The following is a 55,302-nucleotide window of genomic DNA, read 5'->3' on the forward strand; positions in this document are numbered from 1 at the left end:
CGGCCCGGATCCGGCCGGCCGCGGTCAGCCCGGCATCCGCCCCTGCGCGATCAGCCGGTCCACGACCTGCGCATGGGCGGGGGCGCAGCGCTCGCGGGCCTCCCGGCGGTCGAACCAGGCGTACTCGGCGATCTCCCGGCCCGGGACCGGCGCGATGTCCCGCGGCCCACCGGTGAAACAGGTCATGTGCAGCCGACGGCCGTTCTTGCCGTGCGCGACGTCATGGATGACGAACGCCTCCCGCAGCTCGTCGGCGGGGACCAGCAGACCGAGCTCTTCGCCCAGCTCCCGCGACAGCGCCTCGCGCGCCGTCTCCCCGGGCTCGTACTTGCCGCCCGGAAGGTAGAAGGTGTCGTTCCCCCGCGTCCGTACGCTCAGCAGCCGTCCCTCGCGCAGATGCAGCCAGCCCACCGACTTCAGCGGCGCGGGACGCTCCAGGGCGATCAGCGGATGGCCGGTCTGCTCGTCGGCCCGCCGGGCCCGCTCGCGGAAACCCAGGTGCGCGTAGAAGCGCCGGGCGCGGGCGTTCGCCTCGAAGACCTCCAGCGTCAGCGCACCGTGCAGCGCGGCCGCATGCTCGATCAACTGACGTCCGGTGCCGCCCCCTTGAGCCTCCGGCGCCACGAACAGCCCGCCGACCTCGGCACCGGAGCCCTCGCCGGACCCGTCCGCATGGCGCTCCCCCTGCGCACCCGGCAGGAGTCCGAGCAGCCCGATGACGGTGCCGTCACGCTCGGCGACCCAGTTCTCCGCCTGGACGAGGTACACCTCGCGGAGGATCCGGGCCCGTTCACCCTCGCCTTCTCCCGCGAGGAACGGATGCGCCTGGCGCGCGGCCCGAGCCCAGAGATCGGTGACAACGTCCTGGTCGGAGGCCTGATAGCGCCGGATGAGGGGGTCGCTGGTCATTTCGCCGACCGTAAACACCGCGGCTCACGGCGGCAAACCCTTTTACGGCGGCGGGGCCGGCCCTCCTCGGGAGGGGGACCGAAGAGGTACGTAGGGTCCACCTAAAGGTTGACGAGAGTCCGTACCTGGCGCGTACGGATCGGCCCGAAATCCGTGGGTGAATGGAGTCATGGAGCCGGGGAGAGGCTCCGACACTCAAGGGGAGTTGACCATGCAGCCCAGGACGAACGCCGGCCACCGGACGCGGAACACCGTCGTACTGGCCTTGATCGTCGCCGGCCTGTGCGCGGGCGTTGCACTGACCCGTGGCGCCGCGCACATCGACGAGTCGGGCCCGACCGGGCCGGTGGCACACTTCAGCCGCGCGGTGCAGCTCATCCGCGGCTGACCGGCGTGACGCCTCAGGGCGTGGTTTCACGTGAAACCACGCCCTGAATCACGTCCTGAGGCCATGAACCGCGACCGCAGGATCAGCTCCAGGTGATGAGCCGCTTCGGGCGCTCCAGAATCGCCGCGACATCCGCGAGCAGCTTGGAGCCCAGTTCGCCGTCGATCAGGCGGTGGTCGAAGGACAGCGCGAGCGTGGTCACCTGGCGGGCCTTCACCTTGCCCTTGTGGACCCACGGCTGGAGCTTGACCGCGCCGAAGGCGAGGATCGCCGACTCCCCCGGGTTGAGGATCGGCGTACCGGTGTCGACGCCGAAGACGCCGACGTTGGTGATGGTGACCGTGCCGCCGGTCATCGCCGCCGGGGAGGTCTTGCCCTCACGGGCGGTGGCGACCAGATCGCCCAGCTCCGCGGCGAGCTGGGGAAGCGTCTTGACTCCGGCGTCCTTGATGTTCGGGACGATCAGCCCGCGCGGGGTGGCCGCCGCGATCCCGAGGTTGACGTAGTCCTTGTAGACGATCTCCTGCTTCGCCTCGTCCCAGGACGCATTGACCTCCGGGTGGCGCTTGATGGCGACCAGGAAGGCCTTGGCGACGAGCAGCAGCGGGTTGACCCGCAGCCCCGCCATGTCCGGGTCCTGCTTCAGCTCCTGGACGAGCTTCATCGTGCGAGTCACGTCGACGGTGATGAACTCCGTGACATGCGGCGCGGTGAAGGCGCTGGCGACCATCGCCTGGGCGGTGGCCTTCCGTACGCCCTTGACCGGCACCCGCCGCTCGCGGGCGGCGACATCGACGATGCCGGGCTCGGCCGCGGCGACCGTCACCGGCGTGGGAACCTCGGCCGGGGCAGGTGCCGCGGCCGGAGCGGCCGCCGCATGCACGTCCTCGCGGGTGATCACGCCGTCCGGCCCGGTCGGGGTGACCGTCGCCAGGTCGATGCCCAGGTCCTTGGCGAGCTTGCGCACCGGCGGCTTGGCCAGCGGCCGGCCGGCCGGGACGACGGGCGCAGCCCTGACGACAGGAGCGGCCGGAGCCACCGGGGCGGGGGCAGCCGGAGCGGGCGGAGCCACCGGAGCGGCCCGTCCGTTCAGCTCGGCCTGGAGCGCGGCGCTCGCCGGCTGCGCCGGAACGCCCGGCTGCGGCTTACGGGCCCGGCGCTTGGTCGAGGCCGGCGCGGCGCCGTAGCCGACCAGCACCGCCTGCCGGCCCTGCGGCTCGGCCTCCTCCTCGGCCTCGGCGGCTTCCTGTGCCGCGCCGGACGCCGCCGGCGTCTCGGCGGGGCCGGCTCCGGGGTCGGTGTCCACGGAGATGATGGAGGTGCCGACGTCGACGGTGACGCCCTCGCCGAAGTGCAGCGCGTGCACCACCCCGTCGTAAGGAATGGGCAGTTCGACGGCGGCCTTGGCGGTCTCGACCTCACAGATGACCTGGCCGTCGGTGACGGTGTCGCCCGGCTGGACGTACCACTTGAGGATCTCGGCCTCGGTAAGCCCCTCGCCCACGTCGGGCATCTTGAACTCGCGGAAGCGCTGTGCGTTGGAGGTACTTGCAGTCATGGTCACGAACTCTCCTCAAACCCTCAGTACGCCAACGCACGGTCAACGGCGTCGAGCACCCGGTCCAGCCCCGGAAGGTACTCGTCCTCCAGCCGGGAGGGCGGGTACGGGGAGTGGAAGCCGCCGACCCGCAGGACCGGGGCCTCCAGGTGGTAGAAGCACCGCTCGGTGATCCGGGCGGCGATCTCCGCACCGGAACCGAAGAAGACCGGCGCCTCGTGGACGACGACCAGCCGGCCGGTTTTCTGCACCGACGACTGGACGGTGTCGAAGTCGATCGGGGAGAGCGAGCGCAGGTCGACGACCTCGACCGACTTGCCCTCCTCGGCCGCGACCTTGGCAGCGTCCAGGCAGACCTTCACCATCGGGCCGTAGGCGGCCAGCGTGAGGTCGGAGCCGTTCTCCACGACCCGGGCCTTGTGCAGAGGATCGGGGATCGACTCGGTGTCCAGCCGCGACTTGTCGTGGTAGCGCCGCTTGGGCTCGAAGTAGATGACCGGGTCGTCGCCCGCGATGGCCTGCTGGAGCATCCAGTAGGCGTCGGAGGAGTTCGAGGGAGTGACGATCTTGAGACCCGCGACATGCGCGAAGAGCGCCTCGGGGGACTCGGAGTGGTGCTCGACCGCGCCGATTCCGCCCGCGTACGGGATACGGATGACGACCGGCACCTTGACCTTGCCCAGCGCGCGGGCGTGCATCTTGGCGAGCTGGGTGACGATCTGGTCGTAGGCGGGGAAGACGAAGCCGTCGAACTGGATCTCGACGACCGGGCGGTAGCCGCGCAGCGCCAGGCCGATGGCCGTACCGACGATGCCGGACTCGGCCAGCGGGGTGTCGATCACCCGGTCCTCGCCGAAGTCCTTCTGCAGGCCGTCGGTGACGCGGAAGACGCCGCCGAGCTTGCCGACGTCCTCGCCCATGACGAGGACCTTGGGGTCGGCCTCCATGGAGGCACGGAGCGATTCGTTGATCGCCTTGGCGATGGTGATCTTCTCGAAGACGGCCATTGTCAGTTCCCCTCCGCGACGGCATCGGCATCGGCGAACGACGCCTGGTACGCGGCGAACTGCGCGCGCTCCTCATCGACGAGCGCATGCCCGTCCGCATAGACATTCTCGAAGATCGCCATATGGTCCGGATCGGGCATGGCGCGTACGGCCTCGCGGACCCGCTTGCCCAGGGCCTCGCTCTCCTCCTCGATCGACGCGAGGTACGCGTCGTCGACCAGCCCCTCGGCCTCCAGATACGTCCGCAGCCGGCGGATCGGGTCCTTGGCCTCCCAGGCCACCCGCTCCTCGTCCGCGCGGTACCGCGTCGGGTCGTCGGAGGTGGTGTGCGCACCCATCCGGTAGGTGAACGCCTCGATGAGCATCGGCCCCTGGCCGGTACGCGCCCGCTCCAGTGCCGCCCTGGTCACCGCGAGACAGGCCAGTACGTCATTGCCGTCGACCCGTACGCCGGGGAATCCGAACCCGCGGGCGCGCTGGTAGAGCGGCACCCGGGTCTGCTTCTCGGTGGGCTCGGAAATCGCCCACTGGTTGTTCTGGCAGAAGAACACGACCGGGGCGTTGTAGACCGCGGAGAAGGTGAAGGATTCCGCGACATCACCCTGGCTGGAGGCGCCGTCACCGAAATAGGCGATCACCGCGGAATCCGCGCCGTCCTTCTGCACACCCATCGCATAGCCGGTGGCATGCAGCGTCTGCGAACCGATGACGATGGTGTAGAGGTGGAAGTTGTTGCTGTTGGGGTCCCAGCCACCGTGATTGACGCCGCGGAACATGCCCAGCAGATTCGTCGGGTCGACGCCGCGGCACCACGCCACGCCGTGCTCGCGGTAGGTCGGGAAGACGTAGTCGTCGTCGCGCAGCGCGCGACCCGAGCCGATCTGAGCCGCCTCCTGGCCCAGCAACGAGGCCCACAGACCCAGTTCGCCCTGGCGCTGGAGAGTGGTCGCCTCGGCATCGAACTTCCGCGTCAGCACCATGTCGCGGTAGAGGCCGCGCAGCTCTTCGGGGGAAAGGTCGATTGCGTATTCCGGGTGCTCGACCCGCTTCCCTTCGGGGGTCAGCAGTTGTACGAGCTGATCCTGCTCCGCCTGCTCGGGCCGGCCGGTGGTGCGGGCCTTGGCCGAGGACGCCTTCTGTGCCGGCGTCGCCTTTTTGGCGGTGGTGCGCTTGCTGCTGCCGCGGGCGTTTTTCCGCTGCGCAGTGCCTTCCACGGTCACGTGCTGCTCCTCCGTCTGTCCGGCCCCCGGGGTCCGCCGGTGGCCGTATTGCGGCTCACCCGGTATCCGATACGGCGCACGGGGTGTGTGCGAACGCGGCCGGATCCGGGTGGAACAAAGCTCCCGGAAGGTGGCCTGCTCATTGCACGTTACCCATTGTCAAAGCCGAAGTGGAAACGGCGCTGACCTGCGATTTTGCTTGGATTTCCAAGTAAATCGCAGAGGCTTGGAACAACTCCTGGTCACAGCGTTGCAGGCCGCCGGGACAACGGCACGTTATATCGGTGACCTGGAGCACGGGAAGACTTGATGTGTGAGACTGGGGTGGTGCGCGAAGACGGAAAAATCACGGTATTCCTGCTCGACGACCACGAGGTGGTCCGGCGCGGTGTCCACGAAATGCTCACGGTCGAGCGGGACATCGAGGTGGTCGGCGAGGCCGGTACCGCCGCAGATGCCCTGGTCAGGATCCCGGCGACGCGTCCAGACGTAGCGGTCCTCGACGTCCGGCTCCCGGACGGCAGCGGTGTCGAGGTCTGCCGCGAGATCCGGTCACAGAACGAGGACATCAAATGCCTGATGCTCACCTCGTTCGCGGATGACGAAGCCCTTTTTGATGCGATCATGGCCGGTGCGTCCGGTTATGTCCTGAAGGCCATTCGGGGCAATGAACTGCTCTCGGCGGTACGCGAGGTGGCCGCCGGGAAGTCACTGCTCGATCCCGTGGCCACCGCCCGCGTCCTGGAGCGGCTGCGCGACGGCAACGCCGCCAAGGGGGACGACCGCCTGGCCAGCCTCACCGAACAGGAACGCAAGATCCTCGACCTGATCGGCGAGGGCCTGACCAACCGCGCGATCGGCGAACGGCTCCATCTCGCCGAGAAGACGATCAAGAACTATGTCTCCAGCCTGCTGTCCAAGCTGGGCATGGAGCGCCGCTCCCAGGCCGCCGCGTACGTCGCGCGGATGCAGGCCGAGAGACACTGACCCGACACAGGGACGCGGGCCGGGCCCGGCCCGGCTCATGGTGATTCAGGACCATCGTCCCGCTTCCCCGGGGCTGCTGGCCCCTACTGGGCGGCCGGCCCCGAACGGCAAGGTGGTGACATGCCCACCGACAACTACCGTGCCATCGAGCTGCTCGGCCGCACCCCCTACGGGCGGGTCTCGGCCAGTCGGCGGGCGCTCCCCTTCACCGCGGTCACCCGGCACCTCGTCCTCGACGACGGGCGGCTGATGCTGCGGCTGCACCGCGGTTACGGCTACCACCAGTCCCTGGACGGCAGCGTGGTCGCCTACGAGGCCGACAACGTCAACAGCGGCGCGCCCGACACCTGGTCCGTGCAGTTCACCGGCACCGCCCGGGCCGTCGAGCCGTCGCCCGCCGAGCGCGCACTCTTCGGTCCCACCCCACGGCTGGCCGACGGTGTGCCCTTCGACCCGGTCTTCCTGCGCATCGAGCCGGAGTTCGTGACGATGCACTACCTCACGGACGTGCCCGCCTTCCGCCACGCTCACTCTGCGTAAGGCTTTCCCGTAGCCCCACTCCGACGGGTGCGGTTCATCTAACATCTGGCGCGTGCTGCGCTCATCTGTAGTCCGGACGGCGGCGACGCCCGACAGAGACACCCTCGGCTCCCTGCTCCGCCACTACACCGGCGCGGGTGCGCCGCTGTCCTGCGAGCCGGTCGCCGAAGGTCTGCTCAACCACGGCTACTTCCTCGCCACCACGCGCGGCCGCTACTTCCTCAAGCACCACCTCGACGGCGACCACGCCGCCCTCACCCGCCAGCACCGCGCCACCCGCCGGCTCGCCGCACTCGGCCTGCCGGTCGCGCCGCCCGTCGCCGACGCGGACGGCCGCACCGTCACCGTCCTCGACGGCCGCTGCTACGCCCTGCACCCCTGGGTCGAGGGCCGCCACCTCACCGGAGCCGCACTGACCCGCGGCCAGTCCCGCCGGCTCGGCGCCCTGCTCGGGCTCGTCCACACCGCGCTGGAGGAGGTCATGGCGGAAGAACCGCCTCCGCCCCGGCCGCCCTGCGCGGACGCCGGCGCCGACCCCGCCCGGACCTTCGAGATGATCGACGAGCTGCTGGCGCTGGCCCGCGGCGCCCAGCCGCGCACCAGCTTCGACGAGCTCGCCGAGCACCGCCTGCTGGAGCGCCGGGCCCTCCTGGAGCAGCAGGCGCACCGCCGCCCGGCCCCCGGCGCGGAACCCGCCGCCGGCTGGGTGCACGGCGACTTCCACCCGCTCAACGTGCTCTACCGCGGCCCGGAACCGACCGCGATCGTCGACTGGGACCGGCTGGGCGTCCAGCCGCGCGCCGAGGAGGCGGTACGGGCCGCCGCCATCTTCTTCGTACGCCCCTGCGGCACGCTGGACCTGGCCAAGGTGGCGGCGTACGCGGGCGCCTACCGCAGCGCCTGCGGGGCCGGCACCGACGAAATGGCGGCGGCCGTCCACCGGGTGTGGTGGGAACGGCTCAACGACTTCTGGATGCTCACCTGGCGCTACCGCCTCGGCGACCGCCGCACCGATCCGCAATTCCCGGCGGCGGCCGCACTCGCGGTGTGGTGGACCCGCGAATACCGCGCCGTACGCGACGCGTTCACCCGCTGAGGCGGTGCGCCCGCCTCAGCGGACGAGCGGACGGTCAGCCGGTCGTACCGAGCGTGTTGCCGCTGTCCGTGCCGCTGCCGCTGGTGGTGCCGCTGTCCGCACCGGCGGTGGTCCCACCGTCGGTGGTGGTGCCGCCGTCCGTGGTGCCCCCGTCGGTCGTCCCGCCGTCCGTGGTCCCGGCGTCGGTCGTCCCGCCGCTGTCGTCGGTGGGCGGCTCGGTCGACGGCTCCTCGGTGGTCGGCGGCTGCGAGGTGGGCGGCTCGGAGGTCTCCGGCGTGCTCGGCTCCTCCGACGGCGGCGGGGTGTACGAACCCTCGTCGCCGCCGATGCCACCGGGCTCGGTCTCCGGGGTGCTCGGCTCCTCCGACGGCGGCTCGCTGGTCTTGTCGTGCTTCGACGGCGAGGGCGACTGGGTGGTCGGGGTCTCCTGCTTCTTGTTCTGGCCGCCGGTGTTGTTCAGCGCGAAGGCCACGCCCACCGCGATGGCGATCAGCGCGAGCGCCGCGATCAGCAAGAACTTGCCACGTCCGCCGCCGTTCCTGGGCCGGGGCCCGCCGTCGAAGCCGCCGTCGTCCTCCCGCATACCGGGCGTCAGGAGGGGCTGCGCGGTGGTCTGGCCGGCGTCGGGGTGCGGCAGCGCGGTGGTGGCGGCGGTGCCCATCGACGGGGTGTGCCCGCCCTCGTGCATGGCGACCGGACCGGTGTTCCAGGTGCCGGTGTGCCCGCCCTGCTCCTGCAACATCTGGAGCGAGTACTGGACCAGGCCGCGCATCTCCTCAGCGGTCTGGAACCGGTCGTCGGGGTCCTTGGCCAGCGAGCGCATGACCAGACCGTCCAGCTCCGGCGGCACCACGTCGGTGGTCTCGGAGGGCGGTACCGGCATGTCCTGAACGTGCTGGTAGACGACCGAAAGCGGCGTCTCACCGGTGAACGGCGGGCGCAGCGTGAGGAGTTCGTAGAGCAGACAGCCGGTCGCGTAGAGGTCGGAGCGGGTGTCGACGGTCTTGCCGAGGGCCTGCTCCGGGGAGAGGTACTGGGGGGTGCCCATGACCATGCCGGTCTGCGTCATGGTCGACTGCGCGCCGTGCAGGGCGCGGGCGATGCCGAAGTCCATGACCTTCACGGCGCCGCTGTGCGTGATGATCACGTTCGCGGGCTTGATGTCACGGTGCACGATGCCGTGCTGATGGCTGTAGGCCAGCGCCTCCAGCACCCCGGAGACGATGATCAGCGCCTGGTCCGGCGGCGGGGCGTCGGCATTGAGCAGCAGATCGCGGATGGTGCGGCCCTCGACCAGCTCCATCACGATGTACGGCACGGTGTTGCCGCCGACCAGGTCCTCGCCGGAGTCGTACACCGCCACCACCGCGTGGTGGTTCAGCCCGGCCACGGACTGTGCCTCACGCGTGAAGCGGGCCTTGGACACCGGGTCCTCGGCAAGGTCGGCACGCAGCAGCTTCACGGCGACGGTACGGCCCAGGCGCACGTCCTCGGCCGCGAACACCTCCGCCATGCCGCCACGGCCGAGCCGCCGCGTGAGCCGGTAGCGGCCGTCACCGACCAGCCCGCCGTTGCCCCACATCTCCGGTGCGTCGGGGATATTGGAGCCGGTGGCCTCAGGGTCGGACGGGCCCTGGGGGCTCTGCGTCGGTGCCATCGGTCCTCGCCGTCGAATCGATCCGCATGAGAGCGGTAAGGTCATCGGTCTTCGCTAGAGCACGCTACAGGCTCCGCGGCACCCACCGGTCCGCCGTGGACCGGCCATCAAACCTGCCGAATGCCTGAAATCGCAAGTTCACCTGCGGTGATCGAAGGCGTCGAACGTCTCACCGCCGTGATGGGATCTTGCGCATCTGGTCACGGAACGGGCACACAGCTTGACGTGTCCGAGGCCTGGGGCAGACTTGGCTGCGGAATTCCAGATGTGATCGCGATACGTACGGGTAGTGCGCCGTGCGCCTAGGGGGAAGCGGAACGATGAGCCAGGACGGCGCTCAGGGCCAATTCGAGGGCCGTTCGGTCGGCGGAGGACGTTACCAGCTTCGTGATCTTCTCGGGGCCGGCGGCATGGCGTCCGTACACCTCGCGCACGACACTGTGCTCGACCGCGACGTCGCGATCAAGACCCTGCACACCGAACTCGGTCGCGAGCAGGCCTTCCGCGAGCGCTTCCGCCGCGAGGCCCAGTCCGTGGCGAAACTCACGCACACCAATATCGTCTCGGTCTTCGACTCCGGCGAGGACGAGCTCGACGGCGGCATGGTGCCGTACATCGTCATGGAGTACGTCGCGGGCCAGCCGCTGCGCTCCGACCTGGACGCCGACATCGCCCAGCATGGCGCGATGCCGACGGAGAAAGCCCTGAAAATCACGGCCGATGTGCTGGCCGCGCTCGAGGTCAGCCACGAGATGGGGCTGGTCCACCGCGACATCAAGCCCGGCAACGTGATGCTGAACAAGCGCGGCATCGTCAAGGTCATGGACTTCGGCATCGCCCGCGCCATGCAGTCCGGCGTGACGTCCATGACGCAGACCGGCATGGTCGTCGGCACCCCGCAGTACCTCTCGCCCGAGCAGGCGCTGGGCCGGGGCGTGGACGCCCGCTCCGACCTCTACTCCGTCGGCATCATGCTCTTCGAGCTGCTGACCGGTCAGCTGCCGTTCGACGCGGACTCCCCGCTCGCCATCGCCTACGCCCATGTCCAGGAAGAGCCGCCGGTCCCGTCGAGCATCAACCAGTCGCTGCCGCCGGCCGTGGACGCGCTGGTCGCCCGGGCGCTGAAGAAGAACCCCAACGAACGGTTCCCGACCGCCGAGGCGATGCGGGACGAGTGCCTGCGGATCGCCGGGTCCGGGCAGTCCGGCGCCACGCCGCTGATCATCGGCGAGGGCCCGCGGGCCCGCACCAGCGGCGCTTCGGTGTCCTCCGCGGTCTTCCCCACCGCGTCCGGCACCCCGCAGACGCCCGTCCCGCCGAGCGTGCAGCAGCCGTACCAGCCCACACAGGCAGCCGGCTTCGGCCCGCAGACGCCCCCGCCGCCGAACAACGCCTACCCGACGCCGGCGCCCGGCCCGGTTCCCGGCCCCGCTCCGTTCAACAGCGGTGGCTTCCAGGCCCCGCCGACGTTCACCCCGCCGCCTGTGACGGCCTCGATGCCCTCGGCCGGCGGCCCGGGCGGCCGGAAGAACAACACTCCGGTGATCGTCGTCTCGGCGATCGTCGGCGTGGTCGTGGTCACCGCGATAGCCATCGGCATCGGTCTGAGCGCCGGCTCCAGCGCCAACGGCGGCGGTGTCTCCCCGACGTCCTCCTACTCCGGGTACTCCTACTCCGCCTCGCCCACGGAGAGCATCCGGCCCGAGGACAAGACGGCGACGATCCTCACGTCCGAGTGCACCAGCCCGACCAAGAGCTACGCCGACAAGGGCAAGATCCTGGTCCCCTCGTTCCGCTACAAGAACCTGGACTCGGTGAAGAAGTGCATCGAGGCCGCCGGCTGGAAGTACAAGATCGTCGGCGAAGAGGACAGCTCGATCTGGGGCAAGAACACCGTCACCCAGCAGAAGCCGGACGCCATCAGCTGGTGGTACCCGAGCAAGAACGACACCATCGAGCTGACGATCTCGACCGGCCGCAGCGGCTGACGGCAGCGGGCTTCCGGGCCTGAGAAGACGGCGGAGGGCCGGCACGCACAGTGCGTGCCGGCCCTCCTGTCTGTCTGTTCCTGCCCCGCTGGTCTCCCGGGAGCGTTAGAGGTAGGGGCCCGAGCGGGCACCGCCGTGGCCGGGCTTGTCCTCGTCGCCCTCCATCGCGGCGACACCGGGCGGGAGCGCACGGCGCATCTGCTCCAGCTGGGCGCGGGCGGCCATCTGCTGAGCGAACAGCGCGGTCTGGATGCCGTGGAACAGCCCCTCCAGCCAGCCCACCAGCTGCGCCTGGGCGATCCGCAGCTCCGCTTCTGTCGGCACCGACTCATTGGTGAACGGCAGCGAGAGCCGCTCCAGCTCCTCCACGAGTTCGGGGGCCAGCCCGTCCTCCAGCTCCTTGACCGAGCTGGCGTGGATCTCCTTCAGCCGGACCCGGCTCGCCTCGTCCAGAGGCGCGGCCTTTACCTCCTCGAGCAGCTGCTTGATCATGCTGCCGATGCGCATGACCTTCGCAGGCTGTTCGACCATGTCCGTCACCGGGACCTCACGGGGCTCCTCACCGTCGTCCCCGCCACCGGAGCGGGCGTTGCCGAGCGCCATGCCGTCCGGGCCGACAACCAGGACGTGCGGGTTCTCCTGCGACCGTTCGTTCATCGGCATATCCATGCCGCCATTCTCTCGTACGAGCGCTTATGAACGGTGGTGCCCCCGGGGGAACGTGATCCACCTTTCCCTATCGACAGGAAGGGTGGCGTTTCACGTGAAACCACGGCCTCCCACCGTTTCACGTGAAACACCGCCTGTATCCGCTCCGCGTTTCACGTGAAACAACCGGGAGCAAGGCCCTGTTTCACGTGAAACAGCCGGGTTCAGTGCCGCCGCAGCCGCAGGCCCAGGAAGGCGAGCCCCAGGCCGGTCAGCGCAAGACCGGCACCCATCGGCAGTACCCGCTCGACCGGGGCCGTCCCCGGGGTTTCCATGGCGTACGGGCTGGTGTCGGGCGCTGCACCATCCGTGATTCCCGGCGAGGGGGACGCCTTCTCCGGGCTGGTCGGCGTCGGGAGCGGCGGCAGCGCCTCGTACCGGCGCTCGGTGCGCCGGTCGGCACTGTCCACCCGGTGTGACGGTGCGGTCCGCGTCGGGGCGGTGGCAGCGGATTCGGCCCCCGAGGGGGCGTGGCGCTTCGGCGACGACACGTGCCGGGGGTGGGCGCGGTCGGCGCTGTGCGCGCCCACCCACCAGGCCGGCCGGTGACCGTCCGCACCCCTGAATTCGCCGTGGTACGAGTCGTGGTCGTGCGGACCCCACCCGGCGAAGTCTCGACCGAACGGGTGATGCCGGTGGTGGTGGCGCCACCGTCCCTCCCCCGGGTGGTGGTGACGCGACGACCGGTGGAACCCCCCAGGGCCGTACGGCAGGCCGGAGAAGCGGCCCGGCAGCTCCCGCGGGTGGCCCCGGCCCCCTGGGGCCCGCCTGCCGGCCGCAGCGACGTCGCCCAGACGGTCGTAGACCCCGAAATCCTCGGGCCTGAGCATCTCGGGCGCCACATCGTCGAACGGGTAGTCGTCGGGCGGATCGCCCGGGCGGACGAGGTCCGGGGAACGGTCGACCGGCGTGGTCTGCCGGCCCGAGGCCGCCGCGGCGCTGGCCCCCACAGGGACAGGCAGAACGACGGCGGCGACCAACAGACCGGTGGCAATGCGCGAACGGAATCCTGCAGCGACCACAGTGCCCCTCCCGTGCCGAGCCGTCGGGGTGACTGACCTGCCCAGCGTCACATGTGATCAGATTCACGGCATCTTGAGACCGTCGGCCGGGTGACCTGACGAGAGCGCGGGAGGGGCGGGCGCAGGCGGCCGGGCCGGGCCGGTTCAGACCGTCAGCACGACCTTGCCGACATGCGCGCTGGCATCCACGACGCGGTGCGCCTCGGCGGCCTCCGCCATCGGAAGTGTCCGGTCCACGATCGCCCGGACCTGGCCGTTGCCGATCAGCGGCCAGACATGCTCGCGTACGGCGGCGACGATGGCCGCTTTCTCGCTCAGCGGGCGGGCGCGCAGTCCGGCGCCGGTGATCGCGGCGCGCTTGGCCATCAGCGCGGCGAGATTCAGCTCCGCCTTCACCCCGCCCTGCAACCCGATGATCGCCAGCCGTCCGCTGACCGCCAGCGCCTTGACGTTCCGCTGGAGGTACTTCGCGCCGATGATGTCGAGGATGACATCCGCGCCCTTGCCGTCGGTGGCCTTGCGGAGCTCCTGGACGAAGTCCTGCTCGCGGTAGTCGATGAGGATGTCCGCGCCCAACTCGGCACAGCGGGCCAGCTTTTCCGGGCCACCCGCGGTGACCGCGACCCGTGCGCCGACGGCCTTGGCGAGCTGGATCGCCATCGTGCCGATGCCGCTGGCGCCGCCGTGCACCAGCAGCGTCTCACCGGGCCGCAGGTGCGCGATCATGAAGACATTCGACCAGACCGTACAGGTCACCTCGGGCAGCGCGGCGGCGGTAACCAGGTCCAGTCCGGGCGGCAGCGGCAGCACCTGCCCGGCCGGAACGGCGACCTTCTCCGCGTAACCGCCGCCCGCCAGCAGTGCGCACACCTCGTCACCGACGGCCCAGCCGTGCACCCCGGCGCCGAGCGCGATGATCCGCCCCGAGCACTCCAGACCGGGGTACGGGGAGGAGCCGGGCGGCGGGTCGTAGAAGCCCTGACGCTGGAGCAGATCGGCGCGGTTCACGGCGCTGGCCGCGACCTCGATCAGGACCTCGCCCTCGGCGGGCTGCGGATCGGGAACGTCCGCCCAGACAAGTGCTTCGGGGCCACCGGGCTCGGGGATAGTGATCGCTCGCATGGGCGCGAGGCTACTCGTCGTGCGCGCGCAGAGCGACGGTGCGGGGGCCGACGACCACGGCCGGGTCGGCCACCGGCCCGCCCTGGACGTGCAGTTATTCATCCACCCGGGCGCATCGGCGCGAGGGTGGGGGCGGGCCCGTCTTCGCCCCTACGGTGCCCCGGGAGCGGCCCATTCGCTCGACGAGCCGGGTGTCCAGCCTGCCGACCAGCCCGCCGACCAAGGAAGCTCCAGCAGTTCGACCTCCATGCCGGGATCCGCGCCACCCGGCGGGATGACCGCCAGTGCATCGGCGGCGGCGATTCCGCGCAGCATGGCCGGGCCGTGGAAGTGCAGCGGTTCCGCCGTCAGGCCGTTCCGTTCGTCCTCGCAGTAGGCCACCGGGACGAGCCGGGTGTCCTGCGGGTGCCCGTGGACGGCGGCGGACAGCGGCGTACGGTACGGGTCCGCGGGCCGGCGGGCGGCGAGCGTACGGAGCAGCGGCTCGGCGAGCGTGCACAGCCCGGAGACGGCGGCGAGCGGGTTGCCGGGCAGACCGACGAGGTGCCGGCGCGGGGCGAGCCGGGCCAGCAGCATCGGGTGCCCCGGGCGTACCGCCACACCGTCCACCAGCACCTCGGCGCCCAGCCGGCGCAGGGTGGGGTGGACATGGTCGACCGGGCCGGACGCCGTGCCGCCGGTGGTGATCACCACGTCGGCGGTGGACTCCGCGATGGCCGCGTACAACGTGTCGGCGTCATCGGCCAGATGCCGCGGTGCGGCCGCCTCGACGCCCAGCGCATGCAGCCAGGGGGCCAGCATCGGCCCGAGCGCATCGCGGATCCGGCCCTCCCGGGGCAGCCCGTGGTCGAGCAACTCATCGCCCAGCACCAGCACATCGGCCCGCGGCCGGGGGTAGGCGGTCAGCTCGTCGTAGCCGGCCGCCGCGGCCAGGCCGAGAACGGCGGGGGTGACCAGGGCGCCGGCGGGCAGGAGTTGGTCGCCGCGGCGGCACTCCTGGCCGCGCGGGCGGATGTCCTGCCCGGGCGGCGCGGGCCGCGGGGCGTACAGCCGCAGCCCGCCGTCGGCGAGCTCACGCACCTCGCCGTGCTCGCTGCGCAGCACGGCGGTGGCACCGGCCGGAATGCGCGCACCGGTCGCGATCGGGATGGCATGGCCGTCGGCAAGCGCCTCGGCAGGGGCGTGACCGGCGAGGATGCCGGGGTGCGGGCCGGCCCCGGCGTCTTCTGCGGGGTGGTCGACACGCCATGGCCCGGGGCCGGAGACCGCCCAGCCGTCCATGGCCGAGGTGTCGAACGACGGCAGATCGGTGAGTGCGGTCAGCGGCGCGGCGAGCGTCAGGCCGAGCGCCTTGCCGAGCGCCGTCGTCAGGGGCTCGGCCGGGCCGGCGGCGCGCTCGGCGATCCGGCGGGCGGTGTGCCAGGGGAGGGCCGCCGGTGAACGGCGGCGTGCGGGGGCCTGGGGCTCCTCGGTGCCCTCGTCACCGCAGGCGGACCCGCGCGGCGACGGCGGGTGGTGCCCGGAGGCGTCGCGGCCGGAAGAGGGGTGACCCCCCGAGAAGGAGGGGTGGTCGGGGCCGGAGGCGTGGGCTTCGCCGGCCGGGCCGGAGGTTCCGCCACTGCCGCCGTCCGCCCGCGCAGTGTCCGTCACGGCTCCGCGCACGCCGTTGGCCAGCGCCAGCGCATCGTCGAACGGGTCGCCGCCCTGCCCGGATTCGCTCGACGCACCGCCGCGCCGCCCGGTCTCGGGCCACGACGCGTCGCGCCGCCCGGTCTCGCCGGCCCCTCCGGCCGCCCCGTCGGTCATTCGGAGGGCTTCGCTTCGGCATCCGTGGCGGGGCCGGAGCCGGCCGCGCCGTCGGACTCTTCGGCCTCCGCCGCCCAGCGGTGGGCCAACGCGGCCGCCCGGTCGGCCAGCTCCTGCACGTCCCGGCCCTGCCGACCCGCCGCATAGCCGATCAGGAAGGTCGTCAGCGGCGCGGCCGGACGGGCCACGCCGTGCGCCGCGTCCCGCGCGAGGTCGAGAAGCGCCGCCGTGTCGACATCGAGCTCGATGCCCAGTTCGGCCTTGACTGCGGTGATCCATTCGTCCAACACGTGTCCATGCTCCCTGATACGGGCGCGGGCCGTGCTGATGTCCTCCCAGGTGTCGCAGTCGAAGGAGGCCGTGGAGCCGGCGTCCGGGACCCGTACGAGCGCCAGCTGCTGCACCAGGGCGCGCAGCGGCAGACCGGTCAGGGCCCCGTGTTCGGCCCGTACCCGCGCCAGCTCGCGGCGCAGCGACGCGGCCCGATAGGCGGCCACCAGTGGCTGGTCCCGCCCGGTGGCGTCCTGGAGCAATGCGCCGTCCACCGCTCCCGCGGCCGCCGCCAGGAGGCCCCGTACAGTCGCGGCGCTCAGGAACGGCAGATCGGCGGAGAGCACCAGCACCAGCGGGGCGGTGCTGTGCCGCAGGCCGGCGTCCAGCGCGGCGAGGGGGCCGCCGCCGGGCGGGTCCTCGAGGGCGCGGACGACGTCGCGGGCGGTCGGGCGGCCGGGACCGACGACGACGGTGATCGCCGCATCGGGGCAGGCGGCGAGTACCCGGTCCAGGAGGGAGCGGCCACCGACGGACAGGGCGGGTTTGTCCACCCCGCCGAGCCGCCGGGCCGCGCCTCCGGCCAGGACCAGGGCGTCGTGGTCGGTGTGGTCGTTCACCCCTTGAGTATCACCAGGGGCGGCATGCTCACACAGCTGCCCTACGCGTCTCGGCTGTCAGCTCTGCCACAGCGGCACCAGCCGCCAACCGCCACCCGCCTGACTCCGCGGCCTCCGCGGTCTCCGTACGGTCGCTGTGTGGTCAATGCGCTCCCGGCGGTCTCCCGGAGGTCACAGCCCCCGGAGCAGCAGCGCGGGCCGCTCCACGCAGTCGGCCACATACCGCAGGAAGCCGCCGGCAGTGCCGCCGTCGCACACCCGGTGATCGAAGGTGAGCGAGAGCTGCACGACCTGCCGGACGGCCAACTCCCCTTCGTGCACCCACGGTTTGGCGGCTATCCGGCCGATGCCGAGCATCGCCGCCTCCGGATGGTTGATGATCGGCGTGGAGCCGTCGACGCCGAAGACGCCGTAGTTGTTGAGGGTGAATGTGCCATGGGTCAGCTCGGCCAGGGACAGCCCGCCCGCCCTCGCGGTGTCGGTGAGCCGGGCGATCTCCGCGGACAGCTCCTCGACCGTACGGGCCTGCGCGTCCCGTACGACCGGCACCACCAGGCCGCGGTCGGTCTGGGCCGCAAAACCCAGATGGACGGCCGGCAGCCGGACGATCTCCTGGGTCTTGGTGTCGACGGTGGAGTTGAGCTGGGGGAACCGCGCGAGAGCGGCCGTGCTGATCCGGGCCAGCAGCGCGAGCAGCGACACCTTGGGGGCACCGGGCACATTCATCGCCCTACGGGCGGCCAGGAGCTCGGTGGCGTCGGCGTCCACCCAGCAGGTCGCCTCCGGGATCTCCCGGCGGCTGCGGCTGAACTTCTCGGCCGCCGCACCGAGCATTCCCCGCAGCGGGATCCGCTCCTCACCGGCGACGGCACCGGTTCCGGCGGCGGGGCGCCCGGTGGTCGCCACAGGCCCGGTGACGACCGCGCCACCGGTGGCGGTGGCGATCGCAGGCCCGGTAGCGGTCGCGGCCACCGCGGGTGCTGTTCCGGCGCCGGCCCTCTCCTGCTCCTGCCGCGCCCTGATCGCGCACTCGACGTCCGTACGGAGAATCAGCCCGTCCCGCCCGGAGCCCGTCAGCTCCCGCAGATCCAGTCCGTGTTCCCGCGCCATCCGACGCACCAACGGCGAGATGACGGGCACCGCACGGCCGGCGGCATCGGACTCACCAGCAACGGCCGCCCCTTCCGCCGTCCCGGATTCGGTGGACCTGGCCGCCCCGTCCGGCACACCTGGGCGCGCCGCGGCCGCCCCCACCACCTGCGCGTCGGAGCGGTCTGCCCCGCCTGCCTCCTGCTCCGACGGCTGCGGACCCCCTGTCGCGGGGCCCGTTCCGTCCCCCGGCCTGATCCGGCGCCGCCGCGCCGCCGCCGCGCTCGTGCCGTACCCGACGAGCACATTTCCGGAGCCGGAATCCGCCGCGGGCGCACCGCCTGCGGTATCCGCCCCGGAGCCCGGGCCCGACGCCTGCGGCCCGGACCCTGCCAGATCGTCCGGCACCGCGCCCACCGCGACCGTCACCAGCGGCGCGCCAACGGGGACTTCGGCCCCCTCCTCACCGAAGCGGGCGGTCACCACACCGCCATACGGGCACGGCACCTCCACCATCGCCTTGGCGGTCTCGACCTCCACCACCGGCTGGTCGACGGCGACCACCTCGCCGACGTCGACCAGCCATTGCACGATCGTCGCCTCGGTAAGGCCCTCTCCCAGGTCGGGCAGGGTGAATTCGCGGACCACGGCCATCACTCACCACGTCCCTCGGTCCAGTCCGACTCCCACTGGAGGCGGGCGACGGTGTCCAGGATCCGGTCCACGCCGGGCAGATGGTGCCGCTCCAGCATCGGCGGCGGGTAGGGGATGTCGAAGCCGGCGACGCGCAGCACCGGCGCCTCCAGGTGGTGGAAGCAACGCTCCGTGATCCGTGCGGCGATCTCCCCTCCGGGACCGCCGAACCCGTTGGACTCATGGACGATCACGGCCCGTCCGGTGCGCCGCACCGACGCGCAGACCGTCTCGTCGTCGAACGGCATCAGGGAGCGCAGATCGACCACTTCGAGGTCCCAGCCCTCGGCACGGGCGGCCTCGGCCGCCTCCATACAGACCGGCAGCGACGGACCGTAGGTGATCAGCGTGGCGCTGCTGCCGCGGCGCCGGACCTCGGCCCGCCCCAGGGGGGCGACCTGCGGGGGTGCGTCCGGCGACCAGTCCGCCTTGGACCAGTAGAGCCGCTTGGGCTCCAGGAAGACGACCGGGTCGTCGGAGGCGATGGCGGCCCTCAGCAGCCCGTAGGCGTCCTCGACGGTCGCCGGGGTGACGACCTGCAGCCCCGGGGTGGCGAGGTAGTACGCCTCGGAGGAGTCGCTGTGGTGCTCGACCCCGCCGATCCCGCCACCGTAGGGGATACGGATGGTCAGCGGCATCGGCAGCGCTCCGCGGGTGCGGTTGCGCATCCGGGCGACATGGCTGATCAGCTGCTCGAACGCCGGATAGGCGAACGCGTCGAACTGCATCTCGACGACCGGCCGCAGCCCGTACATCGCCATACCGACAGCGGTGCCCAGAATGCCGGCCTCGGCCAGCGCGGTGTCCGTGCAGCGGTCCTCGCCGAACTCCTTGGCCAGGCCGTCGGTGATCCGGAAGACGCCGCCCAGGGTGCCCACGTCCTCGCCCATGACATGGACGGACGGGTCCTCGGCCATGGCGTCGTGCAGTGCGCGGGTCAGCGCCTGCGCCATCGTGGCAGGCTTGCGCGCGGTCGCCGCAGCGGTGGTCGTCATGGCCTGGCCTCCTCGGCGGACCCGCCGGTGCCCGCTGCGTCCTCGGGGTGCCCGGCGGCCTCGGCATCCAGCTCGGCGCGCAACTGTGCTGCCTGCGCGCGCAGTTGGCTGGTCTGCTCGGCGAATACGTGGTTGAACAGGTCCATCGGGTCGAGCTCCGGAGCGGCGTTCATCCGCTCCCGCAGGTCGGCGGCCAACTGCTCGGCGCCGTCCCGGGTCGACGCGACGAACTCATCGGTCAGCAGCTGACGCGCCGCCAGCTCATGCTCCAGAAGGGCTATCGGGTCGTGTGCCCGCCAGGTCTCGACCTCGGCGTCGGAGCGGTAGCGGGTGGCGTCGTCGGCGTTGGTGTGGGCCTCGATGCGGTATGTGACGGCCTCGATCAGGGTGGGGCCGCCGCCCCTGCGGGCGCGCTGCACGGCCTCGGTGAGCACCTCATGCATCGCGGGCGCGTCATTGCCGTCGACCAGTCGGCCCGGCATGCCGTATCCGACCGCCTTGTGGGCGAGGGACGGCGCGGCGGTCTGCTTGGCCAGCGGCACGGAGATCGCGAAGCCGTTGTTCTGGACGAGGAAGACCACCGGCGCCTGCCAGAGCGCCGCGAAATTCAGCGCCTCATGGAAGTCGCCCTCGCTGGTGCCGCCGTCGCCCACCATGGCCAGCGCCACCACGTCGTCGCCCTTGAGGCGGGCGGCGTGCGCCAGGCCCACGGCGTGCGGGAGCTGGGTGGCGAGCGGGGTGCACAGGGGGGCGATGCGGTGTTCGTGCGGGTCGTAGCCGTTGTGCCAGTCGCCGCGCAGCAGGGTCAGGGCCTGTACGGGGTCGAGGCCACGGGCCACGGCGGCCAGGGTGTCGCGGTAGCTGGGGAAGAGCCAGTCACGGTCTTCGAGGGCCAGCGCGGCGGCGACCTCGCAGGCCTCCTGGCCGGTGGACGACGGATAGACCGCCAGCCGGCCCTGCCGGGTCAGGGCCGTGGCCTGCGCGTTGTACCGACGGCCGCGCACCAGCTGGGCGTACAGCCGGGTCAGCAGTCCGGAGTCGAGCCGGGCCGCGGCGTCCGTCCCCAGAAGGCGGTACGGCTCCGCGTCGGGCAGGAGAGGCGCAGGATCGACGCGCGGCCGCCAGGCGGGCGGCGGGCCGGCCAGGCTGCTCTTGCTCCTGCTGCTGCCGGGCTGCTCGAGGACCGTCATGTCGAGCACCTCCTCGGATCGAAGGGGTGGCGCGATCGCGCCTCATGTGGGTGGTGGGCGGAGGCGGGCGGATGGGCAGGATGGAACCGGTCGGGGCGGGTGCGCCCTTCCCTACCGATTGTTCGGTCGCTGATGCAATTTGGCTACAGGCGGGTTCAGCCTGTGGACAAACGGTTCTCCACAGCTTCAGATGAAGACAGGGCGTCCACAAAGGGGAGGCGGGACCATATGCCGGACGAACAGATGGCCAATACCGGCGGACAGTCGTCGGCACCACCCGCCCCGCCCTCGCCGGCCGCACGTCCGCTGGACTCCATCGACCGCTCGATCCTGCGCATGCTGCAAACCGACGGCCGGGCCTCGATACGCTCCGTGGCCGAGCGGGTGCACGTCTCCCGCGCCAACGCCTACGCCCGGATAAACCGTCTGATCGACGACGGGGTGATCCGCGGCTTCAGCGCCCTCATCGACCAGGAACGGGCAGGCCAGGGCGCCTCCGCATACATCACGCTGAAGATCGTCCAGAACTCCTGGCGGACCGTACGCAAGCAGCTCACGACACTGCCCGGTGCCACCCACATCGCGCTGGTCAGCGGCGATTTCGACGTACTGCTGCTGGTCCACACCAAGGACAACCGCGAACTACGGGAACTGGTCCTCACCCGCATCCAGTCGATACCGGAAGTCCTCAGCACCCGCACCCTCCTGGTCTTCGAGGAAACCGACCTGGGCCCGGAGGAGGACGGCGGAGCAGGGCGGAACAGGGCGGAGTAGGGCGGAGGGGTCCAGGACGGGGTGTGGGGACGCGGGCGATCCCGACGCCGCACAGATCAGAGCCGGGAAAGCGGCGACCCACACCAGGGATCCCCCCTCAAGCCCTCCGCAGCCCCGCAAACGCCGTCCGTACGACGGCCTCGGCGACCTCCTCGCGGCTCGCTGCGCCGCCGCGGCCCGGCCGGTACCACTCGACAATCGAGTTGATCATGCCGAAGAGCAGCCGGGTGGCGAGCCGGACGTCCACGTCGTCCCGCAGGTCACCGTCGGCGGCGGCCTGCTTGAGCAGATCGGCGACCTCGTGGTCGAACTCCCGTCGGCGCTCCATGGCCCACCGCTCGGTGTCCGTATTTCCGCGGACCCGCAACAGCAGCGTCACATAGGGGAGTTCGTCCATCAGCACCTCGGCCTCGCGCCGGGTGACGTACTCCAGCCGCTCGATCGCCCGCCCCTGGAGGGCGCCCGGTTCCTCCAGCACTCCGAACAGGCCGTCCAGGGCCCGGCTTATCGCGCGGCGCAGCAGCTCTTCCTTGCTGCGCACATGGTGATAGATCGAGGACTTCGAGATGCCGGCCGCCTTGGAAAGGTGCTCCATGGACGTGCCGTCGTAGCCGCGCTCGATGAACACCTCGACGGCGACCGCGAGCAGCGAATCGGGCGTGTAGGTGTCGCGCTTGGCCATGGTCATGATTAGAGCACCCATTCCTCGAGGTCCGCACGGCGCCGCAGCGCCCAGGACGGTACGTAGCGTCCGCCGGCATGGTGGTGATGCATCGAGTCCAGCAGATCCCACACCCAATGGGCACCGAGCAATTCGACCCACTCCATGGGGCCCCCGGGATAGTTCACGCCCAGCCGCATGGCCGTGTCGATGTCTTCGGGGGAGGCCACCCCACGGGCCGCCGCATCCACGGCGAAGTCGATGATCATCGCGATGGTCCTGGCGACGATCATGCCCGGTACGTCCTCGATCACGCTGACCTGCTTGCCCAGCGCCTGGAAGAGCCCGATGGCCTCCGCAAGGTCCTCCTCGGAGCAGCCGGCCGAGGAGGCGAGGGCGATCCGGGTGGCGGCCCGGTAGTCGAGCGAGAGATCGAAGCGGATGAACTTCTCGTAGGCCCTGCTCGTCGCCGGATAGCCGTTGGTCAGCGCCAGGCACGCCCCGCCCGGGAGCCGGATGAAGCCCTCCGACTCCCCTGGTGTGCGGTCGCGGGAGACCTTGATCCCCGCCTCCTCGATCAGCTCACGAAGCACCGCCGCGGGCCCGGGAAGCCGCGCATGCAGGGCGACGGCCTCCGGGGCGGGCCGGGGCCCGGCGGTCTGTGGCTCGGGCCGTGGGGCGCCCTCGGAGTAGTCGAACCATCCGCGGCCCGCCTTGCGGCCGTGCAGCCCGGACTCCACCAGCCGACGCTGCGCGAGCGAGGGGGTGAACTTCGGGTCCTGGAAGAAGGCCTGCCACACGGAGTGCGTGACCGCCTCGTTCACGTCCTGCCCGATGAGGTCGGTGAGTTCGAAGGGCCCCATCTTGAAGCCGGCGCCCTCACGCAGCACCGCGTCGATGGTGGCGGGGTCGGCGGTCCGCTCCTCGTAGGCGCGCAGCGCTTCGGCGTAGAAGGGGCGGGCGATGCGGTTGACGATGAATCCGGGGGTGTCGGCGCAGCGCACCGGCTGCTTTCCCCAGGCCGCGGCGGTGTCGTACGCGGTGGTGGCGGCCGCCTCGTCGGTGGCGAAGCCGCTGACCACCTCCACCAGGGGGAGCAGGGGTGCGGGGTTGAAGAAGTGCAGGCCCACGCAGCGGCCGGGGTGGCGCAGCCGGCCGGCGACCGCGGTCACAGACAGCGAGGAGGTGTTGGTGGCCAGCAGACAGTCGGCCGCCACGATGTCCTCCAGGGCCGTGAACAGCTCCTGCTTGGCGGGGAGTTGTTCCAGGATCGCCTCGATGACCAGCGCGGCGTCGGCGAGCTCCGCGAGGTCGGCGGCGGGGGAGAGGCGCTCATGGGCGGCGTCGCGTTCGTCGGCCGGAATCCGGCCTTTTTCGACGAGCCGGTCCAGCCGCCCTCGGACCGCCTCGGCGGCCTGTTCCGCGCGGCCGGGCGCGGTGTCGTAGAGGCGTACGCGATGGCCGGCGACCAGCGCCACCTGCGCAATGCCCTGTCCCATGGTGCCGGTGCCCACCACTGCCACGGTGCTGCTGGTCCCGATTGCCGTCATGCCAGCTGATCCTCCCCGACCGACTTTTCCACAGGCCGGTCGGGCCCTCTTGCCCCGACCGATCGTTCGGTTACTCTAACTCCGTTGCCCTGTCCACTCCCAGCCCTTATCCACTGTCCGCCCCAGCTCGACGAGGAGTTGGTCATCGATGGCCGCCGAAATGTCCGCAGCGCAGTTGATCGAGAAGCACCGCCCGACCCTCGACCAGTCGCTGGAGGCGATCCGCACCCGCGCGTACTGGTCCCCGCACCCTGAGCATCCGAAGGCGTACGGCGAGAGCGCCGCGGCTGATGGCCTGGCCGCCTTCGAGGCGCTGCGCGGCAAGCGCTTCGAGCTCGACCAGCCCGGCACGGACGACTGGGCGGGCCAGGAGGTTTCGCCGTACGGCCCGGAGCTGGGCATCAGCTATCCGCATCCGGATGTGGAGGTGCTGCTGCCTGCGATGCGCTCCGCGATCCCCGCCTGGCGGGATGCGGGCCCGGAGGTCCGCGCGGCGGTGTGTATGGAGATCCTGTCCCGGATCAGCGCGCGCACCCATGAGTTCGCCCAGGCCGTGATGCACACCAGTGGCCAGGCCTTCATGATGGCGTTCCAGGCGGGCGGGCCGCATGCCCAGGACCGCGGCCTGGAGGCGGTGGCGTATGCGTACGCCGAGCAGGTCCGGGTCCCCGGTCAGGCCCCGTGGTCCAAGCCGCAGGGCAAGCGCGAGCCGCTGGAGCTGTCCAAGAGCTTCACGGCGGTACCGCGCGGCGTCGCCCTGTTGATCGGCTGCAACACCTTCCCGACCTGGAACGGCTATCCGGGCCTCTTCGCCTCCCTGGCCACCGGCAACCCGGTGCTGGTCAAGCCGCATCCGCGGGCCGTGCTGCCGCTGGCGCTGACCGTCAAGGTGGCGCGCGAGGTGCTGGACGACGCCGGCTTCCCCGCCGACCTGGTCTGCCTGGCCGTGGACAAGCCCGCCGAAGGCCTGGCCAAGACGCTGGCCGTCCGCCCCGAGATCCGCGTCATCGACTACACCGGCTCGACCGCCTTCGGCGACTGGCTGGAGACCCACGCCCGGCAGGCGCAGGTCTTCACGGAGAAGGCCGGAGTCAACACCGTGGTCATCGACTCCACCGATGACTACAAGGGCATGCTCGGCAATCTCGCCTTCTCCCTGTCGCTCTACAGCGGCCAGATGTGCACCACCCCGCAGAATCTGCTGATTCCCCGCGAGGGCATCACGACGGACGCCGGCCCGAAGTCGTACGACGAGGTGGTCAGCGATCTCGCGGGCGCGGTCAGCGGTCTGCTGGGCGATGACGCGCGGGCCAACGCCCTGCTGGGCGCGATCGTCAATCCGCAGGTCAAGGAGCGGATCGACGCCGCCGCCGGGCTGGGCGAGGTGGCGCTGACCTCCCGTGAGGTGAGCAACCCGGAGTTCCCCGGGGCCACCGTCCGTACGCCGGTGATCGTCAAGCTGGACGGCGCCAAGCCGGACTCCGAGGCGGCCTATCTGTCGGAGTGCTTCGGCCCGGTCTCGTTCGCGGTGGCCGTCGATTCCGCCGCCGACGCGGTGGACCTGCTGCGGCGCACCGTCCGTGAGAAGGGCGCCATGACGGTCGGCGCGTACACCACCTCCCCCGAGGTGGAGCAGCTGGTGGAGGAGGCCTGTCTGGAGGAGTGCGCCCAGCTGTCGCTGAATCTGACCGGCGGGGTCTATGTGAACCAGACCGCGGCGTTCTCGGACTTCCACGGCTCCGGTGGCAACCCCGCGGCCAATGCCGCGCTGTGCGACGGCGCGTTCGTGGCAAACCGCTTCCGGACGGTGGAGGTGCGACGACCGGCGTAACCGGCCGCGGCGCGGGGCCCGGGGCGCTCGCTCCGGGCCCGTGGCCCCCAGCGGGCACCCTCAGGCGGGCCCTGGCCCCTCGATCCGGGCATGACGCCCGATCCAGGCGTGCATGGCGATGGCGGCCGCGGCCCCCGCGTTGATCGAGCGGGTCGAGCCGAACTGCGCGATCGAGCAGACCAGCGAGGCATGCCGCCTGGCCTCCTCGGTCAGCCCCGGCCCCTCCTGGCCGAAGAGCAGCACACACCGGCGCGGCAGCTCGGTGGTCTCCAGCGGCACGGAGCCGGGGAGGTTGTCGATCCCGATGATCGGCAGCCCCTCGGCCGCGGCCCAGGCGGTGAGATCCGCGGTGTCCGGGTGGTGACGCACATGCTGGTAGCGGTCGGTCACCATCGCGCCGCGGCGGTTCCAGCGGCGCTGCCCGACGATATGGACCTCCTTGGCCAGGAACGCGTTCGCGGTCCGTACGACCGAGCCGATGTTGAAGTCATGGCCCCAGTTCTCGACGGCCACGTGGAAGTCATGGCGACGGGTGTCGAGGTCGGCGACGATCGCCTCGCGGGTCCAGTAGCGGTACCGGTCGACGACATTGCGGCGATCACCGTGCGCAAGCAGCTCGGGGTCGTAACGGTCGTCCTGCGGCCAGGGCTCGGGGTGCGGACCGACACCGATGGCGGTCCCGTAGCCCTCGTCGTACTGGACGGGCTCGGCGGGGGCGGTTTTCTCGCTGCTCACCCCACGAGCGTATGGCCACCGCCGCCGTGCTCCGTACGGGCCTCCGGCTCGCCGCCCTGGAAGCCGGTCCCTGGCCCGGCCGCCCCGCGCCGTGGGAACAGGCGTTGGCGCAGGCCGGAGAGGTGCCCGGAGATCCAGGTCAGGAAATTCGTCGGCAGGAAGACCGCATCCGCGGCGATCATCGCGAGCGAGAAGAACGGCAGCCCCAGGAGGAACGCGATCGAGAGGTGCTCGCAGATCATCGCGACCAGCAGGACGTTCTTCAGCCGCCGGTTGAACAGCGTGAACGGGAAGGCGACCTGCACGATCACCGTGCCGTAGGTGAGCAGCATGACCATCACGCCATTGCTGCCGAGCAGCTCGGACAGCGCCGGCCAGGGGGAGAAGTAGTCCAGATGCATCGGGTAGTAGACCGCGGTGCCGTCCTGCCAGCGGCTTCCCTGGATCTTGTACCAGCCGGCGGTGGCGTAGATCAGACAGACCTCGACCATGATCACCAGCAGCGCGCCGTTGTGGACGAGCTTGGTGAGGGTGTCCAGGACGATGCGCGGCTCTCCGGGGGCGTACCGCTGCACCGCCCACCACAGGCCGTGCGTCACCCACAGGCCCCACAGCACCAGGCTCCAGCCGATGTGCGGGAACGGGCCGTGCCCGAACCAGGTGAGGCCGTGGCCGCCGCTCAGGTCGGCGGCGGCCAGGCCGAGCCCCAGGACGGCCCACAGGACCACGCCGGGCAGATCGCGCGCGGGAGCGTCCCCCTCGGCGGCGGCCGCCCGCCGGGCGCGGCTCGCGTCGAGCGACCAGACCTGCCCGCACCGGGTCAGCACGAGATACATCGACATCAGGTGGATGACGTTGTCGCCGCCGTCCCCTATGAAGACGCTGCGGTTCTGTAGCGAGATCACGCCGAGCATGAAGAGCACCGACATGGTGCGGGTGCGCCAGCCGAGCATCAGCGCCGCGGCGGCCACGATGGCCACGAGGTAGACGCATTCGAACCAGCCGCGTCCGCCGGACCACAGCAGCGCGGAGAAGGCGTGGTTGGCGCCCAGGAGCCGGCGCGCCATGTCCAGGCTCCAGGGGCTGTCGGGCCCGTAGAGAGTCAGGCGGTGCGGCCACTCGCGCAGCAGGAACAGCAGCCAGGTCGCCGCGAAGCCGATCCGGATCACCGCGGTCTGGTACGGGGCCATCGCCCGGGCGGTGGCGAGCGTGAAGCCGCGTCCGACGGCGCGCTCGATGCGGGTCTCTTGATAGGAGGTGGTGCGGGGCGTGGCAGGCGCCTGGGGCTCCTGGGATGCCTGCGCCTGCTGTGGCACGTCGGTCGGCTCCGTGGTCTGCGGGGGCTGTGATGCGCTCTGCGTACGTTGTGGCTGCTGAGGCGTCGGTGACGTCACTGGGTCTTCTCCCCCTCGGGCAGGTCGTCTGCGATGACCTGCCACCAGGGCAGCACTCGGTACACGGGCTTGTCGCTGATCCTCTCGGTGCTCCACGGCGGTGGGCTGACCGGCGTGGTCTGCGAACGGACCTGGATCCGGTCGACCCGCTCACCGGCCCGGGACCACTCGGGCCCCATCCGGAGCATCACGATCCGCCGGATGTACCGCTCGGACAGCTCCCCGCGCGGGCCGATAGGGCGGTTCTGCGCGTTGTGGGTGTTGATGAAGAGCTCCCAGCCGCGCCGCAGCTGGTTCTGCTGGGTGTGGCTGGGCAGCGGGTTGTGGAGGATCGCCTGGCCGTCGCGGGCGGTCAGATCGGTCCAGCCGGTGGTGCGCGTGGCGGCGCCGTCCTTGGTGCTCAGGTAGGCGCGGACCTGGACCGCGATGTTCTGCTGGAGGGGGTTGGGCGCGAACAGCTTCCAGTTCTGTTCGTACTCGGGGTAGACGTAGTCGCTGATCAGGCTGCCCTGCTGTTTGCTCAGCGTGTTCGCCGGCGCGACGTGCAGAAACATCATCGCGACATGGATCGCCACGACGACCGCGACGGCGCAGGCCGATACCCCTATGACGATCCGCGAGGGCAGCGAGAGCGCGGCCAGTGGCCGCGTTTCGTCCCCGTATGACTGCATTCCCGCCCCGTTCCCAGAATCCATGCGGTCAACTCCGCTCCGGAACCGTACCTATGCGGCCGCAGGGGGCACACCCTTACCCGCGTTATCCACAGGCTTGACACCCGCGGTCCACCCACTCACCATTGAACCGAACGATCGGTCGGTCGGGAGCGAGGGGGCATCACATGACGACGATCGCGCCGGAGGAGACGGCTCAGGAAGCCGTATTCGACGCCACCGTGGCCGCGGACGAGCGCATCGAACCGCGGGACTGGATGCCGGAGGCCTACCGCTCGACGCTCGTACGGCAGATAGCGCAGCACGCACACTCCGAGATCATCGGCATGCAGCCGGAGGCCAACTGGATCACCCGCGCGCCGTCGCTGCGCCGCAAGGCGATCCTGATGGCGAAGGTGCAGGACGAGGCCGGCCACGGCCTGTATCTCTACAGCGCCGCCGAGACCCTGGGCACCGGTCGTGACGAGCTGCTGGACAAGCTGCACTCCGGCCGCCAGAAGTACTCCTCGATCTTCAACTACCCGACCCTGACCTGGGCCGACGTCGGAGCCATCGGCTGGCTCGTGGACGGCGCGGCGATCACGAACCAAGTCCCGCTGTGCCGCTGCTCCTACGGCCCCTATGCGCGCGCCATGGTCCGTATCTGCAAGGAAGAGTCCTTCCACCAGCGGCAGGGCTACGAACTCCTGCTGCACCTCAGCCGCGGCACCGAAGCGCAACACGCCATGGCGCAGGACGCGGTGAACCGCTGGTGGTGGCCGTCCCTCATGATGTTCGGCCCCCCGGACGACGAGTCGTCGCACTCCGCGCAGTCCATGGCCTGGAAGATCAAGCGGCACTCCAACGACGAGCTGCGCCAGCGCTTCGTGGACATCTGCGTACCCCAGGCCGAGGCCCTGGGGCTCACCCTCCCCGACCCCGATCTGACCTGGAACGAGGACCGGGGCCACTGGGACTTCGGCCCGATCGACTGGAACGAGTTCCGCGAGGTCCTCAAGGGCAACGGCCCCTGCAACGAGGAGCGGATCGGCCGCCGCCGGCGGGCTCACGAGGAAGGCGCCTGGGTGCGCGAGGCAGCCGCCGCACACGCGGCCAAGCACGGGAAGGCCGTCCGATGACCACTCCACACCCGCCCCAAGGCGCCACAGCCGACGAGGGACCGGCCGCCCGGCCCACGGACTGGCCGCTGTGGGAGGTCTTCGTCCGCAGCCGCCGCGGCCTGTCACACACCCACGCCGGCAGCCTCCACGCCCCGGACGCCGAGATGGCGCTGCGCAACGCCCGCGACCTCTACACCCGCCGCTCGGAGGGCGTCTCCATCTGGGTGGTGCCCTCCGCCCAGATCACCGCCTCCTCGCCGGACGAGAAGGACGCGTTCTTCGAACCGGCCGGCGACAAGCCCTACCGCCACCCGACCTTCTACGAGATCCCGGACGGGGTGCATCACCTTTGATCAACGTCACGGCCACCCCGGCCCTGCCCCTCGGGGACGACGCCCTGATCCTCTCCCACCGCCTGGGCGAGTGGGCCGGCCACGCCCCGGTCCTGGAGGAGGAGGTCGCACTGGCCAATATCGCTCTGGACCTGCTCGGCCAGGCCCGGGTGCTGCTCTCCCTGGCCGGCGACGAGGACGAGCTGGCGTATCTGCGCGAGGAGCGGCAGTTCCGCAACCTCCAGCTGGTCGAGCAGCCCAACGGCGACTTCGCCCACACCATCGCCCGGCAGCTGTACTTCTCCACCTATCAGGAGCTGCTGTTCGAGCACCTTGCCGCAGGTGACAGCGAGTTGGCGCCGCTGGCCGGGAAGGCCGTCAAGGAGGTCGCCTACCACCGCGACCACGCCGAGCAGTGGACGGTGCGCCTCGGCGACGGCACCGACGAGAGCCACGCCCGGATGCAGCGCGCCGTGGACGCCCTCTGGCGCTACACCGGCGAGCTCTTCGAGCCGGTGGACGGGCTGGAAGAGGTGCCCTGGACGACGCTCCACGACGCCTGGACGACCCGCATCACCACCACCCTCGAACGGGCCACGCTCACCGTCCCGGAGGGGCCCCAGTGCGGCGCCTGGACCGCCGGCGCAGGACGCCAGGGCCTGCACACCGAACCGTTCGGAAGGCTGCTCGCCGAAATGCAGCACCTCCACCGCAGCCACCCGGGAGCGACATGGTGACCACCACCGCCCTCGAAGCGGAACTGCTGGCGCTCGCCGGCTCCGTTCCCGACCCCGAGCTGCCCGTTCTCACCCTCACCGAGCTCGGCGTACTGCGCGACGTACGGCTGACCGCCCCGGACCGCGTGGAGGTCGACCTCACACCGACCTACACCGGCTGCCCCGCCATCGAGGCAATGTCCGCCGACATAGAACGCGTACTGCACGACCACGGCATACCGCAGGTTGAGGTCCGTACGGTCCTCAGCCCGCCATGGACCACCGACGCGATCACCGCCGAGGGGCGCCGGAAGCTGGCCGAGTTCGGCATCGCCCCACCGCGCCCGACGGGACCGGCCGGCGGGCCGGTCGCCGTCGACCTCACGATCCGCTGCCCGCACTGCGGATCGACCGACACCACCCTGCTGAGCCGGTTCTCCTCCACGGCATGCAAGGCACTGCGCCGCTGCGAGTCCTGCCGCGAACCCTTCGACCACTTCAAGGAGTTGTGATGTTCCACCCGCTCCAGGTCCGGGAGATCGAGCGGCTCACGGACGACGCGGTGGCCGTCACCTTCGACGTCCCGCCCGAGCTGCGCACGACTTTCCGGCACACGCCCGGGCAGCACATCGCACTGCGCAGAACGGTCGACGGCCAGGAGATCCGCCGTACGTACTCCATCTGCACCCCCGCCACCGACGAGCCGGAACTCCGCGTGGGCATCCGCCTCGTCGAGGAGGGCGCCTTCTCGACGTACGCGCTCAAGGAACTGGCGGTCGGCGACACGGTGGAGGTGATGGCCCCGGCGGGCCGGTTCACCCTCGCACCGCGCCCCGGGCACTTCGTCGGAATCGTCGGCGGCAGCGGCATCACCCCCGTGCTGTCCATCGCCACCACGCTGCTCGCCCAGCAGCCGGATGCCCGCTTCTGCCTGATCCGCAGCGACCGTACGGCGGCCTCCACAATGTTCCTGGAGGAGGTGGCGGACCTCAAGGACCGCTATCCCGAGCGCTTCCAGCTCATCCACACCCTCTCCCGCGAGGAACAGCAAGCCGGCCTGCCCTCAGGACGCCTGGACGAGAACCGGCTCCGCTCGCTCCTGCCCGCCCTCCTGAAGATCGACTCCGTGGACGGCTGGTACCTCTGCGGCCCGTACAGCATGGTCCAGGGCGCCGAGCGCGCCCTGCGCGCCCTCGAGGTGCCCCGGAACCGCATCCACGAAGAGATCTTCCACATAGCCAACGGTGCCCCGTCCGCCCCGGCTGCTGCCCTCCCCGCCCACAGCACCGTGACCGCCACCCTCGACGGCCGCTCCGGCACCTGGCCGGTCCAGGACGGCGAGCCCCTGCTCGAAACGGTGCTCCGCAACCGGGCGGACGCCCCGTACGCCTGCAAGGGCGGCGTCTGCGGCACCTGCCGCGCCTTCCTGGTCTCCGGCGAGGTCCGGATGGACCGCAACTTCGCCCTGGAGTCCGACGAGGTCGACGCCGGCTATGTGCTGGCCTGCCAGTCCCACCCGGTCACGGAGAAGGTCGAGCTGGACTTCGACCGCTGAGGCGCTGGGGCCGCTGGGCCGCTGTCCCCTGCCCCTGCCCCTGCCCCAGCCCACCCCCACGCCCACGCCCTCTGCCCGACCTACACCCACCCCACCTGGACCGACGCCCCCAACTGGCCCGATCTCCCGCACCTTTGACCACCGCCCCCATTCCCAATTCCTGAAACCTGTTCTACCTTGACGCTTCGTCAGATCGTCAGATCCAGGGCGCCGCGTGGGAGGACAGACCAGTGGACTTCACCTTCAGCGAGGAGCAGCAGGCCGCCGTCGAAGCGGCGAAGGCCGTCTTCTCAGGCGTCGCTCCGGACAGCGTGCCCAGCCCGGCGCTCACCGCGGGCGCGGTCGCCGACGACTTCGACCGCGCGCTGTGGCGCAAGCTCGCCGCCGCCGATCTGCTGGGCCTGCCGATCGCACCCGAGCACGGCGGTGCCGGCCTGGACCCGGTCGCGCTCTGCCTCGTACTGCGCGAGTCGGCCAAGGTGCTGGCGCGGGTACCGCTGCTGGAGTCCGGCGCCGCCGCGCACACCCTCCAGCACTACGCCACCGACGCTCTGCGTACGGAGGTGCTGCCACAGATCGCCGCCGGGGACCTCGTCGTCACGGTCGCCGCCGCCGGCCGCAGCGGACACGAACCGGCCGAGCTCGCCGTGGGCGCCCACCAGGACGGCGGCGAATGGGTCCTCGACGGCACCCAGACCGCCGTCCCCTGGGCCCAGACCGCGGACCGGATCCTGCTGCCCGCCCACACCACCGAGGGCCACGCCGCACTGGCCCTCGTCCCCCGCACACACGCCGGCGTCACCCTCGACGACCAGATCTCCACCAGCGGAGAGCGCCAGGCCGAGGTCCGGCTGGACGGCGTACGCCTCAGCGCCCGGGAAACGATCACCGGCCCCGCCGCCTGGGAATCGCTGCGCAGCGTCCTGACCACCGGCACCTGCGCGCTCGCCCTGGGCCTGGGCGAGCGCGTCCTCGCGATGACCAGCGACTACACCGGCAAGCGCGAACAGTTCGGGTTCCCGGTGGCCACCTTCCAGGCCGTCGCCGTCCAGGCCGCCGACCGTTTTATCGACCTGCGCGCCATGGAGGCCACCCTCTGGCAGGCCGCCTGGCGCGTCAGCACCGACGCCCCCGGGCCGCTACCGCCCGCAGCAGACATCGCGGTCGCCAAGATCTGGGCCTCCGAGGGCGTCCGCCGCGTCGTCCAGACCGCCCAGCATCTGCACGGCGGCTTCGGCGCCGACACCGACTACCCCCTGCACCGCTACCACGCCTGGGCCAAACAGCTCGAACTCTCCCTCGGCCCCGCCGCCGCCCACGAGGAGACCCTCGGCGACCTGCTGGCGGCCCACCCGCTGGGGTGAGGGAGCAGGGCGGGGAGGTGGGAGCCGGAGAACCGGACGGTCGGATAGATGGCTAGCCGGACAGCCGCTTGACCACCGGTTAGCCCATTGGCCACCTGCCTGGAGGAGGGATGAGTGGCCGGGGGCCAGAGGGGGCTAGATAACCGTCCCGGAGCCGCCCTTGCCGTCCGAAACGGGACGGCCGGCGGCCTCCCAGGCCTGCATGCCGCCCGCAACATTCACCGCGTCGATGCCCTGCTGGAGCAGGTACTGCGCCACCTGCGCCGAACGCCCACCGACCCGGCACAGCACATACACCTTGCCGCCCTCGGGCGCCGCCTCGGTCAACTCGCCGTAGCGGGCGACGAATTCGCTCATCGGGATGTGCAGCGCGCCCTCGGCGTGCCCCGCCTCCCACTCGTCGTCCTCACGCACGTCCAGGAGGAAGTCCTCGGACGAGAGTGCATCGACAGCGACCGTGGGCACAGAACCAAATTGCATACTCACGACGCTACCCGACCAGCTGGGCGAGGTAAGCCTCGCGCTCTGCGACGTCCGCGAGCAGCTTCTCGGCGATCTCGTCCAGCAGCGCGTCCGGGTCCTCCGGCGCCATCTTGATCATGGCGCCGATCGCGCTCTCCTCCAGCTCCGCGGCTGCGGCCGCCAGCAGCTCCTTGCGCTCGGCCAGCCACTCCAGCCGGGCGTAGAGCTCCTCGCTCTCACTCAGACGCTCCTCGGCCGGCGCGGGACCGGCCTCCCACTCCCGCGCCAGTTCCCGCAGCGCCGCCTCGTCGCCCTGGGCGTACGCCATGTTGACCCGCGCAATGAAGGCGTCCCGCCGTGCCCGCTCCGCATCGTCCCGCGCCAAGTCCGGGTGAGCCTTGCGGACCAGGTCGCGGTAGGCCTTACGAGCCGCCTCGCTGGGCCGCACCTTCTGGGGCGGCTGCACCGACTGCTCGGTCAGCATCGCCTGGGCCTCCGGGAACAGCCCCTCCGACCCCATCCAGCCGTGGAACAGCTCTTCCACGCCCGGCATCGGCAGCACCGACGCCCGCGCCTCCCGCGCCTTACGGATGTCCTCGGGGTCGCCCGTACGTGCGGCCACGGCCTCGGCGATCTGCGCATCCAGCTCGTCCAGCCGCGCGTACATGGGGCCCAGCCGCTGGTGGTGCAGGCGGGAGAAGTTCTCCACCTCCACCCGGAAGGTCTCCACTGCGATCTCGAACTCGATCAGGGCCTGCTCCGCGGCCAGCACCGCCTTCGCCAGCCGCCGGGTCCCCTCGTCCTGCGACGCACCGCCCTGAGCGGCCTGATCTTGCGGCGCCTTATCTTGAGCCCCTTCGGAAGCTCGGCCGTCAGGCCCGTCGTCCTGCGGCGCATCGCTCCGCGGCACGTCGCCCTGAGCCCCCGCCTGCACTCCCGCAGCACTGCCCGGCTCACACTGCGCACCCGGAACGTCACTGGGCTCGCCGCCCGCCTCGATCCCGTCGCCGAGCGAGCCGGCCGGTACCTCTGGGCTGCCCGTCCATGCCCCGTTCGGGCCCTCGACCTGATCTCCCTGGCCGTGGCTGTCCTCGGTCCTGGCGCCCTGATCGCCGCCGCGGGCGTCCGGTGCCTGCGGGCTGCCCTCAGCGCCGGGCGTGCCCGGCACGTCTGCTTCGTCCGCCCCGTGCTGGCCGTCCTGCGCGTTCTCCGCGTGCGAGTTCGTCACTCGGTCAGCGTACGGCCCATGCCGGCCCAGGCCCTCCGCCACCATCCACCGGCCCTTTCCTGATCTCTCCCCCTCCCCCCGGGGCCCCTCCCCCCACCCACCTCCACCCCATCCCCCTCGCCCACCGCTCCGCGCCCACACCACCAGCCACCAGAACGATCAGCTATCCGATCAGGTACCCCGACGACCGCTCGGCCGGCAGGTCCCCCGACACCAGGGCATCGGCCGACAGGGCCCCCGACAGCCAAGCCATCACCGGAGCCCGCCAGCCGCCCGAGCAAGGCCGGCCGAAGCACCCGAGGCGCCCCCAGCCGCCAGCGGCCCGAATCCACCCCCAGGCGACCCACGGCCGATCGAGCCCACCCTAGGCAACACCAGCCACACCCCCAGCCCACTCAGCCGCAGCACCCAGCCGCCCTCCGCGCAGCCCGACCACCAATGGCGCCCGAACCACACATCGGTCAGATGTCAGGGACCGGCCCCGTGCCTCCTGATGCCTGCCCGTGCACGGGACGCAGGTCAGGGGGCAGGGCTAGGGGCTAGGGGCAAGGCAAGGACAAGCGCATCCAAGGGCGGCCACCTATTCAGTGCTCAAACCCCCATCTCCGCGGCGATACGGCCGCTCTTCACGGCTGTGGTCAGGCTCGCGTGGTCTGCTTCTGTGCGGTCGGCGTAGGAGACCGCGAATCTGGCTATTGCCTCGTCCAGTTCCTCGCTCTTGCCGCAGTAACCGGCCACCAGACGTGGGTCGGCGCTGTGGGCATGGGCTCGGGCCAGGAGGGCGCCGGTCATGCGGGCGTAGTCGTCCAACTGGTCGCCGGTCAGCTGTGCCGGGTCCACGCTGCCCTTGCGGTTCCTGAACTGGCGGACCTGGAAGGGGAGTCCGCCCGACGCACCGTCCATGGTGGTCGGGGCTATGTCCTGGACGGTCGTCCAGCCCAGCAGGATGTCGCTGACGACCTGCATCCGGCGCTGGCCGAGCACCACCCGTCGGCCCTCGTGCGCCACCGACGGCACGGGGAAGCCGGCCTTCTCCACATACGGCGCCAGCATCGAGCCGCGCGCCTCCTTCACCTGGAGCACCAGCGGCTCGCCCCGGTGGTCCAGCAGCAGCACCACATACGACCGCAGCCCCACACTGCCCGTGCCGACCACCCGGAAGGCGACGTCGTGTACCGCGTAACGGGCCAGCAGCGGGAGCCGGTCTTCGGGCAGGGTCTCCAGGTACGTGGTGAGGGACGCGGCCACGGCCGCCGCTTCGGCATCCGGCACCCGCCGCAGCACCGGCGGCGCGTCCACGAACCGGCGTCCGCCGTCCGCCGTCTGTTCCGTCGCCTTCGCGGCGAACCGCGCGCTGGTGTTCTTGCGCGCCTTGGCCGACACCAGCTCCAGCGTCCCCAGCAGATCCCGCGCGTCGGTGTGCGAGACCAACTCCTCGTCGGCGATGGCGTTCCACGCCTCGGTCACCGGCAGCTTCGCCAGCAGCCGCATCGTCCGCCGATACGCACCCGCGGCATCCTGCGCCGCCTTGCGGCAGGCGTCCTCGTCGGCGCCCGCCTCCCGGCCCGCCAGCACCAACGACGTCGCGAGCCGCTTCACGTCCCACTCCCACGGCCCGTACAGCGTCTCGTCGAAGTCATTGAGGTCGATGACAAGGCCGCCGCGGGCGTCGCCGTAGAGGCCGAAGTTGGCGGCGTGCGCGTCTCCGCAGATCTGTGCGCCGATGCCGGTCACCGGTCCGCCCGTCAGGTCGTACGCCATCAGCCCCGCGGAGCCTCGGAGGAACGCGAAGGGGCTGGCGGCCATCCGGCCGACCCGTATCGGCGTGAGCTCGGGCAGTCGTCCGGCGTTGGACTCCTCCACCGCAGCGACCGCATCCGGCCGCCCCTCCCCGATGGAGAGCAGGTCCTGCTCGGCGCGGGGCAGTCGCTCCCGCAACGCCCGGCCCGCGGCCTTGGGCGACGGCCCCGACGGCCCGTGCGCATCCGCCCTCGCAAACCCCGGTACATACGGCACACGCGACATGGCGGGCCACCTCCCCCTTCACGACCTGTATTTGGGCTGTTGTTGTCTTCTGCCGCCCTGCGCGCTGCGGACCTCGCACCGCGCAACCCGTACTGCATACCGAGCACTGCGTACCGCGCAATGCCTGCTGCGCAATGCGTACTGCGCAGCCTGCACCGCTTACTGCGTACTCGGCGGCCCGCCCCGCGGCTTCGGCGTGCCGTCGAGCAATGACGTTACCGACACCTCGTCAAGGTCCGCACAGCCTGTGGATAACTCTCCCCACCGAGGCTTGGACTGCCGCCTCCGCACCGCTATACCCCTACGGCTTCTTCCAGTTCTTCTTCCAGTTCTTCTTCCACCTCGGTAGCCGCAGAGCGCCTCGACATCGCCCCAGGCGCTGCCCCAGGCGCTGCCCCAGGCTCCGCCCCCGGCATCGGCGCGGGATGGGCCCCTCTTCCGTTACCGTCGCCGCCACCGCGGCCGCTGCCACCGCCACCGCGGCCGCTGCCACCGCCGCGGCGTTGGCTACCGCCTCCGCCTCCGCGATGCGCCGCCGCTTCTCCGCCAGCGCCGCCATGCCGACCACCAGCACGCCCACGGCCGACCACAACGCCAGCGTCCAGATATGGCCGGACAGGCCGTAGCCGTCGAAGTACACATGGCTGCGGACACCTTCGATGAAGCCCGCTCCGTTCCAGAAGGAGTGCAGCGCCGCGAAGAATCCGTTCTGCATCTCCGGGCGGAAAATCCCCCCGGAGGACGTGAAGTTGAGCATCACGAAGAGGGCCATCACACCGAGCGTCGTCCACCGCTTGAGGAAGGTGTGCAGGCCGGTACCGATCAGCAGGATGCCCGCGGAGTAGAGCCAGGCCATGGCCCACAGGCCGCGCAGGCCGTGGTCGACGAGGTGAACGACCGGGCCGGCGAACGCCGTACCGATGAGGCTGACCACCAGGGACGTACCGAGCGCCAGCGCCGCCCGCAGCCGGAGCGGCAGCACGGCTCCGGCGCCGCCGAGCACCGCGACCGAGGCGTACGAGCCGATGCTGATCGCCACCAGCAGGAAGAAGATGCCCTGGCCGGTCGGGTCGACAAGTCCACGGTCAGCCGGCAGATCGCCGCACTGGAGAAGCTCGGCTTCGTCGAGCGCCGCGTGGACCCGGAGGACCAGCGCGTTCAGGTGCTCCACCCGACCGAGAAGGGCGCTCAGGTGCTCGCCAATGTCACCGCCAGCCGCCGGCAGGCGTTCCATGAGCGGCTGGCCGACTGGGACGAGGCCGACCTCGAGCGCTTTGCGACGTACCTTCGGCGCTACAACGCCGCCCAGGCACGACTGGGGTGAGCCCCCAGAGCCCCCAGAGGCCCCAGAGGCGCCAGAGGCCCCACGAGCAGCCCTAGGCGTGCCCCACAAGTCCCCACGAGTAGCCCCACAAGTCGCCCTACGAGTGACCCCACGCACCCCCGGCCACCTCCGGAACCACCCCTACTTCCGGAACCGCTCCGGACACTGCCCCCCATCGGCGAGGTACGTCTCCGCCCAGCGCCCCAGCTCCTTGAGTGCGGGCTCCATCGCCAGGCCGGCCTCGGTGAGCCGGTAGGAGACCCGCAGCGGCGGGCCCGCATCCACCTCGCGTACCACCAGGCCGGTCGCCGCCAGCTCCATGAGGCGGTCGGACAGCATCCGCTCACTGATCCCGGGGATGGCCCGGCGCAGGTCGGCGAAGTGCACCGGGCCCGGCATCAGGGTGGCGACGATCAGGCCCGTCCAGCGCTTCCCGAACAGCTCGAAGACGCGCGTGGTCCCGTCGTCGACCTGTCTGCACATCGCCTCGCTGTGGTCCGCCATACACCCAGAGTACCGCGCTCCCGTTGGCTACTGCAGAAAAGTAAGCTCCTGTGCTATCAATAGGTACGTACGGAATTCAATCAGCGGCCGCGCCCCGTCCGGCCGCGAACCGAAGGACCGATCACCATGGCCACGCTTCTGCTCATCGACTCCTCCGTCTTCCCCGAGGGCGGCTCCGCGTCCCGCTCCGTCACCGCCGCCTTCCGCAAGGCCTGGGAGGAGCAGCACCCCAACGGCACGGTCATCCACCGTGATCTGGCCGCCGACCCACTGCCGCACCTCGACGGCGTCGCGGCCTCCGCCGCCTTCTCCGACCCCGCCACCCACAGCCCCGAGCAGCAGACCGCCTTTGCGCTGCGGGTCCAGCTCGCCGAGGAGCTGGAGCAGGCCGACGCGGTCGTCATCGCCGCGCCGATGTACAACTTCACGATCCCCTCGACGCTGAAGGCGTGGCTCGACCAGGTGATCATCATGGGCCGTACGGCGGGTGAGTCGCCGTCCGCCAAGGGCACCCCGGTCACCGTCGTCGCCAGCCGCGGCGGCTCGTACGCGCCGGGCACGCCCCGTGAGTCCTTCGAGTACGTGCAGAACTACCTGGAGGCGGTCCTGAACGGCGGTATGGGCCTCGAGGTCGACTTCATCGTCCCCGAGCTGACCATGGCTCCCAGCAACCCGGCGATGACCGAGCTCGTCCCGCTGTACGAGACCTCCCGCGACAAGGCCCACGAGGACGCGGCAGCCAAGGCGAAGGCCCTGGCCGAGCGCCTCGCCGCCTGAGAGGGCCCCTGCGGCAGCCCCGGGGGCACACCGGACCACCCCGCCCACCGGTCGCCGTGCCCCAACGCCCCCGGGACCGCGGCCACTTCGCCGCTCCGGACGTCCGGGCTCGCGCTCGCTTCGCCTCCCCGAGAGAGGCTGCGACGGAGGCTTGGACGGATGCTTCGACATGAGCCGCGCGGGGTGTCCCGATGGCAGGCCGGTGCTGCCGAGCACGTCGGGCCGCGATGTGTGTGACCTAGCCCTCACTGCCCTCACTTCCGCGGAGGAGTCCGCGCCGCCCTCGGGCCGGAATGCGTGACAGGGGCAACAATGTGAGGAAGACAACGAAAGACCCCCGGCCGCCGGATTTCTCCGGAGACCGGGGGTCTCATCTGTGGGGCACCGACGAAAGGCGCTGTTCAGGGCCTATACAGGCACCTATAGAAATCGTTTCCCACGCTGTCCGGCCGATTTTCCCGCAGCCCAGGCCAGAGGCTTGGTTAGGGACGGCGACGGGTCCGCGAGGGGTCGAGGATGTCCAGCCATACGTCCAGCTGCTTGGCCTCGTGGATGAACACCTTGCTGTCCTTGCGCACCCGCTTGTACCGCGCCACGAGGTCGTGCGCGACATCCGCGACGATGTCGGAGAACGGCCCGTGAACCAGTCCGCTCCAGTCCGCGATATGGCGGTCGGAGCGGTACAGCTGGTCCAGGGGCAGCTTGCGGCAGGTGGCCCAGGCCACCCAGCTCAGGGGCGTATTGCAGGAGATGGTCGTGGCCCACAGGCGAGGAGCCGCACATGCGCTTCACGACCCTGAGGGCGACCTCTCTCGCCTCAACGACTCTCTGGACGCTGCAAGCGTGGACGTCCTCGTGGATCAGGGTCCGGTAGTCGGGGCCGTCCACGTCCGCCCACAGGGTGTGCAGGCCTTCCTCGGTGCTGCTCTGGTGAGTCAGCGTTGGCCATGGTGACTCGGCCGTGCAGGCCAAGGCCCGGGTGACGTCCTCCATGGTGTATCCACAAGGGTGCGGGCCGGAGACGATTCCGCGACGGTGATCGAAGAAGCCGCCTTCTTCCTGGAACTCCCGCGCGATGCACTTGAGGTGCGGGCAGCGGGAGAGCCGGTCCTGTGGATGTGCACCGTTGGTGTAGTCGCCGACTTCTTCGCTCAGCCGCCGGATCCGCTCGCGATCCGCTCCTGTGACGATCTCCACGCGTACGTCGGCGCGGTCGAGGTGCGCGTCCGGTATTTCGCGCGCGACATGCGACAGGACGGCCAGCCGTTGGAAGCCTTCGATGCACTCGGCCCCGGACAGCTCGATGCCGCCGTCCGCACGCGGCAAGACGGCCTCCACGCCGAAGACCAACGGGGCGCCTGCGGCTCCGAAGTCCCAGGGACGGTTGCGCAGCATGTCCGCCAAACGGTGGTTCTCGGCGCTGTCCGCGAGGTAGCCTCGCGTGCTCGCGAGCCGGATCGCGGCGTCGGGCCCGCTGGCCAGCGCGGCCAGCTCCCGCGCGGACACCACGACCGCCAGGCGGTCCGCGAACCGCGCCCATCCTCGGAGATGCAGCACCAGGCTGGGCTTACCAGCCGAGGCACCCGGCGTACCGCCCGCTCCTGGATACCACGCATCGTACGAGTGACTGTGTGCATTCATGCCCTGTCCAACGCCACCAGGCCCATGTGGTGCCTGGTGAGAGGAATGGACCGTCCCTCCGGGGCAAAACATCAACAGTCTCGATAGATGAGTTTTCCGCCGCCCGACTCCCCCACGGAGGGCCAATCACAGGAAGGGCAACGCTGACCAACCTCGACAGGACGAGGAACCAGGATGACCAGCAACGTCCCTTCCGCGCCTAATCAGACTTGCCGGGTCGGAGAGACTCGGTGCCGTAGCCGCCAGCAGGTGAGCACTATCGCCGCCGGAACCCGTTCGAGTTCTGCTCTGAGACCGTGCCCCTGCTGGTCGGCCGGGAGGCCAGACCGCTCATTAGACGACCATCGTTCCTGCAGCCCTCACCGGTAGGGTTGTGACCTCTCGGTCCCGGTGGGTGCATGGCCAAGACTGCGAGCCGTTCCATCAGCGACGCCAGCCCCGCTGGGCCGAGGCCGTCTGATCGGCTTCAGGGACACGCCTCGTAGAGGGCCGATTAATGAGCTCCCGGCAGACGGCCTCACCACCGAGCAGCTGCTCCCGGAACGGCAGTGGAGTACGTGCCTCGTGTTCATCGGATGGGACTGGGCGACCGAGACCCATGACGTGACGGTCATGGATGACACCGGCAAGCGCATCGACCGGTGGGAACTGGCCCACACCGAAGAGGGGTTCGCCAAGACCCTGGCCGGGCTGCGCAAGTATGGCGCCCCGGCCGATCTGCCTGTCGCCATCGAGACCACCCGCGGCCTAGCCGTCGACCGGCTGCTCGTCGCGGGCCACCCCATCGTGCCGGTACACCCCAACGCCTTCCACGCCATGCGAGCACGCTGGGGCGCCTCCAAGGCCAAGACCGACGCGGGCGACAGTATGAAACTCGCCGACTACCTGCGCACCGATGGACACATGCTGCCCCGGCTGGAGCCCACCGAGCAGGCCACCCTCGGCTTGCAGGCCCTCACCCGGCAACGTGCCGATCATGTCGAGGCCAGGGTCGCTGCCGTCAACCAGCTCGTCGCGCTGCTGGATGAGCACTGACCTGGCGGCAAGGTAGCGACTGGGCCGCCAAGAGCTACAACGACGCCCGGGCCCGCAAGAAGCGACACCCCCATGCCATCCGCATCCTCGCGCGCGCCTGGCTCCGGGTGATGGGGGCCTGCTGGCGCGACGGCACCTGCTACGACCCGGCCATCCTGGTGTTCTCATCGGCGGCGCTTGTTGCGATCATGGCCAACCGTGCCTGTCGGCTACAACGGCCATAAGAATCTCCACCTCGTCCCACCCTCCAGCGAGCCCTGAGCGACGGACGGCAGCGTGAGGCAGTGCGAGCGCTGCCCGGTCCGGGGCGGCAGCCGGACTTCACTGGAGGATGTCGTGACGCAGGCGGTTCATGCAATGGAGACGAAGGTCACGGGGGATCTCTACGCCGAGGTACAGACGTTCTACGCGCGGCAGATGCGGCGGGTTGACTCTCTGGACATCGAGGGCTTCGCGGATACGTTCACCGAGGACGGTGTGGTCGTGCACGCAAACGGGCAGCGAGCTGAGGGCCGCGCGGCGATGGTGGCCGGTATGCGCAGGAACCTCCCGCGCTACCGCGACATCGCGGTGCGGCACTGGTTCGGCCACCTGATCATCGACGTGGACGAGCAGGATGCGGATACGCTTCGTGTCTCTTACTACACGCTCGTCACCCGCACCGACCGCGAGGGCAAGGTCGCCTTCGAGCCGACCTTCACCGTTGAGGACGTTCTGGTCCGCCGGGACGGGCGGCTGCGCACCGCGTCGCGGATCATCCACCGGGATACACCTGTAGCCCTTTGAGCGGTTCGGGAAGCGGTAATGCGTCCACGGGCGGTATGAGGACCGGTCCTTATACCGCCCGTGGACGCATTGCCCATTGGTGTGGTGATCAGTCGATGCCGCGGCAGATGTGGGGTTCCACCATGGGGTCGTCCTCCTGCTCACAGCCCGCCAGGAGCGGCGTCGGAACATCGGGGACGTTGTCGTCGGCGGTCGGGGCGGTTTGTCCGTACGTAGTCACCTGTCCATCAACTCCCGGTTTCTTGTTCGTCCTTCACGGGCCGGCAGCTAGGCATGGCAGGCCGGTAGGCCCCCGTGAAACTCGACCATCTCCTGGAATGAGCCGAACACGTCGATGCGGGCGCCGGGCGCAAGTCCGCGCAGTTCGGCGTAGGCGCGGTGCAGGTTGCCCACTAGCCGCTCGCTGTCGAGCCAGCTCGCGAACCGGCCCGGGTCGCTGCGGCGGGCCATTTCCAGCGGGGTGAGACCTGCGGTGATGCCCTCGTCGGCGAGCCGCCCGATCCATCGCAGATAGGCCTCGGTGTCGTCGAGCAGCTCGGGCCCGCCGACCGGCCCGTGCCCCGGTACGACCGTGGTGGCCCCGAGCGCCCGCATGCGCTCGATGGCGCGCAGCGAGCCCGAGATCGAGCCCATCAGCACGTAGGGCGTCACCTGCGACCACACCACGTCGCCGGTGAACAGTACGCCGCGCTCCGGCACCCAGGCGATCACGTCGCCGGGAGTGTGCGCCGGACCCACGTGCAGCACGTCGGCCCGGGGGCCGCCGGCCGGGTGGAGAGTGATCGCATCTCGGAAGGTCAGCGTGGGCAGTACGACCGGGGTCTCGCCCCAGGCCACGTTGGGCCACAGCTGCCGCAGCCCTTGCCCGGCCTCGGCGGTGTCCGAACGGGTCGACTCGTGCGCAACGATCGTGGCGCGGCCGGCGAACTGACCGTTGCCGAAGACGTGGTCGCCGTGGAAGTGAGTGTTGACCACGAAGCCCGGCCCCTCGGGGGCGACCCGCTCGGCCTCTTCGCGCAGCCGCCGGGCGCGGAACTCGGTGGCGGCCGTGTCGATCAGCACGGCCGAGGCCCCGCCGTCGGTGCCTGTGATGAGCCCGGCGTTGTTGAGGCACCAGCCGCCCGGGGGCTGCACGAAGGCGTGGACACCCTCGGCAACCTCCGTCAGCCGGCCGGTGGTGTCGATGCGGGGAGTGGTCATGCGGTGGCTCCGAGGGGGTTCAGGGCAGAGTAGCGGCCGTCGTGGAAGACGAGGGGCCGGACGGCGGGCGCGCTGGTGCGCAGCGCCACCACCCGGCCGAGGAGCAACACATGGTCGCCCGCCTCGTACTGGGCGTGCAGCACGCATTCGAAGGAGGCGGCCGCCGCGGGGAGCACGGCGTTCCCGGTGGTCCCGGCGACGGCCCCGGTGCGGCGCATCGCCGCGAGGCCCTCGGGGCGGTCCCTCCGGGCGAACTCCGCGGACAGTTCACGCTGTTCCTCGGTGAGGACGTTCACGGCGAAGCTGCCGCGCTCGGTCACCCGCGGCCGCATCCGGCCGTCCGCCGTGACGGAGACCAGGAGCAGCAGGGGGGCGAGCGACACCGAGGTCAGGCTGTTGAGCGTCGTCACGAGTGCATCGTCCCCGCTGCCCTGGGTCAGGAGGGTCACTCCGGTGGGGAAAGCGCCCATCGCCTTTCGGAAATCGGCCGCGCCGGGGGCGTCCGGGGCGGCGGGTGCGGTCAGCAGTGCGCTGCCTGTGCGGGTCATGGTGGCGGCTCCGTCTCTCACGGCTGTGGCGGATCAGTAATTGCCCAGGCCGCCGCACACGTTGAGCGCCTGCGCGGTGATGGAAGCGGCGGTGTCCGAGACCAGGTAGCCGACAAGACCGGCGACCTCCTCGGGGACGACATAGCGGCCGAGCGGGATGCGCGCCTCGAACTTGTCCTGGACGTCCTTCTCGGTTACGCCGTAGTACTCGGCATGGCCCTGCCGCACCCGCTGCGCCATCGGTGTCTCCACGAAGCCTGGGCACACGGCGTTGACCGTGATGCCGGTCTTGGCCAGCTCCAGGCCCACCGCCTTGGTGAAGCCGACGACGCCGTGCTTGGAGGCCGAGTAGGGGGCGGCCAGCGCCACGCCCTGTTTGCCGCCGGTGGAGGCGATAGACACGATGCGTCCCCAGCCGTTCTCCAGCATCCGCCCGGTGGTCAGCACTTCGCGGGTGACGCGAAAGACGCTGTTGAGGTTCACGTCGATGACGTCGAGCCACAGCGCATCGTCGATCTTCGCGGTCTCGCCGCCGCCGTTGCGGCCTGCGTTGTTGACGAGGATGTCGATGCGACCGTACGTCGCGACCGCCGCCTCGACGGCTGCCTGCACCTGTTCGGTGGAGGACACGTCACACGCCGTGCCGTCGGCCTCGTACCCCTCCTTGCGCAGCCGCTCGACCAGGCTGCGCACGTTCTCTTCGCTGCGGGCGACGCCGAAGACGGCGTGGCCCTGCCGGGCCAGCAGCTCGGTCACGGCCAGGCCGATCCCGCTGGTGGCTCCGGTGACGAAGGCGATGCGACGCGGCGCTTGTGTCATGTGAACTCCCGATCTCTGGGCCGGTCGTGGGCCGTGGACCGGACGACCGTGACAACGGGGCCTAGCGGACATCTGGACTCGTACTGGAGGGCCCGTTCCAGCCACCCTCCACGGCGGGTTGAGCGCGGCGGGCCAGCGTGCCGTCGTCACACCCGGCAGAACGAGCGAGGAGGGCACGTGCCCGAGCAGACGATTCCGGACGTACGGAAGTCGGTGACCGTGGCGGCCACGCCCGAGCACTGCTTCAGGGTCTTCACCGAGCGGCCGGCCGACTGGTGGCCGCCGTCCCATGTGCTGGTCAAGAAGGAGCGTGCCGGGCTTGCTTTCGAACCCGGCGTCGGCGGCCGCTACTACGAGTGGGACGTCGAGGGCACCGAGATGACCTGGGGCAAGATCCTGGAGTGGCAGCCGGGCCACCGCCTCGTGATGACCTGGCGCATCGACGGTTACTGGCAGTCCATCACCGACGACGAGCGCGCCAGCGAGATCGAGGTCGAGATCACTCCGGTCGACGAGCACCGCACCAAGGTCGAGCTCGCGCATGTGAAGCTGCACAAGCACGGCGAGGGCGCCTCCCGGATCTTCAAGGCGCTGGACGGGCCGAGCCCGGGGGAGACGCTGGAGCGCTTCGCCCGCGCCATCGAAACGGCGAAGGACCTGTGATGGGCGCAGGAACAGGTCTGTTCGACGCCGAGAAGGTCCGCCTCCTCGCCGCCGAGCACGCGGAGAACTCCGACCGCACCCGTGCCCTGGCCCCGGAAGTGGTCGACGCCGTCCGCGAAGCCGGCTTCGCCCGGCATTTCGTGGCCACCCGATGGGGCGGTACAGAGGGCTCGTTCGCCGAGCTGACCCGGGCCGTCGTCCAGGTCGGCGCGGGGTGTGCGGCCGCCGCCTGGTGCGCTTCGCTGAGCGCCTACTCGGCCCGGTTCGCCTCCCACCTGCCCGCGGCGGGACACGAAGCGATCTGGGGTGACGGCCCGGACGCCGTGGTCGCCACCGCCCTGATGCCCGCGGGGCGGGCCGTCGAGGTGGCGGGCGGATGGCGGCTCAGCGGCGAGTGGGCCTATGTGAGCGGCATCGACTTCGCCGACTGGGCGCTGGTCTGCGCCGCCGTGGCCGTCCCCGGCGCGAGCGGTGAAGGACCTCCCCGGCTGCGCTTCTTCGCCCTGCCGCGCGGCGCGTACACCGTCCGTGAGAGCTGGGACAGCATCGGCATGCGCGCCACCAGCAGCCATACGGTGCTGGTCGACGGGCAGTTCGTGCCCGCTCACCTCTCCTTCGACCGTACGGACATGCTCACCGGCGACAATGCCGTCTCCGCTGTCGCCGCGCACAACGTGCCGTTCCAGGCGGTCGGCGGACTCACCTTCATCGCCCCCGTCGTCGGTGCCGCGGCCGGCGCGCTGGAGGCGTGCACGGCCTCGCTGACCGGCCGCCGGCGCAGTCAGACGAACGAGCTGCTGCTGGTACGCGCCTCCGGCCGGATCGACGCCGCTCGGTACCTCGTCGAGCAGAACGCCGAGGTTCTCGACGGCAGGCACTTCACCCCCGAACTCATGGCGCGCAACGAGCGCAACGCCACGTTCGCCGCCGAACTCGCACGCGAGGCCGTCGACCTCCTCGTCCGCGCCGCCGGCACCGGCGGTCTGGGCGAGACCCGGCCGCTCCAGCGGTTCTGGCGCGACATCACCTCCGCCACCAGCCATGTCGCCCTCCAGTACGACACGGCGGCCCGCAGGAACTACGCGGCGGTGCTGCTGGGGCCGGCCGAGGACTGAGGGCCGGATCCGGACACAGCCCCCGGACACGTACGCAGACAGATCGAAAAGGAGCAGAAATGACTCAGGTGCTGCGGGGACCCGGACAGCGGGTCGGTGCGGAACTGTACGTGGAGGTCCAGCAGTTCTACGCCTTGCAGATGCCACTCCTGGAGGAGCGCAGGCTGGCGGAGTTCCTGGAGACGATGACCGAGGACGGCTCGATCGAGCACCGTCCCGGCGGCTGGAAGCTGGAGGGCCGCGAGACGCTCCTGAAGGAGATGTCGGAGCGCCGCGGCGACCCGGACAAGCCGCTCGTCGGGGAGGTCTCCGCCCGCGAGGCGCGGGAGAACAACGTCGCCTACTACGACGGGCTGGTCTACCGGTACTGGTTCGACCGGCTGCGCATCACCGAGCTCGACGGCGGCGACCTCAACGTCCGCTACCAGGCGGTCGTCACCATGACGGACGCCAAGGGCAAGGTGAGCTTCGAGCCCACGACCACGGTCGAGGACGTCCTGGTGCGCCGCGACGGGGAGCTGTATCTGCGCTCCCGGGTCGTCACCCATGACTCGCCCGCTTGGGCCGACAAGATTCACAACCCGTCCTGAAGGCGGGCCGTATGAGAAGGGGCACCCCGTATGGGGTGCCCTTTCCGCGTGCCGGGCTCCCGCCCCGACGTGCCACGAGGAGCAGGCGACCGGGCCTCCAGCGTGCCTGCCTACGGTGCGGCGTGACCGCGTGTGGCAGCCCCAGCGCGGTCGGGCGGGCGGCAATGGGCGGCCCGGCCCCACCCAGGAATGCACGCGGAGGAGCCATCGTGACTGTCGCCCCCGAGACCGAGACCGACGTCTTTCCCCTCAGCGGGTCGAGCTACCAGGGGCCCGCACCCCAGTACGCGCAGCTGCGTTCCGGATGCCCGGTGAAGCACGTGCCCACGGCCGGCGGTGTGGACGCCTGGCTGGTCACCCGGTACGAGGACGTGCGCGGGCTGTCGGCCGATCCACGGCTGAGCCGGGCGCTGGCCTGCGGGCCGGACGCACCGCGCATCGGCGGGACGATGCACACCACTCCGGAAATGATCATTTCGCTGGACTCGCCCGAGCACTCCAGGCTTCGCAAGCTGGTGGCCGGCGCGTTCACCCTGCGCCGTGTCGAGCGCATGCGCGCCGAGGTGCAGACGGTCGCCGATGAGCTGCTCGACGCCATACAGGCCCAGGACGGGCCGGTCGACCTGGTGGAGCAGCTGGCGGTACCGCTGCCGCTGACGGTCATCGGCGAACTGCTCGGGGTGCCGTCGCAGGACCTGCGGGCGTTCGAGAAGTGGGCCCGGGCGTTCGCGACGGTCGACGACCGGGCCGGGGGCGAGGAGTCGCTGAACGGCCTGGCGAAGCTCAGCGAGTACATCGTCGGCCTCATCGCGGACAAGCGCGCCAACCCCGGCGACGACATGCTCTCCGAGCTGATCGCGGCACGGGACAACGACGACCGGCTCAGCGAACAGGAGCTGGTGACCTTCGGCTTCACCCTGATCGGTGCCGGCTTCGACACCACGGCCAACCAGCTGGCCAACTCCGTGCTGGCGCTGATCGCCGACCACCGTGACCAGTGGCAGTGGCTGGTGGAGGACCGCAGCAGGATCCCCCGCGCGGTCGAGGAACTCCTCCGGCACGTCAATCTGTTCGCCACCGACACCTCCGGTTTCCCGCGCATCGCCGCCGAGGACATCGAGGTCGGCGGAGTGACGATCCCCAAGGGCGACGCCGTGCTGCTCTCCCTCGCCTCCGCCAACCGGGACGAGAGCGTCTTCCCGGACGCCGACCGGCTCGACCTGTCCCGTGAGCGCAACCCCCACATCTCCTTCGGTCACGGAATCCACTACTGCCTGGGCAAGCACCTGGGCCGGATGGAGATGGAGATCGCACTCGACGGCCTGATCCGCCGCTTCCCGGACCTTCGGCTCGCCGTGCCCAAGGAGGAACTGCCCTGGCACCACGGCGAGATCAACCACACGCTCTCCAGTCTCCCGGTGGTCTGGGGCGCCTGACCGGACGGCGACGGCGGCCCCTGCGAACCCATGAAGAGGAATGAGGACGAGTCCGTGCGCATTTCCGAGACGGCGATTCCCGGGGCGTATGTCGTCACCCCGGACCGTATTCCGGACGAACGCGGAAACTTCTACGAAGCCATGCGCGCCGACGTACTCCAGCGCGTACTGGGGTATTCCTTCGTGCCCCAGCAGATCAACTACTCCGTGTCCCGGCGCGACACCCTGCGCGGAATCCACAGCGTGGCCGTCCCGCCGGGGCAGGCCAAGTACGTGACCTGTGTGCGCGGAGCACTGCGCGACATCATCGTGGACCTGCGCGTGGGATCGCCGGCCTTCGGCCGTCATCAGGTCGTCGAACTGGACGCCGCGTCGGGGCAGTCGGTGTATGTACCGGCAGGTGTCGGCCACGGCTTCCTCGCTCTCGCCGACGACACCTGTATCTCCTACGCCGTGTCCAGCCTGTACGTTCCGGGCACCCAGATCGAGGTGAACCCCCTGGACCCGGAGCTGGCCCTGCCCTGGGGCTGCCGCGAGCCGCTGATCTCGGCGCGGGACGCCGCGGCGCCCACCGTGGCCCAGGCCGCGGCCGCCGGTCTGCTCGCCCGGTGGACCGGCGCCCCCGGTGAGCAGGCACCCGTCCGAGCCCGGGCGACGGTATGAGGATCCTGGTCACCGGCGGGGCCGGATTCATCGGCTCGCACTACGTCCGGTCGCTGCTCTCGGGTGCCTACGCACCGTACGGTCACGCCCGCGTCACCGTCCTCGACACGCTCACCTACGCGGGCAACCGGGACAAACTCCCCACGGCGCATCCGCGCCTGGACTTCGTCCGCGGCGACATCGGCGACCTGCCGCTCCTCCTCCAGCTGCTGCCCGGACATGACGCGGTCGTGCACTTCGCGGCGGAGTCGCACGTCGACCGGTCCATCCACGCGGCCGGCGACTTCGTCCGCACCAACGTCGCGGGCACCCAGACCCTGCTGGAAGCCTGTCGGCGCACCGGCATCGCGCGGTTCGTGCATGTCTCCACCGACGAGGTGTACGGCTCGATCGCCGAGGGCGCGTGGACCGAGGACTGGCCGCTCGCTCCCAACAGCCCGTACGCCGCGTCCAAGGCGGCCTCCGATCTGATCGCGCGCGCCTACCACCGCACATACGGCCTCGATCTGTCGATCACCCGCTGCTGCAACAACTACGGGCCCTACCAGCACCCTGAGAAGCTCATTCCGCGCTTCGTCAGCCTGCTGCTGGCGGGCGAGCGGGTGCCGCTGTACGGCGACGGGCGCAATGTCCGCGAGTGGCTGCACGTGGACGACCACTGCCGGGCCGTCCACGCGGTCCTCACCCGTGGCCGGGCCGGGGAGGTCTACAACGTCGGCGGAGGCAACGAGCGGACGAACCTCCAGATCACCGAGCGTCTGCTGGAGCTGCTCGGGGCCGATGCGTCCCGTATCCAGTGGGCCGCCGACCGCCAGGGTCACGACCTGCGGTACTCCCTCGACGGGAGCAAGATCCGTGAGGAGTTGGGCTACGTCCCGCAGATCCCCTTCGAGCAGGGGCTGGCCGACACCGTCGACTGGTACCGGAACCACACCGAGTGGTGGAAGCCGGGCACCGACGGGCAGGTGGCGGTATGAGAGCCGTCGTTCTGGGCGGCGCCGGCTTCCTCGGCCGCCACATCGGCGCGGCCCTGGAGGCCGCCGGCGTCTCCGTTCTGCCGGTCTCCCGGAACAGCGTCCCGGCCGTCGACCTCACCACCGACGGCGGCGGCACCGCCCTGGCCGCGCTGCTTGCGGAGCACCGCCCGCACCTTGTGGTCAACGCGGCGGGCCGGGCGTGGCAGGCGACCGAGGCCGACATGGCCCAGGGCAACGCCCGGCTCGTCGACCGGCTGCTGGCAGCCCTTGCCGCCACGGCACACCCGGTGCGCCTGATCCACCTCGGCAGCGTCCACGAGTACGGGTCCGGCGTGGTCGGCATCCCGACCGCCGAGGATCACCCGACCGCCCCCCGCACGCCCTACGGGCGCACCAAGCTCCAGGGGACACGGGCCGTCGTGGACGCGGCGCGGACCACCGGAATCGACGCGGTGGTGCTGCGCGTCGCCAACGCGACAGGTCCCGGAACCCCACCGGGCAGCTTGCTGCGGACCGTCGCCGACCACCTTGCCGAGGCCGCCGTGACGGTTGCCGGGGGCGGCGTTTCGCGGCCACTGCGCTTCGGATCGCTCGGTGCGCACCGGGATTTCGTCGACGCGCGTGACGTGGCGGACGCGGTGGTCGCCGCCGGCCTCGCTCCGAACAACGGGCTTGCCGGCCAGATCGTCAACATCGGCCGCGGTGAGGGAGTCACCGCACGCCGGCTCATTCACCGCATGGTCGGGCTGAGCGGCCTTCCCGTGCCCGTCGAAGAGGACGAGAGCGCGGCCCCGTCGGGCATCGCGTGGCAGCAGTTGGACATCTCCAAGGCACACCGGCTGCTGAATTGGCGGCCGCGCAGGGAGCTGCACATCTCACTGCGGGACCTGCTCGAAGCGTCACGACCTCACGCATACGAACTTCAGGAAGGGATACGGACATGAGCGTGCACAGGATGCTGGTCCTCGACGAGGTGCGCAAGTACCACCAGGACGTCCAGCCGGATGGCGGCTTTGTCCCCGGGGTCACGGAGATCTGGCCGTCGGGGGCCGTGCTGGAGGAGGACGACCGGGTGGCGCTGGTGGAGGCCGCGCTCGACATGCGCATCGCCGCGGGGCGCAGCTCCCGGCAGTTCGAGTCGGCCTTCGCCCGTAAGCTCAAGCGGCGCAAGGCGCACCTGGTGAACTCCGGCTCGTCCGCGAATCTGCTGGCCGTCTCCGCGCTGACCTCACCGCTGCTGGAGGACCGCAGACTGCGCCCCGGGGACGAGGTGATCACCGTGGCGGCGGGCTTCCCCACCACGGTCAACCCCATCCTGCAGAACGGCCTGGTCCCGGTCTTCGTCGACATCGAGCTGGGCACGTACAACACCACTGCCGAGCGGGTGGCGCAGGCGATCGGGCCGCGCACCCGGGCCATCATCATCGCGCACACCCTGGGCAACCCCTTCGAGGTCGCCGAGATCGCCGAACTCGCCGAGGAACACGGCCTGTTCCTCATCGAGGACAACTGCGACGCCGTGGGGGCCGTCTACGACGGCAGGCTCACCGGCACCTTCGGAGACCTGACCACCGTCAGCTTCTACCCCGCGCACCATCTCACCATGGGCGAGGGAGGCTGCGTCCTGACCTCGAACCTGGCGCTGGCCCGGATCGTGGAGTCGCTGCGCGACTGGGGCCGTGACTGCTGGTGCGAGCCGGGGGTGAGCGACACCTGCCTCAAGCGCTTCAGCTACCGCATGGGCACGCTGCCCGACGGCTACGACCACAAGTACATCTACTCGCACGTCGGCTACAACCTCAAGACGACCGACCTACAGGCCGCGCTCGGCCTGACCCAGCTGGAGAAGATGGACCGCTTCGTCGAGGCACGACGGCGCAACTGGAGGCGGCTGCGCGAGGGCCTGGAGGGGACACCGCACCTGCTGCTCCCCGAGGCGACGCCGCGGAGCGATCCGAGCTGGTTCGGTTTCGTGCTCACGGTGGACCCGGGCGCTCCCTTCAGAGCCGGCGAGCTGGTGTCCTTCCTGGAGGACCGCAGGATCGGCACCCGGCGGCTGTTCGCGGGGAACCTGACGCGGCACCCGGCGTACGCCGACCAGCCGATCCGGGTGGTCGGAGACCTCACCAACAGCGACATCGTCACCGAGGGCACCTTCTGGGTCGGCGTCTACCCGGGGCTGACCGACGAGATGCTCGACTACGTCATCGCCTCGGTCAGGGAGTTCGTCCGGGCCCGCGGCTGAGCCGTGCGGGCCGTGCACACGACGGCCCCTGTGCCGGAAGACCACTTTCCGGTACAGGGGCTGTCGCGCGTGCCCGGCCTGCGAGCCGGGTCAACGGCGGTGCAGCGCGGTGAGCTTCTCCAGGGTGGGCACGATGTCGTTCGGACTCGGCATGGCCAGCCAGTCCTGGTACATGGACTCGGCGCCGGAGCGGAAGGAGGGATCCCGCAGGACCCGCGCGAGCCGCTCGCGCATCTCCTCCACCGTCTGTTCCTTGTGGTCCAGGCTCAGGCCCGCGCCATGGCGGGCGAGATACGAGGCGTACGCACCGGCCTCCACCCCTTCCTTCTCCAGGACCAGCTGGGGTACCTGCTGGGCCGCCGCCGCCGTGAGCGTCCCGCCGCCGCCGTGGTGGACGATCGCGGAACAGGTCGGCAACAGGTGGTTGAGCGGCAGAAAGTCGACCGTACGGACGTTGTCCGGCACCGTCTGCCCGGCGAGCTGCCGGCCGTCGAGGGTGGCCACCACCTCGATGTCCAGGCCGGCCACCATCTCCAGCATGTCGCGCACCAGGGCTGCGTCGTTGTGGAACATCCGCCCCGAGACGCCGAGCGAGAGCGCCACCCGTGGCTTCCGGGGACGCCGGTGCAGCCATGCGGGGACGACCTCCGCGCCGGTGTAGGGCACCCGCCGCACCGGGACCACCCGGGTGCGGGTGGGCAGACGCAGGGCCTCAGGCGTCGGGTCGACGGTCCACTGGCCGAGCAGCAGTTCGTCGTCCGTCTCCAGGCCGTACCGCTCGGCGACCGGGCGCACCAGCTCCTCCAGCGGATCGGGCACACCGGTACCCGCCGCTCCGCCGCGTTCCTGGTGGCGGTTCCGGGCCCAGCCGCAGTAGTCGGGGCCCCACAGCAAGCGGGCGTGTGCCGCGCCGGCGACGCGCGCCGCCACCGCGGCGGCCGGCCATTGGTCCCACAGCACCAGGTCGGGCCGCCAGTCACGGGCGAGGCCGACCAGGGCGTCCACACTGGGAACCGTGTCCATGGGGGCGTCCTGGACCGTGTGAAAGATGCCGATCGAAGCCAGCGTGTAATGGCTGAACATGGTCCATGTCTCACGCTCGGCAGGCAGAATGCCCAGCGCCCGGGCGAGCCGGTCGCGCTGCTCGTCGCCGAGCATGAAGTCGCCCACCGATGACAGCGGGGGCATGGTCTGCTCGGTGCCGATCTCCACCGCGGTGAGTCCTGCGGCGGTGATGGTCTTCGTCAGGGCCGGGTGGGAGGCGACGCGCACCTCGTGCCCGGCCCCCTGCAGGGCCCAGGCGAGCGGAACGACCGGATACAGATGGGCGGGCATGGGCCACACGGTGAACAGGATCCGCATGGTGATCTCCTCTGGGGACGCACGGCTCCGCGCGTGCGCGCGGTTCTTGGCCACGCTGTGGCATCCGGCTCCAGCGTCCCTGGAGCCCGGCCGGAAACCCGTGACAGGCAGCTCCACCGCGACGCGAGTCTGTCCCGAGCACGGGCCGGTAGTCACTAGACGAGTAAGTCCGAAGTCCCGCCTGCGGGGAGGCGCCAGGTGCGCGCACCTGGCGCCTCCCCGCCCGGCCTACGGCCGGACGACGGGACTTCGGACTTACTCGTCTAGTTGATTGTTCTCGCCGAGGCGAACGCATATGAAGGAGAGTTATGAGCGCTGGTGTGGTTCCGCAGACCCCGAAGACGGCCCGGGAAG

At 70.8% G+C, this 55,302-nt stretch carries 55 protein-coding genes and 1 pseudogene (1 of these 56 running past the window's edge); 27 read left to right on the plus strand and 29 right to left on the minus strand.

Annotation, left to right across the window (positions count from 1 at the left end; all coding sequences use genetic code 11):
• Positions 1 to 24: 24 nt before the first annotated feature.
• The gene (locus ACZ55A_RS16695) at positions 25 to 909 is read right to left on the minus strand and encodes a GNAT family N-acetyltransferase (RefSeq protein WP_468840293.1); all 885 of its coding nucleotides are present in this window, start codon (positions 907 to 909) and stop codon (positions 25 to 27) included.
• A 211-nt stretch (positions 910 to 1,120) separates the two neighbouring features.
• Between ACZ55A_RS16695 and ACZ55A_RS16700 the strand changes: the two genes are divergently transcribed.
• Positions 1,121 to 1,297, plus strand: a complete 177-nt coding sequence (locus tag ACZ55A_RS16700; protein WP_468840296.1) for a hypothetical protein — start codon at positions 1,121 to 1,123, stop codon at positions 1,295 to 1,297.
• A gap of 82 nt (positions 1,298 to 1,379) precedes the next feature.
• Here ACZ55A_RS16700 and ACZ55A_RS16705 read toward each other — a convergent pair whose 3' ends face one another.
• Genes ACZ55A_RS16705 through pdhA (ACZ55A_RS16715) form a run of 3 tightly spaced genes read right to left on the minus strand, consistent with a single transcriptional unit; the run spans position 1,380 to position 5,082 of the window.
• Entirely contained in the window at positions 1,380 to 2,855 is a 1,476-nt protein-coding gene (locus ACZ55A_RS16705) for a dihydrolipoamide acetyltransferase family protein (protein ID WP_468840299.1), read from the minus strand.
• A gap of 23 nt (positions 2,856 to 2,878) precedes the next feature.
• Positions 2,879 to 3,862, minus strand: a complete 984-nt coding sequence (locus ACZ55A_RS16710; protein ID WP_468840302.1) for an alpha-ketoacid dehydrogenase subunit beta — start codon at positions 3,860 to 3,862, stop codon at positions 2,879 to 2,881.
• Positions 3,863 to 3,864: 2 nt separating this feature from the next.
• On the minus strand, positions 3,865 to 5,082 hold the full coding sequence (gene pdhA / locus ACZ55A_RS16715; protein WP_468840305.1) for a pyruvate dehydrogenase (acetyl-transferring) E1 component subunit alpha: 1,218 nt from the start codon (positions 5,080 to 5,082) through the stop codon (positions 3,865 to 3,867).
• 327 nt (positions 5,083 to 5,409) lie between these two features.
• On the opposite strand from pdhA (ACZ55A_RS16715), the gene ACZ55A_RS16720 reads away from it, so the two are divergent.
• The 3 genes from ACZ55A_RS16720 (at position 5,410) to ACZ55A_RS16730 (ending at position 7,705) form a co-directional block, all read left to right on the plus strand.
• Positions 5,410 to 6,069 (plus strand): response regulator, encoded by a 660-nt coding sequence (locus ACZ55A_RS16720; RefSeq protein WP_468840308.1) that lies wholly within the window; start codon positions 5,410 to 5,412, stop codon positions 6,067 to 6,069.
• Positions 6,070 to 6,189: 120 nt separating this feature from the next.
• Positions 6,190 to 6,609 carry a pyridoxamine 5'-phosphate oxidase family protein gene (locus ACZ55A_RS16725; protein ID WP_468840310.1) on the plus strand — a complete coding sequence of 140 codons (420 nt, stop codon included), beginning with the start codon at positions 6,190 to 6,192 and terminating at the stop codon, positions 6,607 to 6,609.
• A 52-nt stretch (positions 6,610 to 6,661) separates the two neighbouring features.
• Complete coding sequence (locus ACZ55A_RS16730; RefSeq protein WP_468840313.1) at positions 6,662 to 7,705, plus strand: phosphotransferase; 1,044 nt, start codon at positions 6,662 to 6,664, stop codon at positions 7,703 to 7,705.
• 34 nt (positions 7,706 to 7,739) lie between these two features.
• Here ACZ55A_RS16730 and ACZ55A_RS16735 read toward each other — a convergent pair whose 3' ends face one another.
• On the minus strand, positions 7,740 to 9,362 hold the full coding sequence (locus ACZ55A_RS16735) for a protein kinase domain-containing protein (protein WP_468840316.1): 1,623 nt from the start codon (positions 9,360 to 9,362) through the stop codon (positions 7,740 to 7,742).
• A 320-nt stretch (positions 9,363 to 9,682) separates the two neighbouring features.
• Here ACZ55A_RS16735 and ACZ55A_RS16740 point away from each other — a divergent pair, with 320 nt between their 5' ends.
• Positions 9,683 to 11,350, plus strand: coding sequence for a Stk1 family PASTA domain-containing Ser/Thr kinase (locus ACZ55A_RS16740; protein ID WP_468840319.1), 1,668 nt, complete (start codon positions 9,683 to 9,685; stop codon positions 11,348 to 11,350).
• A gap of 105 nt (positions 11,351 to 11,455) precedes the next feature.
• Here ACZ55A_RS16740 and ACZ55A_RS16745 read toward each other — a convergent pair whose 3' ends face one another.
• The 8 genes from ACZ55A_RS16745 to pdhA (ACZ55A_RS16780) all read right to left on the minus strand — a co-directional run bounded on the left by ACZ55A_RS16745 (position 11,456) and on the right by pdhA (ACZ55A_RS16780) (position 20,865).
• The gene (locus ACZ55A_RS16745) at positions 11,456 to 12,019 is read right to left on the minus strand and encodes a bacterial proteasome activator family protein (RefSeq protein ID WP_468840321.1); all 564 of its coding nucleotides are present in this window, start codon (positions 12,017 to 12,019) and stop codon (positions 11,456 to 11,458) included.
• A gap of 203 nt (positions 12,020 to 12,222) precedes the next feature.
• A complete protein-coding gene (locus tag ACZ55A_RS16750) occupies positions 12,223 to 13,008 on the minus strand; it encodes a hypothetical protein (protein WP_468840324.1) in 786 nt (261 codons plus the stop codon).
• 216 nt (positions 13,009 to 13,224) lie between these two features.
• Entirely contained in the window at positions 13,225 to 14,202 is a 978-nt protein-coding gene (locus tag ACZ55A_RS16755; protein ID WP_468840327.1) for an NAD(P)H-quinone oxidoreductase, read from the minus strand.
• 150 nt (positions 14,203 to 14,352) lie between these two features.
• On the minus strand, positions 14,353 to 16,008 hold the full coding sequence (locus ACZ55A_RS16760; RefSeq protein WP_468840330.1) for a molybdopterin molybdotransferase MoeA: 1,656 nt from the start codon (positions 16,006 to 16,008) through the stop codon (positions 14,353 to 14,355).
• On the minus strand, positions 16,005 to 16,898 hold the full coding sequence (locus tag ACZ55A_RS16765) for an NTP transferase domain-containing protein (protein ID WP_468840333.1): 894 nt from the start codon (positions 16,896 to 16,898) through the stop codon (positions 16,005 to 16,007). Before ACZ55A_RS16765 ends, ACZ55A_RS16760 begins: the two co-directional genes overlap by 4 nt.
• A gap of 171 nt (positions 16,899 to 17,069) precedes the next feature.
• Positions 17,070 to 18,641 carry a dihydrolipoamide acetyltransferase family protein gene (locus tag ACZ55A_RS16770; RefSeq protein WP_468840336.1) on the minus strand — a complete coding sequence of 524 codons (1,572 nt, stop codon included), beginning with the start codon at positions 18,639 to 18,641 and terminating at the stop codon, positions 17,070 to 17,072.
• Positions 18,641 to 19,675, minus strand: a complete 1,035-nt coding sequence (locus ACZ55A_RS16775) for an alpha-ketoacid dehydrogenase subunit beta (protein WP_468840339.1) — start codon at positions 19,673 to 19,675, stop codon at positions 18,641 to 18,643. Before ACZ55A_RS16775 ends, ACZ55A_RS16770 begins: the two co-directional genes overlap by 1 nt.
• On the minus strand, positions 19,672 to 20,865 hold the full coding sequence (gene pdhA / locus ACZ55A_RS16780; RefSeq protein ID WP_468840342.1) for a pyruvate dehydrogenase (acetyl-transferring) E1 component subunit alpha: 1,194 nt from the start codon (positions 20,863 to 20,865) through the stop codon (positions 19,672 to 19,674). Before pdhA (ACZ55A_RS16780) ends, ACZ55A_RS16775 begins: the two co-directional genes overlap by 4 nt.
• Before the next feature lie 228 nt (positions 20,866 to 21,093).
• On the opposite strand from pdhA (ACZ55A_RS16780), the gene ACZ55A_RS16785 reads away from it, so the two are divergent.
• The gene (locus ACZ55A_RS16785) at positions 21,094 to 21,639 is read left to right on the plus strand and encodes an Lrp/AsnC family transcriptional regulator (protein WP_468840345.1); all 546 of its coding nucleotides are present in this window, start codon (positions 21,094 to 21,096) and stop codon (positions 21,637 to 21,639) included.
• Positions 21,640 to 21,736: 97 nt separating this feature from the next.
• Here ACZ55A_RS16785 and ACZ55A_RS16790 read toward each other — a convergent pair whose 3' ends face one another.
• Together ACZ55A_RS16790 and ACZ55A_RS16795 are read right to left on the minus strand one after the other, a co-directional pair.
• Positions 21,737 to 22,327, minus strand: a complete 591-nt coding sequence (locus ACZ55A_RS16790) for a TetR/AcrR family transcriptional regulator (protein WP_468840348.1) — start codon at positions 22,325 to 22,327, stop codon at positions 21,737 to 21,739.
• 2 nt (positions 22,328 to 22,329) lie between these two features.
• A complete protein-coding gene (locus tag ACZ55A_RS16795; protein ID WP_468840351.1) occupies positions 22,330 to 23,850 on the minus strand; it encodes a 3-hydroxyacyl-CoA dehydrogenase in 1,521 nt (506 codons plus the stop codon).
• 148 nt (positions 23,851 to 23,998) lie between these two features.
• On the opposite strand from ACZ55A_RS16795, the gene paaN reads away from it, so the two are divergent.
• Positions 23,999 to 25,681: a phenylacetic acid degradation protein PaaN gene (gene paaN / locus ACZ55A_RS16800; RefSeq protein WP_468840354.1), complete on the plus strand. Its 1,683-nt coding sequence runs from the start codon at positions 23,999 to 24,001 to the stop codon at positions 25,679 to 25,681.
• 60 nt (positions 25,682 to 25,741) lie between these two features.
• Here the strand turns inward: paaN and ACZ55A_RS16805 are convergent, their stop codons facing one another.
• The 3 genes from ACZ55A_RS16805 to ACZ55A_RS16815 are packed head-to-tail and all read right to left on the minus strand — an operon-like array spanning position 25,742 to position 28,481.
• Positions 25,742 to 26,416: a TrmH family RNA methyltransferase gene (locus tag ACZ55A_RS16805; protein ID WP_468840357.1), complete on the minus strand. Its 675-nt coding sequence runs from the start codon at positions 26,414 to 26,416 to the stop codon at positions 25,742 to 25,744.
• Positions 26,413 to 27,810 carry an HTTM domain-containing protein gene (locus ACZ55A_RS16810; RefSeq protein WP_468840359.1) on the minus strand — a complete coding sequence of 466 codons (1,398 nt, stop codon included), beginning with the start codon at positions 27,808 to 27,810 and terminating at the stop codon, positions 26,413 to 26,415. The genes ACZ55A_RS16805 and ACZ55A_RS16810 overlap by 4 nt, the downstream gene beginning before the upstream one ends.
• Positions 27,807 to 28,481: a DUF5819 family protein gene (locus tag ACZ55A_RS16815; protein ID WP_468840361.1), complete on the minus strand. Its 675-nt coding sequence runs from the start codon at positions 28,479 to 28,481 to the stop codon at positions 27,807 to 27,809. The genes ACZ55A_RS16810 and ACZ55A_RS16815 overlap by 4 nt, the downstream gene beginning before the upstream one ends.
• A gap of 167 nt (positions 28,482 to 28,648) precedes the next feature.
• On the opposite strand from ACZ55A_RS16815, the gene paaA reads away from it, so the two are divergent.
• The 6 genes from paaA (at position 28,649) to ACZ55A_RS16845 (ending at position 33,548) form a co-directional block, all read left to right on the plus strand.
• The gene (paaA, locus tag ACZ55A_RS16820; protein ID WP_468840363.1) at positions 28,649 to 29,599 is read left to right on the plus strand and encodes a 1,2-phenylacetyl-CoA epoxidase subunit PaaA; all 951 of its coding nucleotides are present in this window, start codon (positions 28,649 to 28,651) and stop codon (positions 29,597 to 29,599) included.
• Entirely contained in the window at positions 29,596 to 29,934 is a 339-nt protein-coding gene (gene paaB, locus ACZ55A_RS16825) for a 1,2-phenylacetyl-CoA epoxidase subunit PaaB (RefSeq protein ID WP_468840365.1), read from the plus strand. The genes paaA and paaB overlap by 4 nt, the downstream gene beginning before the upstream one ends.
• Positions 29,934 to 30,650: a 1,2-phenylacetyl-CoA epoxidase subunit PaaC gene (gene paaC / locus ACZ55A_RS16830; protein ID WP_468840866.1), complete on the plus strand. Its 717-nt coding sequence runs from the start codon at positions 29,934 to 29,936 to the stop codon at positions 30,648 to 30,650. The genes paaB and paaC overlap by 1 nt, the downstream gene beginning before the upstream one ends.
• Entirely contained in the window at positions 30,644 to 31,141 is a 498-nt protein-coding gene (gene paaD / locus ACZ55A_RS16835; protein WP_468840367.1) for a 1,2-phenylacetyl-CoA epoxidase subunit PaaD, read from the plus strand. The genes paaC and paaD overlap by 7 nt, the downstream gene beginning before the upstream one ends.
• A complete protein-coding gene (locus tag ACZ55A_RS16840; protein ID WP_468840369.1) occupies positions 31,141 to 32,184 on the plus strand; it encodes a 2Fe-2S iron-sulfur cluster-binding protein in 1,044 nt (347 codons plus the stop codon). Before paaD ends, ACZ55A_RS16840 begins: the two co-directional genes overlap by 1 nt.
• 230 nt (positions 32,185 to 32,414) lie before the next feature.
• Positions 32,415 to 33,548, plus strand: a complete 1,134-nt coding sequence (locus tag ACZ55A_RS16845; RefSeq protein ID WP_468840371.1) for an acyl-CoA dehydrogenase family protein — start codon at positions 32,415 to 32,417, stop codon at positions 33,546 to 33,548.
• Positions 33,549 to 33,683: 135 nt separating this feature from the next.
• On the opposite strand, the gene ACZ55A_RS16850 is transcribed toward ACZ55A_RS16845, so the two are convergent.
• The 4 genes from ACZ55A_RS16850 to ACZ55A_RS16865 form a co-directional block, all read right to left on the minus strand.
• Positions 33,684 to 34,028: a rhodanese-like domain-containing protein gene (locus ACZ55A_RS16850; protein ID WP_468840373.1), complete on the minus strand. Its 345-nt coding sequence runs from the start codon at positions 34,026 to 34,028 to the stop codon at positions 33,684 to 33,686.
• 10 nt (positions 34,029 to 34,038) lie between these two features.
• Complete coding sequence (locus ACZ55A_RS16855; RefSeq protein ID WP_468840867.1) at positions 34,039 to 34,944, minus strand: J domain-containing protein; 906 nt, start codon at positions 34,942 to 34,944, stop codon at positions 34,039 to 34,041.
• Positions 34,945 to 35,829: 885 nt separating this feature from the next.
• On the minus strand, positions 35,830 to 37,263 hold the full coding sequence (locus tag ACZ55A_RS16860) for a DUF2252 domain-containing protein (protein ID WP_468840375.1): 1,434 nt from the start codon (positions 37,261 to 37,263) through the stop codon (positions 35,830 to 35,832).
• A 301-nt stretch (positions 37,264 to 37,564) separates the two neighbouring features.
• The gene (locus tag ACZ55A_RS16865; RefSeq protein WP_468840901.1) at positions 37,565 to 38,434 is read right to left on the minus strand and encodes a hypothetical protein; all 870 of its coding nucleotides are present in this window, start codon (positions 38,432 to 38,434) and stop codon (positions 37,565 to 37,567) included.
• Between ACZ55A_RS16865 and ACZ55A_RS16870 the strand changes: the two are divergent.
• Positions 38,333 to 38,587, plus strand: a pseudogene (locus ACZ55A_RS16870) (MarR family winged helix-turn-helix transcriptional regulator); the annotation flags it as partial. The gene ACZ55A_RS16865 and the pseudogene ACZ55A_RS16870 overlap by 102 nt on opposite strands.
• Positions 38,588 to 38,728: 141 nt before the next feature.
• Here the strand turns inward: ACZ55A_RS16870 and ACZ55A_RS16875 are convergent.
• Positions 38,729 to 39,091 carry a winged helix-turn-helix transcriptional regulator gene (locus tag ACZ55A_RS16875; protein ID WP_468840377.1) on the minus strand — a complete coding sequence of 121 codons (363 nt, stop codon included), beginning with the start codon at positions 39,089 to 39,091 and terminating at the stop codon, positions 38,729 to 38,731.
• A gap of 126 nt (positions 39,092 to 39,217) precedes the next feature.
• On the opposite strand from ACZ55A_RS16875, the gene ACZ55A_RS16880 reads away from it, so the two are divergent.
• Positions 39,218 to 39,868 carry an FMN-dependent NADH-azoreductase gene (locus ACZ55A_RS16880; RefSeq protein WP_468840380.1) on the plus strand — a complete coding sequence of 217 codons (651 nt, stop codon included), beginning with the start codon at positions 39,218 to 39,220 and terminating at the stop codon, positions 39,866 to 39,868.
• A 482-nt stretch (positions 39,869 to 40,350) separates the two neighbouring features.
• Here ACZ55A_RS16880 and ACZ55A_RS16885 read toward each other — a convergent pair whose 3' ends face one another.
• Positions 40,351 to 40,593: a hypothetical protein gene (locus ACZ55A_RS16885; protein WP_468840382.1), complete on the minus strand. Its 243-nt coding sequence runs from the start codon at positions 40,591 to 40,593 to the stop codon at positions 40,351 to 40,353.
• A 310-nt stretch (positions 40,594 to 40,903) separates the two neighbouring features.
• Between ACZ55A_RS16885 and ACZ55A_RS16890 the strand changes: the two genes are divergently transcribed.
• The 3 genes from ACZ55A_RS16890 (at position 40,904) to ACZ55A_RS16900 (ending at position 43,330) form a co-directional block, all read left to right on the plus strand.
• Entirely contained in the window at positions 40,904 to 41,596 is a 693-nt protein-coding gene (locus ACZ55A_RS16890; protein ID WP_468840384.1) for a hypothetical protein, read from the plus strand.
• Positions 41,597 to 42,073: 477 nt separating this feature from the next.
• On the plus strand, positions 42,074 to 42,544 hold the full coding sequence (locus tag ACZ55A_RS16895) for an IS110 family transposase (RefSeq protein WP_468840386.1): 471 nt from the start codon (positions 42,074 to 42,076) through the stop codon (positions 42,542 to 42,544).
• Positions 42,545 to 42,880: 336 nt separating this feature from the next.
• Positions 42,881 to 43,330: a nuclear transport factor 2 family protein gene (locus ACZ55A_RS16900; RefSeq protein WP_468840388.1), complete on the plus strand. Its 450-nt coding sequence runs from the start codon at positions 42,881 to 42,883 to the stop codon at positions 43,328 to 43,330.
• An 88-nt stretch (positions 43,331 to 43,418) separates the two neighbouring features.
• On the opposite strand, the gene ACZ55A_RS16905 is transcribed toward ACZ55A_RS16900, so the two are convergent.
• From ACZ55A_RS16905 to ACZ55A_RS16920, 4 genes are read right to left on the minus strand one after another with little or no spacing between them, the layout of a single operon-like run.
• Positions 43,419 to 43,550, minus strand: coding sequence for a hypothetical protein (locus ACZ55A_RS16905; protein ID WP_468840390.1), 132 nt, complete (start codon positions 43,548 to 43,550; stop codon positions 43,419 to 43,421).
• A gap of 47 nt (positions 43,551 to 43,597) precedes the next feature.
• Positions 43,598 to 44,530: an MBL fold metallo-hydrolase gene (locus ACZ55A_RS16910; protein WP_468840392.1), complete on the minus strand. Its 933-nt coding sequence runs from the start codon at positions 44,528 to 44,530 to the stop codon at positions 43,598 to 43,600.
• Entirely contained in the window at positions 44,527 to 45,078 is a 552-nt protein-coding gene (locus ACZ55A_RS16915) for a flavin reductase family protein (RefSeq protein WP_468840394.1), read from the minus strand. The genes ACZ55A_RS16910 and ACZ55A_RS16915 overlap by 4 nt, the downstream gene beginning before the upstream one ends.
• Before the next feature lie 33 nt (positions 45,079 to 45,111).
• A complete protein-coding gene (locus tag ACZ55A_RS16920; protein ID WP_468840396.1) occupies positions 45,112 to 45,897 on the minus strand; it encodes an SDR family NAD(P)-dependent oxidoreductase in 786 nt (261 codons plus the stop codon).
• Between the two features lie 177 nt (positions 45,898 to 46,074).
• Between ACZ55A_RS16920 and ACZ55A_RS16925 the strand changes: the two genes are divergently transcribed.
• The 8 genes from ACZ55A_RS16925 to rfbH all read left to right on the plus strand — a co-directional run bounded on the left by ACZ55A_RS16925 (position 46,075) and on the right by rfbH (position 53,586).
• On the plus strand, positions 46,075 to 46,560 hold the full coding sequence (locus ACZ55A_RS16925) for an SRPBCC family protein (protein WP_468840398.1): 486 nt from the start codon (positions 46,075 to 46,077) through the stop codon (positions 46,558 to 46,560).
• Entirely contained in the window at positions 46,560 to 47,675 is a 1,116-nt protein-coding gene (locus ACZ55A_RS16930) for an acyl-CoA dehydrogenase family protein (RefSeq protein ID WP_468840400.1), read from the plus strand. Before ACZ55A_RS16925 ends, ACZ55A_RS16930 begins: the two co-directional genes overlap by 1 nt.
• A 59-nt stretch (positions 47,676 to 47,734) precedes the next feature.
• Positions 47,735 to 48,265, plus strand: coding sequence for a nuclear transport factor 2 family protein (locus ACZ55A_RS16935; protein ID WP_468840402.1), 531 nt, complete (start codon positions 47,735 to 47,737; stop codon positions 48,263 to 48,265).
• 209 nt (positions 48,266 to 48,474) lie between these two features.
• Positions 48,475 to 49,701 carry a cytochrome P450 gene (locus ACZ55A_RS16940; protein WP_468840404.1) on the plus strand — a complete coding sequence of 409 codons (1,227 nt, stop codon included), beginning with the start codon at positions 48,475 to 48,477 and terminating at the stop codon, positions 49,699 to 49,701.
• Positions 49,702 to 49,755: 54 nt separating this feature from the next.
• Positions 49,756 to 50,364 (plus strand): dTDP-4-dehydrorhamnose 3,5-epimerase family protein, encoded by a 609-nt coding sequence (locus ACZ55A_RS16945; protein WP_468840406.1) that lies wholly within the window; start codon positions 49,756 to 49,758, stop codon positions 50,362 to 50,364.
• Entirely contained in the window at positions 50,361 to 51,341 is a 981-nt protein-coding gene (gene rfbB, locus ACZ55A_RS16950) for a dTDP-glucose 4,6-dehydratase (protein WP_468840408.1), read from the plus strand. The genes ACZ55A_RS16945 and rfbB overlap by 4 nt, the downstream gene beginning before the upstream one ends.
• Positions 51,338 to 52,285, plus strand: a complete 948-nt coding sequence (locus ACZ55A_RS16955) for an NAD-dependent epimerase/dehydratase family protein (protein WP_468840410.1) — start codon at positions 51,338 to 51,340, stop codon at positions 52,283 to 52,285. Before rfbB ends, ACZ55A_RS16955 begins: the two co-directional genes overlap by 4 nt.
• The gene (gene rfbH / locus ACZ55A_RS16960; RefSeq protein ID WP_468840412.1) at positions 52,282 to 53,586 is read left to right on the plus strand and encodes a lipopolysaccharide biosynthesis protein RfbH; all 1,305 of its coding nucleotides are present in this window, start codon (positions 52,282 to 52,284) and stop codon (positions 53,584 to 53,586) included. Before ACZ55A_RS16955 ends, rfbH begins: the two co-directional genes overlap by 4 nt.
• Positions 53,587 to 53,676: 90 nt before the next feature.
• Here rfbH and ACZ55A_RS16965 read toward each other — a convergent pair whose 3' ends face one another.
• Positions 53,677 to 54,948, minus strand: a complete 1,272-nt coding sequence (locus ACZ55A_RS16965; protein WP_468840417.1) for an activator-dependent family glycosyltransferase — start codon at positions 54,946 to 54,948, stop codon at positions 53,677 to 53,679.
• 308 nt (positions 54,949 to 55,256) lie between these two features.
• On the opposite strand from ACZ55A_RS16965, the gene ACZ55A_RS16970 reads away from it, so the two are divergent.
• Positions 55,257 to 55,302: the 5' end (the start) of a zinc-binding dehydrogenase gene (locus tag ACZ55A_RS16970; protein WP_468840419.1), read on the plus strand. The gene runs 977 nt beyond the window's last position; the window shows 46 of its 1,023 coding nt (coding positions 1-46); it begins with the start codon at positions 55,257 to 55,259; its stop codon lies beyond the right edge, outside the window.

The organism is Streptomyces sp. NPDC034111 (assembly GCF_055575375.1).

What these genes read in the sequence shown, in the direction of transcription:
- ACZ55A_RS16755 (WP_468840327.1), bottom strand. Translation starts at nt 14,202, where the DNA reads ATGCGAGCGATCACTATCCCCGAGCCCGGTGGCCCCGAAGCACTTGTC.
- ACZ55A_RS16785 (WP_468840345.1), top strand. Translation starts at nt 21,094, where the DNA reads ATGCCGGACGAACAGATGGCCAATACCGGCGGACAGTCGTCGGCACCA.
- ACZ55A_RS16815 (WP_468840361.1), bottom strand. Translation starts at nt 28,481, where the DNA reads ATGCAGTCATACGGGGACGAAACGCGGCCACTGGCCGCGCTCTCGCTG.
- ACZ55A_RS16700 (WP_468840296.1), top strand. Translation starts at nt 1,121, where the DNA reads ATGCAGCCCAGGACGAACGCCGGCCACCGGACGCGGAACACCGTCGTA.
- ACZ55A_RS16725 (WP_468840310.1), top strand. Translation starts at nt 6,190, where the DNA reads ATGCCCACCGACAACTACCGTGCCATCGAGCTGCTCGGCCGCACCCCC.
- paaD (WP_468840367.1), top strand. Translation starts at nt 30,644, where the DNA reads ATGGTGACCACCACCGCCCTCGAAGCGGAACTGCTGGCGCTCGCCGGC.
- ACZ55A_RS16935 (WP_468840402.1), top strand. Translation starts at nt 47,735, where the DNA reads ATGACTCAGGTGCTGCGGGGACCCGGACAGCGGGTCGGTGCGGAACTG.
- ACZ55A_RS16760 (WP_468840330.1), bottom strand. Translation starts at nt 16,008, where the DNA reads ATGACCGACGGGGCGGCCGGAGGGGCCGGCGAGACCGGGCGGCGCGAC.
- ACZ55A_RS16920 (WP_468840396.1), bottom strand. Translation starts at nt 45,897, where the DNA reads ATGACACAAGCGCCGCGTCGCATCGCCTTCGTCACCGGAGCCACCAGC.
- ACZ55A_RS16840 (WP_468840369.1), top strand. Translation starts at nt 31,141, where the DNA reads ATGTTCCACCCGCTCCAGGTCCGGGAGATCGAGCGGCTCACGGACGAC.
- ACZ55A_RS16860 (WP_468840375.1), bottom strand. Translation starts at nt 37,263, where the DNA reads ATGTCGCGTGTGCCGTATGTACCGGGGTTTGCGAGGGCGGATGCGCAC.
- ACZ55A_RS16850 (WP_468840373.1), bottom strand. Translation starts at nt 34,028, where the DNA reads ATGCAATTTGGTTCTGTGCCCACGGTCGCTGTCGATGCACTCTCGTCC.
- ACZ55A_RS16740 (WP_468840319.1), top strand. Translation starts at nt 9,683, where the DNA reads ATGAGCCAGGACGGCGCTCAGGGCCAATTCGAGGGCCGTTCGGTCGGC.
- ACZ55A_RS16745 (WP_468840321.1), bottom strand. Translation starts at nt 12,019, where the DNA reads ATGGATATGCCGATGAACGAACGGTCGCAGGAGAACCCGCACGTCCTG.
- ACZ55A_RS16795 (WP_468840351.1), bottom strand. Translation starts at nt 23,850, where the DNA reads ATGACGGCAATCGGGACCAGCAGCACCGTGGCAGTGGTGGGCACCGGC.
- pdhA (WP_468840342.1), bottom strand. Translation starts at nt 20,865, where the DNA reads ATGACGGTCCTCGAGCAGCCCGGCAGCAGCAGGAGCAAGAGCAGCCTG.
- rfbB (WP_468840408.1), top strand. Translation starts at nt 50,361, where the DNA reads ATGAGGATCCTGGTCACCGGCGGGGCCGGATTCATCGGCTCGCACTAC.
- ACZ55A_RS16930 (WP_468840400.1), top strand. Translation starts at nt 46,560, where the DNA reads ATGGGCGCAGGAACAGGTCTGTTCGACGCCGAGAAGGTCCGCCTCCTC.
- ACZ55A_RS16965 (WP_468840417.1), bottom strand. Translation starts at nt 54,948, where the DNA reads ATGCGGATCCTGTTCACCGTGTGGCCCATGCCCGCCCATCTGTATCCG.
- ACZ55A_RS16735 (WP_468840316.1), bottom strand. Translation starts at nt 9,362, where the DNA reads ATGGCACCGACGCAGAGCCCCCAGGGCCCGTCCGACCCTGAGGCCACC.
- ACZ55A_RS16770 (WP_468840336.1), bottom strand. Translation starts at nt 18,641, where the DNA reads ATGGCCGTGGTCCGCGAATTCACCCTGCCCGACCTGGGAGAGGGCCTT.
- ACZ55A_RS16915 (WP_468840394.1), bottom strand. Translation starts at nt 45,078, where the DNA reads ATGACCCGCACAGGCAGCGCACTGCTGACCGCACCCGCCGCCCCGGAC.
- rfbH (WP_468840412.1), top strand. Translation starts at nt 52,282, where the DNA reads ATGAGCGTGCACAGGATGCTGGTCCTCGACGAGGTGCGCAAGTACCAC.
- ACZ55A_RS16880 (WP_468840380.1), top strand. Translation starts at nt 39,218, where the DNA reads ATGGCCACGCTTCTGCTCATCGACTCCTCCGTCTTCCCCGAGGGCGGC.
- paaA (WP_468840363.1), top strand. Translation starts at nt 28,649, where the DNA reads ATGACGACGATCGCGCCGGAGGAGACGGCTCAGGAAGCCGTATTCGAC.
- paaN (WP_468840354.1), top strand. Translation starts at nt 23,999, where the DNA reads ATGGCCGCCGAAATGTCCGCAGCGCAGTTGATCGAGAAGCACCGCCCG.
- paaB (WP_468840365.1), top strand. Translation starts at nt 29,596, where the DNA reads ATGACCACTCCACACCCGCCCCAAGGCGCCACAGCCGACGAGGGACCG.
- ACZ55A_RS16775 (WP_468840339.1), bottom strand. Translation starts at nt 19,675, where the DNA reads ATGACGACCACCGCTGCGGCGACCGCGCGCAAGCCTGCCACGATGGCG.
- ACZ55A_RS16705 (WP_468840299.1), bottom strand. Translation starts at nt 2,855, where the DNA reads ATGACTGCAAGTACCTCCAACGCACAGCGCTTCCGCGAGTTCAAGATG.
- ACZ55A_RS16710 (WP_468840302.1), bottom strand. Translation starts at nt 3,862, where the DNA reads ATGGCCGTCTTCGAGAAGATCACCATCGCCAAGGCGATCAACGAATCG.
- ACZ55A_RS16910 (WP_468840392.1), bottom strand. Translation starts at nt 44,530, where the DNA reads ATGACCACTCCCCGCATCGACACCACCGGCCGGCTGACGGAGGTTGCC.
- ACZ55A_RS16790 (WP_468840348.1), bottom strand. Translation starts at nt 22,327, where the DNA reads ATGACCATGGCCAAGCGCGACACCTACACGCCCGATTCGCTGCTCGCG.
- ACZ55A_RS16695 (WP_468840293.1), bottom strand. Translation starts at nt 909, where the DNA reads ATGACCAGCGACCCCCTCATCCGGCGCTATCAGGCCTCCGACCAGGAC.
- ACZ55A_RS16875 (WP_468840377.1), bottom strand. Translation starts at nt 39,091, where the DNA reads ATGGCGGACCACAGCGAGGCGATGTGCAGACAGGTCGACGACGGGACC.
- ACZ55A_RS16955 (WP_468840410.1), top strand. Translation starts at nt 51,338, where the DNA reads ATGAGAGCCGTCGTTCTGGGCGGCGCCGGCTTCCTCGGCCGCCACATC.